Origin of the sequence: Rhizobium lusitanum (genome assembly GCF_014189535.1) — a bacterium.
Taxonomy (GTDB): Bacteria; Pseudomonadota; Alphaproteobacteria; order Rhizobiales; family Rhizobiaceae; genus Rhizobium; species Rhizobium lusitanum_C.
In genome coordinates this window covers 337905-395575 of sequence record NZ_CP050308.1, presented here as the reverse complement: position 1 = coordinate 395575, position 57671 = coordinate 337905, and the positions used below count along the sequence as shown (strand labels likewise).

Sequence of the window (57671 nt, the reverse complement as noted above, 5' to 3'; positions counted from 1 at the left end):
TGCAGCGCGATCGAGCCGATTACCTCACGACATCACCCTTAAAGCCACGGCTTGTCCGCCAACTCGGCATGGTCATGCGTCGCGACAAGCACCTGACCAAGGGCCTGCGCGAGGTCATCAACTGTTTGCGCGAATTCCGAATCTGAACATCGGCGAACACGTAATCTAACGTTCAGGGAGCACTTGTGACCAACTGAACCCTTGAATGACCGGGTGGAATCGGCGACATTCGTCCCATCAATACTTCCCCTTTGCGATCCGAACCCGATTCCGGGCCCGCCTCGTTCAAAAATACCTGGATAAGAGCGTGAGCAGCGATTCATCAAGAAGCGCCGCGAAGTCGTTGACTTCGCTGGCGCATGTCAGTGCGGCCGGTTGGGGTCGAGGTCTCTCTACTATCGTGCGGATCACGCATATGACGCTGCGGCACCCCTGGCAGACAAGCTTTGCCATATGTGCCACTTTTGTAGCTGCAACGTTACAGTTGATGATCCCGCGCCTGCTCGGCCGGGCGGTGGATCAGACGCAATCGGCCTTTGCCGGGGGGCTTCCGGCCAGGTCGCAGAACACGCGTTGATGACAACCGCCCTGCTCCTGCTCGTCATCAGTATTCTGCGCGGTCTCTTCACCATGGTGCAGAATTATTACAGCGAATCCGTCGGCCACCACATGGGCTACGAGCTGCGCCTCGCCTGCTATGAGAAGATCCAGCAGCTGCCTTTCGGCTTCCACGACAAGGTTCACTCCGGCGATCTCATCACCATTGGACTCCTGGATCTCGAAGGCGTGCGAATGTATTTCTCCACCGCGCTGGTCCGCACGGTGCTGCTCACCGTATTGATCGGCGTCGGCGCCTATATGCTGCTGTCGACCGATGTCGTGCTCGGGCTTCTGGCGCTCAGCTTCGTGCCCTTCGTCGCCTGGCGCTCCTCCGTAACGCAGTTGCGGCTGCGCGCGACCTGGCTCGACCTGCAGGAACGCCTATCGGTTCTGACCCGCGTCATGGAGGAAAATCTCGGCGGCATTCGTGTCGTGCGGGCCTTCGCGGCACATGCCCACGAGCTCATGAAGTTCGACAAGGCGTCGCATAATGCGCTCACCCTCGCTCATAAGCGCGTCGGTATTCGTGTCATCAACACCAGCGCCATGAACTTCTCGTTTTTCGCCGCCATGGGCCTCGTGCTCTGGGTTGGCGGCAACAAGGTGATCGCGGGCGAGATCAGCGTCGGCACCCTCGCCTCGTTTCTGACCTTCATGACCATCCTGCAGATGCCGGTGCGCCAGCTCGGGCTGATGGTCAATGCCTTTGCCCGCGCCTCGACCTGCGGCTCGAGGCTCTTCGCCCTGCTCGACCTCGACATCGCCATCAAGGACGCGCCGGACGCCAAGCCGCTGACCGTTACCGATGGCGTACTGCGCTTTGAAAATGTCAGCTTCGCCTATCCTGGCCAGGAAACGCGTCCCGTGCTCAATAATATCAGTTTTGAGGCACGGCGCGGCGAGACGATCGGCATTGTCGGGCCGCCCGGCAGTGGCAAGTCCACCATCGCGCATCTGATTCCGCGTTTCTACGACGTGACCTCCGGCCACATCACCATAGACGGTCAGGACATCAACAAGGCAACGCTGCAATCGCTGCGCCAGAACGTTGCCGTCGTGCAGCAGGATTCCTTCCTGTTCACCACTAGCATCGAGAACAATATCGCGTATGGCGATCCCTGGGCAAAGGAAGGCCGCATCGAGCGCGCCGCCGAATCCGCACAATTGCACAACTACATTCTCGGCCTGCCGGCTGGCTATAATACCGTCGTCGGCGAACGCGGCGTGTCGCTGTCCGGCGGCCAGCGCCAGCGTTTGACGATCGCGCGGACACTGATGCTGAAGCCGGCAGTGATGGTGTTCGACGATTCCACCGCCGCGATCGACGCGGCGACCGAGCAGCGCATCCGCAGCGCCATGAAGCGTTTTGCCCGCGACCGCGTGACCCTGGTCGTCGCCCATCGGCTGAGCTCGCTGATGCATGCCGACCAGATCCTGTTCATCGAGGATGGCGAAATCGTTGAACGTGGAACCCATGAACAGCTCCTGGCCGCGGGAGGGCGGTACAAGGCGCTGTACGATCTGCAGGTTCGCCCTGATGACGACGTGAAGGTGTCCGCCGACAAGGTCGTCGCCGTGAAGAAGGAGGCCTGACAATGTCGGAAACCATCGAAACCGAGCGCAACGATGTGCGCGAGGACGGACGTCGCCCTCCCCGCGCGGTGGTCGGCTCGCACCGCGTCGAGGAGGAAATCTTCGGCAAGGTCTTCGACAGCAAGATCATCCGCCGCATCTGGAGCTTCGTCAGCCCCTATCGCCGGCAGGTCTATATTGCGGTCGTGGCGGTGCTTCTCTTTACCGCGTCGCAGATCGTCATCCCGCTCGTCATCCGCTATGCGATCGACCATGCGATGGCTCCTGGCGCCGTCAATTATTCGGCACTCTGGCTGGCTCTGGCGATCTTCAGCGTGGCGATCCTCGTCAACTACGCCGCAAGCTACGTGCAGGAAACCTATGTCGGTGAAGTCGCGGAAGAGGTGCTGTTCGATATTCGACGGGCGATGTTTGCGCATATACAGCGTCTTTCGCTCTCCTTCATGGACAAGACCGAAGTCGGGCGACTGATGTCGCGGCTCCAGGGCGACGTGAACTCCATGCAGGAGTTCCTTGAAACGTCAGTGCTTTCGGTCGGCGACATTGCCCTGCTCGTCGGCATTGTCATCGTTATGCTGTCGCTCGATTTCCGGCTCGGCTTGCTGACGCTGTCAGTCATGCCGATCCTCTTCATCGTTCGCCTGTTCTGGCTGCCGAAAGCACGTGTCGCGTTCATGAACGCGCATGAAACCAACTCCATCACCAGTGGCGCGCTGGCCGAGGCGATCCACGGCGTTCGCGCCGTACAGGGCATGCACCGGCAGCGCGTCAATTTCGACCTCTTCGATGAGAAGGCGAATACCAATCTGAAGGCGCATCTGACTGCGGCACGATATGCGCAGATCATGGTGCCGATCGTCGATACCCTGACGGGCATGGCCATGGCCATCGTCATCATCGTCGGCGGCTCGATGGTGCTGCACGACAGGCTCGACGTCGGCGTCATGGTCGCCTTTCTGTTCTACATCCAGCGCTTCTTCGATCCAATCCGCTCGCTGACGATGCAGTATTCCGTCATGCAGCGCGCCATGGCTTCCGGCCAGCGGCTGACGGATGTGCTCGACGTGCCCATCGACATCAATGATGCGCCCGACGCCAAGGTATTGTCAGCGGATATGGATGGTTCGGTCGAATTCCGTGACGTCGTCTTCGGTTATGATCCGAAGCATCCGGTGCTGAAAAACGTCAGTTTCAAGGTCAATCCCGGCGAGACCGTTGCGCTTATCGGGCCGACCGGCTCCGGCAAGTCGAGCTCCATGGCGCTGATCCATCGTTTCTACGACGTCCAGCAAGGCCAGGTGCTGGTCGGCGGTCACGACGTGCGCTCCCTCACCCAGGATTCGCTCGGACAGCAGATCGCCATGGTGCTGCAGGAACCGTACCTCTTCACCGGAACCGTGCTGGAGAATATTCGCTACAACAAGGCCGAGGCGACGCGCGAAGAGATCATCGAGGCGGCAAAGGCGGTCGGCGCGCATGAATTCATCATGCGGCTGGCTGACGGCTATGACACCGTGCTCGGCGAACGCGGCGGCGGCCTGTCCATCGGCCAGCGCCAGCTCGTAAGCTTCGCCCGCGCGCTGGTCGCCGACGCCAAGATCCTCGTTCTCGACGAGGCAACGGCCAACATCGACAGTTACACCGAGATGCTGATCCAGAAGGCGCTGGTGAAATTGCTGGAAGGCCGCACCGGTCTGGTGATCGCCCATCGCCTCGCCACTATCCGCGAGGCCGATCGCATCATCGTTCTGCAGAACGGTCAGCTGATCGAGAGCGGCAATCACAACCAGCTGATGGCCAACGGCAAGCTCTATTCGAAGCTCTATAATCTCAACTATTCCTCCTTCGATGATATCCCCGAGGAGGAGGCGAACACGTCCGCGCCGACGGAGTCGCGGACCTAAGGACGGGATCTCGCTATCCGTTGGCCATAGCCGCTTCTGCAAAGACATGAAGCACGCTATGCTCTCCGGGATATTCGCCGGAGATCGTCCATGCGCGCCTTATCTTTCGCCATCATGCTCTGCCTCATTCTTGGGTCCAAGGCGCAAGCGGAAGACCCCGTACAGACGGCGCAAATGCTGATCCAAGGACAGATAGAGGCCTTCCTGAATAATGATGCGGCGGCAGCCTATTCTTTCGCAGCGCCGGACATCAAGGCGCTCTTTCCGGATAAAGACATATTTTTCGCAATGGTGAAGAAGAGCTACCAGCCGGTCTACCACCCTGGCAACTACGCCTTCGGCAAAAGCCGCGCCATCGACAACGGCGCCGTCGTTTATCAGGAAATGCTGATCACCGGCAGCGACGACAAGGATTGGACGGCAATCTATCAGATCCTCCGCCAGCCGGACGGCAGCTACAAGATCGGTAGTGTGCAGGTCCTGCCCAACACGACAAGCAAAGGGATTTGAGCAACATGACTGGAGTGACGCCATGAAACGGCGCATCTGTCACTTCGGACAGTACGCGCCGCTTAATACGCATTTCCAGCGTTCTTAGCCGCGAACTCGCGGTGCGTTACTGGAATAGCCGTCAGCCTCGAAATCGGGGCGTGGCTGGGGAACAGCTATCGTCGAAATCGGGGCCAGATTGGCGTCTGCCGTCCCATGCGTAACTGGTACGGAAGTCAGAGCCGGAGCCGGCGTCGGGATGGGAACCTCCGCCGGGATAGCAACCGTCGTTGCCGGCATGGTGTAAGCCGGGTTCGAGACCGGCGTAAAGTTGATGACGGAAGGAGCTTGTTGCGTTTCCGGCAATACGAACGGCGACCGCGCTGCCGACATGCCTTGCGGTGACACATAGTTCATCGCGACCTCATAGGCCGGAAGCGGCGCCGGGGTCTGCAACTCGCCATCCCGGCCGCGCTTCTCATAGAAAGCATTCCCGCCGGCTATAGCGACATAGTGCATGTTATTGTAGGGGAACTTCAGGCCATTAGTGTGGAAGAACATCGCATCCTTCACGCCCGCATGCCGCTCTCCGCGCAGAATAGCCGTGGCCGCCGTATCAAGCTCCGGTTCTGCCTCGGGGCGCACCAGCCTTGTCATTACGCCTGGCGCGAATTGCCGTTCCTGTGCGACGACGCCGCAAATCGAATTGGCATAAGCCCCCGACGTCAGCCTGTTCATCACGACAGTGCCCACCGCCATGTACCCATCGTGGTCCGAATGCTCGGACTCGAAATACATGACACGCTTTAGACAGTCACGATCCTTGGCGGTGTAATTATACGTTACCTTCGCCGGCTGGATCGATTTGGTCGAGCTATGAGTAGCCGAAGATGTTTTCGTGTCAGTCGTGCAGCCTGTTGCCGCCAATCCGACAAACAACAAGCCGGACAGACATGTCCCCAATTTACCTTGCGCCCTCAACGGCAGGTGCCTCCTACTTATGATTAGAACAGCCCTTAACGATCAAGAAAAAGCTTTGTAGCCGAAATCCACAGGAATTCCAAACCCATCGCGATTAAATTAGCTGATGAAGCTTATCATCGGCGGACGGACCGTTTATTCCGATTCGCCATTTTTCCAAACGCTTTCTCATCGCACCGACAGTTTGGGTGGCGTCGCGGCATATCCAAAAACCGCGAATACGCCGCCTGAAAACGCCCGGCTTGTGACACGAAGATCGCATCACAAACCATTACAGACATTAATATTTTTGATCAGGCACTTGGGTCCGGACGCCAGCCGACCTCGATGAGAATTCGGCCCGGCGCAAAGCAGTAAAATAACCATCCACCTCGCACCGCCGAGGGCGGTTGCCAGATCTCGCAGCCGGCCGATTTGGCCCGCTCAAATTGTTTGTCTACGGCCTCGCGCGACGGCAATATGAAGCCGATATGATAGGTATTGCGTCCGACGGAGACCGAATCACCTCCGCCAAACTTCTCGATCGGTCGGCTGATGACCAGTTCAAGACCGGCGTCGTCGCGCAGGATCGCAAGGCCGTTCACGCCCCGCGTCTCGACTTCGGTCAAGCCGAAGGCGGATACCAGAACGTCCCTGGTCGCGGCGACATCGGGGACGTGAAGATCAAGGTGATTTAGTCGCATGGCAGACAGCTCCATAGATGTATCCCGCGGAGGTATGCCGGCCGAAATTGCCCACACCAACGCGGGCGCTCGGCCGATATGACCAAGCTTCCGCGTCGTGGGTACTCGCGCCAAGGCGCGGAACAGAGCTTCCAGATGGAAGGGGTCGGGCTTACCGAAACCGACCCTGCCTTTTTCGACAGTTCCGATTAACGCCGAATTCGAACAGGTGCAAGGACTACGGACGATGGAGTGGGGTCGGCTTATCCCCTTACCGCAGGTATTAGTGACATTTAGCGTCCGCACATGACGAGTGCCCCTGCTTCGACGGAGCCCTTGCCTAATTCATTCTCGGCATACAACATCGACTTTCCACTTTGTAGAAAGCACCAAGATGACATCCTATCTGATGGAGCTTCGCGGTTTGATCGGCAACCGCTTACTCCTGCTCCCCGGGGTTGCCGCCGTGATTCACGATCATGCGGGCAATCTACTCCTGCAAGAGAAGGCGTCAGGGGAAGGATGGAGCCTACCTGCTGGTGCAATCGAGCCTGGCGAAACGCCGCAGGAAGCCGTCATTCGAGAGGTAATGGAAGAGACTGGCCTTGTGGTCAGCGTAACCAGAATTGTTGATGTCTACGGCGGGAGTGAGTTTAGGCACACCTACCCGAACGGCCATCAAGTCGAGTACATGGTGACATTATTCAAATGCCAGGCGCTTGAAGATACTGGTGGGTGGACCGATGCGGAAACGAAATCGCTCCGATATTTCGCGCGAGATGACATGCCGCCGCTCGCGCTGCCTTACCCTCTATCCGCTCTGTTTTCGTAGACATTGCCACTTCGCGCCTCTGAACATTAAAGGGGCGCGAATACACAGCAACACAACATCAAGTGTGTCCGTGAGCGAACCAGATAAGCCATTTAAAGTTAAAGACGCGGTCTTGTCGGAGACAAGGACGCTTCGATAAGTGTGTCTCTCACCGTACTAAAACCGATCGTCTTTCAGGTGAGCCTCTGGAGAGGAACAGCGTTGTCTGAGAATGATTACGATGCGTTTGCGGCAGCCTATCAGGCTGACAACGAGAACAACGCTTGGAATGCCTATTATGAGCGGCCGGCAATTCTCTCGATGGTCGCCGATGTCACCGGGCTCCGGGTCCTTGATGCCGGATGCGGTGGTGGGGTTCATGCCGCAGCACTTCTTGATCGAGGAGCGATACTAACCGGCATCGATTCGAGTGCGGCCCTGTTGGATATTGCCCAACGCCGCCTTGAAGGACGCGCGCAATTGCGACTGGCTGATCTGAATGAGCCACTACCCTTCGAGGACGGTAGCTTCGATTTGATCCTCGCCTCGCTTGTCATGCATTATCTGCCTGACTGGTCGCTGCCCCTCGCCGAGTTCAACCGTCTGCTCTCCCAAAGCGGCCGCCTTGTTTTCTCCACCCATCATCCCTTCATGGATCATCCGTCAGCTGGTCACGATAATTATTTCGAGACCTACAGCTTTGACGAAACATGGCAACGCGGCGGAAAGGACGTCGAGATGCGCTTCTGGCATCGGCCGCTTCACGCCATGTTTGACGCACTCAAGTCGGCTGGTTTTCAGATTGATGTCCTGAGTGAGCCCCAACCCGACCCTCGAGCCTGCGAGCTTTTTCCGGAGGCGTTTCGCAGCCTCACGACCAAACCGCGCTTCCTCTTCTTCTCAGCGAGGAAAGCATAAGTCCGAGTAGCTTCCTTTAGCGGAGACCGTGAATCTCAAACCGGCTCGAGATCGCCCCTCGCCCAGTTCTCCTGTGTCTCCGCCATGAAGTCGGCGAAACGACCCTCGGCAATCGCCTTGCGGATACCCTGCATCAGTTCCTGGTAATAGGCGAGGTTGTTCCAGGAGAGCAGCATGCCGCCGAGCGCCTCGTTGGCGCGGACGAGATGGTGCAGATAGGCGCGGGAATAATCGCGCGAGGCCGGGCAATTCGATTGATCGTCAAGCGGGCGCATGTCCTCGGCGTGGCGGGCATTGCGGATATTGACCTTGCCGCGACGGGTAAACGCCAGGCCGTGACGGCCGGAGCGGGTCGGCATTACGCAATCGAACATGTCGATGCCGCGGGCGACCGACTTCAGGATGTCGTCCGGCGTGCCGACGCCCATCAGGTAGCGCGGCTTTTCGGTCGGCAGTTCCGGCAGGGTCGTTTCCAGCATGCGCAGCATCACATCTTGCGGCTCACCGACGGCAAGACCGCCAACTGCATAGCCTTTCAGATCCATCTGGCTCAGCGCCTGTGCCGAGCGGACGCGCAGATCGGGGATATCACCGCCCTGCACAATGCCGAACATCGCCTTGCTGGGCTGATCGCCGAAGGCGACTTTGCAGCGCTCGGCCCAGCGCAGCGACATTTCCATGGCGCGCTCGATCTCCTTCGGCGTAGAAGGCAGCGCCACGCATTCGTCGAGCTGCATCTGGATATCGGAGCCGAGCAAGCCCTGGATCTCGATGGAGCGTTCCGGTGACATATGGTGCAGGCTGCCGTCGATATGCGACTTGAAGGTAACGCCCTTCTCATCAAGCTTGCGCAGACCGGATAGCGACATCACCTGGAAGCCGCCGGAGTCCGTCAGAATCGGATGCGGCCAGCGGATCAGCTCGTGCAGGCCGCCGAGACGAGCAACGCGCTCAGCGGTCGGGCGCAGCATCAAATGATAGGTATTGCCGAGGATGATGTCGGCGCCGCTCTCGCGCACCTGGTCGAGATACATCGCCTTGACGGTGCCGACGGTGCCGACCGGCATAAAGGCCGGCGTGCGGATCGTGCCGCGCGGCATGGAAACTTCACCGAGGCGGGCACCACCATCGGTCTTCTTCAATTGGAACTGAAAGCTCTCGCTCATCTCGTCTTAGTCTTTCCGATGGAGCAGGCTGCCATCGCCATAGGAATAGAAGCGATAGCCCGTCTCAATAGCATGGGTGTAGGCCGCGCGCATGGTATCGAGGCCGGCAAAAGCCGACACCAGCATGAACAGCGTCGAGCGCGGCAGGTGAAAATTGGTCATCAGCAGATCGACCGCCTTGAAGCGGTAGCCGGGCGTAATGAAGATGCCGGTTGCGCCAGACCAGGGCTTGATCGTGCCATCGTCAGCGGCGGCACTTTCGAGCAGCCTCAGCGAGGTCGTGCCGACGCAGACGATGCGCCCGCCCCTCGCCTTCACGGCGTTCAGCTTTTCGCGGTCGCCGCATCGACATGGCCGATCTCGAAATGCATCTTGTGGTCTTCGGTATCGTCGGCCTTGACCGGCAGGAACGTGCCGGCGCCGACATGCAGCGTCACGAAATGCCGCTCGACGCCCATGGCGTCCAGCGTGGCAAACAGCGACGGGGTGAAATGCAGGCCGGCGGTAGGCGCTGCAACGGCGCCCTCCTCGCGGGCATAGATGGTCTGGTAGTCGGCGCGATCGCGCTCGTCTTCCGGACGCTTGGCGGCGATATAGGGCGGCAGCGGGATATGGCCGACAGCGGCAATCGCTTCATCCAGCGCTGGACCGGAGAGATCGAAGCGCAGCGTGATCTCGCCGCCCTCGCCCTTCTCCTCGACCTCAGCGTCGAGTGCGCCAAGCGCGCAGACATTCTCGCCATGGCCGAACTGGATACGATCGCCAATCTTGATGCGCTTGCCCGGCTTGGCGAACGCCTTCCAGCGATCGGGTGCTGCGCGCATATGCAGCGTCGCCGATACCTGCTGGCCGGGCGCGCCCTCGCGATGGCGGATGCCCTCGAGTTGTGCCGGGATGACCTTTGTGTCGTTGAACACGATGGCATCGCCGGAACGAAGGAAGGATGAGAGATCGCGAACGCGATGATCGCTCAATACCGCCTCGGCATTCGGATCGACCACGAGCAGGCGCGCGCTATCGCGCGGCTCGGCGGGCCTGAGCGCGATACACTGGTCCGGCAGGTCGAAATCGAAAAGGTCAACACGCATTCAGGCAATCCAGGCAAAGCGAAACCCGCCCCCCACGCCCAAGGCGCAAGAGGCGGGTTTCATGAATAATCACAATCAGACGTCGGCGGCAATCCGCGCGGAGACGATCGAGTCCGGATCCTTTACCGGCTCGCCGCGCTTGATCTTGTCGACATTGTCCATGCCGCTGATCACCTGGCCCCAGACCGAATACTGCTTGTTCAGCCAAGGCGCATCGGTGAAGCAGATGAAGAACTGCGAGTTGGCCGAGTTCGGGTTCTGCGAACGCGCCATCGAGCAGGTGCCGCGCGTGTGCGTGGTGGCGGAAAATTCAGCCTTCAGGTCCGGCTTGGACGAACCGCCAGTACCAGCGCGGGCCGTATTGCCGCCGACCTTGCCGTGCTCCACGTCGCCGGTCTGAGCCATGAAACCGTCGATGACGCGATGGAAAACAACGCCGTCATAGGCTTTCTCGCGAGCGAGTTCCTTAATGCGGGCGACATGCTCCGGAGCGACCTGCGGCAAAAGCTGAATGACAACTTCGCCCTTGGTGGTTTCCAGGATGAGGGTGTTTTCGGGATCCTTAATCTCAGCCATTTTCGTTTCCTCTTTCTAATTTCTATGTGTCTTAGATTTACTTCTTGCTGACGGTGACCTTCAGCATCTTGTCCGGGTTGCTCACTTCGCCGTTCTGGCCTTCGCCGCGCTTGATCTTGTCGACGAGCTCCATGCCGGAGACGACCTTGCCGACGACCGTGTACTGACCGTTCAGGAAATCGCCATCGGCGAACATAATGAAGAACTGCGAATTGGCGGAATTCGGATCCTGGGCACGCGCCATACCGATAACGCCGCGCGTGAACGGAACCTTGGAGAATTCGGCCGGAAGGTTGGGAAGATCGGAACCGCCGGTGCCGGCCTTGGCGGCATTATAGCCCTTCGTCGTGTTGCCGTACTGGACATCGCCGGTCTGGGCCATGAAGCCATCAATGACGCGGTGGAACACGACGTTGTCATACGCACCCTTCTTCGCCAGCGCTTCAATCTGCGCGACATGCTTCGGCGCAACGTCTGGCATCAACTCGATGACAACCGGGCCGTCCTTCAGCTGGATCGTCAGAAGATCGGTGGCCGCGGCCGAGATGGCGCTGCCTGCGAAGGCGGCGAGGCCGAGAAAGCCTGCCAATGCGATATGAAAAAGTTTCATGGGTGCTCCGTTCGGGAAATGGATTTCGGCCTGGCTTTTATTTGGCCGGATCTTTTAACTTGCCAGTCAGGGCTTCAAGAACCGCTGGCGGGACGAAGGCGCTGATGTCGCCGCCCATGGACGCGATCTGCCGCACCAATGTGGCGGTTATGGGCCGCGATGCCGTGCCGGCAGGCAAAAACAGGGTTTGAATATCCGGCGCCATCTGCCGGTTCATGCCGGCCATCTGCATTTCATAATCGAGATCGGTTCCATCACGCAGGCCGCGCACCAGAAGGCTCGCGCCGTGCTTGCGCGCTGCATCGACCACTAGATTGTCGAAGGAGACGACGGAAATGTCAGCTGCCTTCTGCGGCAGCGCATCGGCGAGCGACCGGTTGATCAACTCGGCCCGTTCCTCGAAGGAAAAAAGCGGCTTCTTGCCGGGATGAATGCCGATCGCGACAATAACCTTGGAGGCGACATTCAGCGCCTGCACGAGGACGTCCAGATGTCCATTGGTCATGGGATCGAAGGATCCGGGATAAAAGGCTGTCGTCATACCAGGCCGGCTCGTTGTTTCGACGCCTTTTGTCACGGATAGCCCCGTCTCGCAAGTCATTTGCAACCCGGCGCAGACCTCTGAACGACAGATGAATGCAACGTTCAAGCCTGTTTCAGATCGGCAATGCTTTACTTACCCCAACATCGAAACGAGCCGGTTCAACCGGCTTATCCGCCTCCGGCTCAGGAATATCAGGCCATGCTGGTCCTCATCGTCGCAGTCGCCATTGTCAGCTCACTCGTCATAGAGCACGTCGTTCACCTATTCGCGAACAACTATGAAATCGAATGGGCTGCTCATACCGACAGGGATAGCGCTATTTCTGCCCAAGAAATCATCAGCGCCATGCGCAAAACGCATCGCGAATCTGAACGCCAGATGAACACGGCATTCAAGGTTGCTTCAGATGGACGTTGATAAATAGAGGCCAACATATGGCGGAACCATTCACGAGCCGCCGCGTTAAAGTACGAACCTTAAATTTGCACGTTGCTGTAAGAAGGAAAAAGAGTATGCCCGACAAGATCACCCTTATTAACGCTGTTTGGATGACGATGATTTCCGGAATGCTTGCAGCAACGATCGCTCTTTACGATCACAAGCCTGACCAGTCGAAGATCTATGGTCCCTTTGCTTCGGCTCGTTCCTTTACCGCCTCCAGCCAATACTAAAGGGATCTGAACGCTAGTTCCACGAGAGGAAGGGAGCGATCATGTTCACGATATTAACAGTGCTTACGCTTTTCATCAGCAGCATGTTCGTTGTGTCTGTCGCATCCACCATATCGGCGCTCCATCGCGAAAGCGAAGAGAGCAAGAAGCTGAACAAGCGTCACGGAACGCTCTGAACCCTCGGGTTCCTGACAATCCCCCCCACCCGTGTGCGGCCCTCCAGGCGCCCGGGATCATTCAAACCGGACGCTCCCCAGCGTCCGGTTTTTTCTATGCAGCGGCTGCACAGCGAAAATCCTGAAATCGACAAAAGGTCGCACGCCTCCTGCAAATCTTGCGCCGCAATATGGTATGGTATAGTACCATACCATATTGCGTCAAAAGAGGCTCATATGGAGACCCATAGGACAGAACGCGGGGCAGACCGGATCAACCAACTTGTAGAAAGTGCAGCGGAATTATTTCTCGAGCAGGGATATGACGCGGTTTCCATCGATATGGTGATATCCCGCTCCGGTGGTTCGCGGCGTAACGTCTATGATCATTTCGGCGGCAAGGAAGGGCTTTTCATAGAAGCGGTCACGCGGCTTTGCGCCGATCTTTCCAACCCGCTCGAACAGCTGGAAATTCCCAAAAGCGGAGAGTTTGACAGGGCGCTCGTATCCTTCGCGCGCAGTATTCTTGGCATAGTGCTTCAACCACAAACGCTGGCGCTGCATCGCCTGATGGCATCCAAAGGCCATCAATTCCCAAGACTTGCCCAGACAATCTGGTTCGGCGGCCCGGAGAATGCCGCGCGCATTCTGGCGAGCTGGATCGAACCGAAGCAAGCGGATGGTCAGTTTCGGGCCGACATCTCCGCGTTTGATTTGGCCGAGCAGTTCTTGAGCATGCTGGTGATGGCGCCGCAATTGCGCGGCCTCGTGGGGATTGATCGCAAACCGCCGGATAAAGCGACAATCGAGCGCCTGAGCGAAGCGGCCGTTAAAACATTTCTGCAGGGTGCCATCTCAAGGGAGACTAAAGACCGTGCATAAATTCAAGTGGAGCCTGATACTTCCGTGGATCGTGGGTGTTTTCTTCGTGGCTGGAGGATTGGGCAATATTTTTGCATCCAATACTATTCTCGATGATTACCAGCGCTGGGAATATCCTGGGTGGTTTCACTACGTGACCGGTATAGTCGAGCTGGTTGCCGCCGCCCTCATCCTTTTGCGCTCCACTCGCCTTCTCGGCCTGGCGCTCGCCGCTACCATCATGCTCGCAGCGATCACGACCGTGCTCGGACACGGCGAATATTCACATGCCATTGCTCCTGCCATCGCATTGGGTCTGGTGCTGCTGGCAGGCTGGACTACCTGGCGGGCAGGTCTTGCCGTCTCTCGATGAGGTGCACGGCATTCCGGGATCTACGGATGCCGGCGCTCGATTGGTGGCATCTACTATACCGAATAGACAAAAAAACGGGCGACCAAGCCGCCCGTTTTCCATTTATCTTATGAAGGCCGCGAGCTATTCCTCGCTGGCTCCTTCTTCGGCATCGTTGGCAGGCGCCTCGGCATCCCCATTCGGTACACCATCCTCAGCATCCGCCTCGACCGCGTCATCCTCGCCTTCCGGCTCGCTGATGCGCTCGACCGAGACGACCTTTTCGTCCTTGGCAGTCGAGAAGATGGTAACGCCCTTGGTAGCGCGGCTCGCGATACGGATGCCGCCGACCGGAACACGGATCAGCTGACCGCCATCCGAGACCAGCATGATCTGGTTGCTTTCCTCGACCGGGAAGGCGGCGACCAGTTCGCCGATCTCGGCAGTCTTCGACGTGTCGGTGGCGCGAATGCCCTTGCCGCCACGGCCCGAAATACGGAAATCGTAGGAAGACGAACGCTTGCCGAAGCCTTTTTCCGAGACTGTCAGCACGAATTGCTCGCGCGCCTTCAGCTCTTCATAGCGCTCGTCGCTAAGCTGTCCCTCCTCGGTGACTTCCTCGCCAACCAGCGCAATCTCCTCGTCATCGCCCATGGTCGAGCGACGCTCGCTGGTCGAGCGCTTGAGATAGGCGGCACGCTCCCAAGGCTCGGCATCGACATGGCTGACGATGGTCATCGAAATGATGCTGTCACCCGACGCCAGCGAGATGCCGCGAACGCCGATGGAATTGCGGCCGGCAAAAACACGCACGTCCGAAACCGGGAAGCGAATGCACTGGCCGAGCGCTGTCGTCAGAAGTACGTCGTCATGCTCGGTGCAGGTCTCGACGGAGAGGATTTCATCGCCCTCCTCCTCCAGCTTCATGGCGATCTTGCCGTTGCGGTTCACCTGAACGAAATCCGACAGCTTATTGCGGCGCACGGTGCCGCGCGTCGTCGTGAACATCACGTCGAGGTTGTCCCAGGTGTCCTCGTCCTCGGGCAGCGGCATGATCGTGGTGATACGCTCGCCGTGCTCCAGCGGCAGCATGTTGATCAACGCCTTGCCGCGCGACGTCGGCGTTCCGATCGGCAGGCGCCAGACCTTTTCCTTATAGACGATGCCGCGCGAAGAGAAGAACAGCACCGGCGTATGCGTATTGAGAACAAATAGCCGGGTAACGAAATCTTCGTCACGCGTCGTCATTCCGGAGCGACCCTTGCCGCCACGGCGCTGGGCGCGGTAGGTGGTCAGCGGCACGCGCTTGATGTAGCCGAGATGCGAAACGGTGACGACCATGTCCTCGCGGGCGATCAGATCCTCGTCGTCCATCTCGAGACCACCATCGATGATCTCGGTGCGGCGCGGCGTGCCGAACTCGTCGCGAACAGCAATAAGCTCTTCTTTTACAATGGTTTGGATGCGGACACGCGACGACAGGATATCGAGGTAATCCTTGATCTCGGCGCCGATCTTGTTGAGTTCGTCGCCGATTTCGTCGCGGCCGAGAGCCGTGAGGCGAGCGAGACGCAGCTCGAGAATGGCGCGCGCCTGCTCTTCCGAGAGATTATAGGTGCCGTCTTCGTTGATGCGGTGGCGCGGATCATCGATTAGCCGGACAAGGGATTCGACGTCTTCCGCCGGCCAGCGGCGGGTCATCAACTCTTCACGCGCCGACTGCGGATCGGGAGCGCGGCGAATGACGCGAATGACTTCATCGATATTGGCGACGGCGATAGCCAGACCGACCAAGACGTGAGCGCGGTCGCGCGCCTTGCGCAACAGGTACTTGGTGCGGCGACTAATGACTTCCTCGCGGAAGGACACGAAGGCGCGCAGCATGTCGAGCAAGGTCAGCTGCTCTGGCTTGCCGCCATTCAATGCCACCACATTGGCACCGAAAGACGTCTGCAGCGGCGTATAACGGTAAAGCTGGTTCAGGATCACATCGGCATTGGCGTCGCGCTTCAGCTCGACGACGACGCGGTAGCCCTGGCGGTCGGACTCGTCACGCAGATCGGAGATGCCTTCAATGCGCTTTTCGCGCACGAGTTCGGCCATCTTCTCGATCATCGTCGCCTTGTTCACCTGGTAGGGAATCTCGGTGATGATGATCTGCTCGCGATCGCCGCGCATCGGCTCGATCGCTGCAACGCCGCGCATGACGATGGAACCGCGACCGGTCTCATAGGCCGAGCGGATACCGGCACGACCGAGGATCTTGGCGCCTGTCGGAAAATCCGGACCAGGAATGATCTGCATGATTTCCGGCAGCTCAATCGCCGGGTTGTCGATCAGCGCGATGCAGCCGTCGATCACTTCGGACAGGTTATGCGGCGGGATATTGGTCGCCATGCCGACAGCGATACCACCCGAACCGTTGACGAGCAGGTTCGGGAACTTTGCAGGCACGACAACGGGTTCGCTCAGCGTGCCGTCATAGTTGTCGCGGAAATCTACGGTATCCTTATCGAGATCGTCGAGCAGCGCATGCGCCACCTTCTGCAGGCGGCATTCCGTGTAACGTTCGGCTGCGGGCGGATCGCCATCGACGGACCCGAAATTGCCCTGACCGTCAATCAACGGCAGGCGAAGCGACCAAGGCTGCGCCATGCGGGCGAGCGCGTCGTAAATGGCCGAGTTGCCGTGCGGATGATATTTACCCATCACGTCACCGGTTACGCGGGCGCATTTTACATATTTCTTGTTCCAGTCGATCCCGAGTTCCGACATGCCGTAGAGGATGCGCCGATGAACGGGCTTGAGACCATCGCGAACATCGGGAAGCGCGCGGCTGACAATCACGCTCATGGCGTAATCGAGGTACGACCGCTGCATTTCCTCCATGATGGAAATTGGCTCGATGCCTGGCGGGAGCTTCCCGCCGCCGGGTGGTGTTTGCTCAGTCAAAACAGATCACGATCTCTTTTAGAATCACTGCGAAATTTATAGCCGAAAGGCCTTGCGAGCGCCAATTTTGGCGGGTGCTTTTGAACAGGCTTTTGCCCTCTTAACCCGCTAAATCGAACATTTCCGTGGCAGCGCGTCCCGGATTGTCCGCATTGCGCTTTGCTAAAGCTCATTCCTCGCATATCAATGGGGTCAAGAACCATAGAAAACAAATGGCTGGGGACTATATGGCAAGCGCTGACACGCTAATCAATGCCTTCACGACGCTGCTTGTCACGGTCGATCCGCCAGGTCTCGCTCCGCTTTTCATTGGCCTTACCGCCGGCATGAACCGGGCCGAGCGCAAGCAGGTGGCCTTGCGCGGATCGTTGATCGCCTTCTTCATCCTGGCCGCCTTCGCCCTGTTCGGCGCTAGTGTACTCGGCATCCTCGGCATCTCCATCGGCGCCTTCCGCATTGCCGGCGGCCTGCTGCTCTTCTGGATCGCCTTCGAGATGGTATTCGAGAAGCGGCAGGACCGGAAGGAAAAGGCGACGGAAGTCGCGATCACCAAGGATCACATCCACAATATCGCGGTCTTCCCCCTCGCCTTGCCGCTGATCGCCGGCCCCGGCGCCATTTCGGCAACCATCCTGCTCGCCGGCTCGCTGCAGACCACGCTCGACCGGGCGCAGTTGATCGGCGTCATCGCCGTCAATCTCGGGCTCGTCTTCGCGGCCCTTGCTATCTCGGACAGGCTTGATCGCATGCTGGGGGCAACTGGCCGCGCCATCCTGACCCGCCTGCTCGGCGTCATCCTCGCAGCACTTGCCGCCCAGTTCGTCGTGGATGGCGTGCGCTCTGCCCTCGCGGTTGCATAGAAAAGCCCGCCGGGAAAGGCGGGCTGTTCAACTCAAGTCGATATAATCTACAAATCAAAGCCGCTCGATCAAAACGGGATATCGTCGTCCAGATCGCGCGAGAAGTTGCTGCCCGCACCGCCGCCGCTGCTTGCGGGAGCGCCACGGCTTGCGCCAGCACTGCGGCCACCAGACGGTGGTGACGAGGGCTGACCATAATCGTCACCGCCGTAATCACCGCCACCAAAATCACCGCCGCCGCCACGGCTACCGCCGCCGCCACCACCACCGCCTTCACCGCGGCCGTCCAGCATGGTCAGCGTCGAATTGAAGCCCTGCAGCACGATTTCGGTTGAATACTTATCCTGGCCGTTCTGGTCCTGCCACTTGCGGGTCTGAAGCGCGCCTTCGATATAGACCTTGGCGCCCTTTTTCAGGTACTGTTCGGCGACCTTGCAGAGACCTTCGTTGAAGATCACCACACGGTGCCATTCGGTCTTTTCCTTGCGCTCGCCGGAATTGCGATCGCGCCAGGTTTCCGATGTCGCAATGTTGAGATTGGCGATCGGACGGCCATCCTGCGTACGGCGGATTTCCGGGTCCGCCCCGAGATTTCCAATCAGAATTACCTTGTTCACACTACCGGCCATGACACCACCCTACTTGCCGCCCATCGACGGCTCTGAAATTTTATCCGCGCACCTTAGACCATTGCCGCCATCAGGTGCTATTTAAGCAATCATCCAGGGGAGCTTCATCCACAAGGAATTTTGTTCTTTCTTTGTTCTAGTTTGTCCCTATGATCCTGTCAACCGAATCGAAAACCTGGCCCTGTCCTTCATTTCAGCCTCGACTCACGGGCTGGCATCACTAAATAAAGGCAGACTCCAAGGGACAATTGTACGACGATGAGCGAACTGAAGACTATTTCCATACGTGGCGCGCGCGAGCATAATCTCAAGGGCATCGACCTTGATCTTCCGCGCAACAAGTTGATCGTCATGACCGGCCTTTCCGGCTCGGGCAAGTCCTCGCTGGCCTTCGACACGATCTATGCCGAGGGGCAACGTCGTTATGTCGAGAGCTTGTCGGCCTATGCTCGGCAGTTTCTGGAGATGATGCAGAAGCCTGATGTCGACCAGATCGACGGCCTGTCGCCGGCGATTTCGATCGAGCAAAAGACCACGTCGCGTAACCCGCGCTCGACGGTCGGCACCGTGACCGAAATCTACGACTATATGCGCCTGCTGTTCGCCCGTGTCGGTGTGCCCTATTCGCCGGCCACTGGCCTGCCGATCGAGAGCCAGACGGTCAGCCAGATGGTCGACCGCGTGCTCGCCTACGAGGAGGGCACAAGGCTCTACATTTTGGCGCCACTCGTGCGCGGCCGGAAGGGCGAATATAAAAAGGAACTGGCGGAGCTCATGAAAAAGGGCTTCCAGCGCGTCAAGGTCGATGGACAGTTCTACGAGATCGCCGATGCGCCAACGCTCGACAAGAAATACAAACACGACATCGACGTCGTGGTCGACCGTATCGTTGTCCGGCCCGATATGGCCGCCCGTCTGGCCGATAGTTTCGAAACCTCGCTACGCCTCGCCGATGGCCTTGCCATTGCGGAATTCGCCGACAAGCCGCTGCCTCCGGAGGAGACCTCTGCCGGCGGTTCGGCCAACAAGTCGCTGAACGAGACGCATGAACGCGTGCTGTTTTCGGAAAAATTCGCCTGCCCAGTCTCCGGCTTCACCATTTCGGAAATCGAACCGCGCCTGTTCTCCTTCAACAATCCCTTCGGCGCCTGCCCGTCCTGCGACGGCCTCGGCTCGTTGAAGAAGATCGATCCCGCGTTGATCGTGCCGGAACCGGAGCGCACGCTGCGCGATGGCGCGATCTCTCCCTGGGCCAAGTCGACCTCGCCCTATTACAATCAGACGCTGGAAGCGCTCGGCAAGCACTACGGCTTCAAGCTCGGGAGCCGCTGGAACGATCTGCCCGATACGGCGAAAGACGTTATCCTCAACGGTACCGAGGACAAGATCGAGTTCCACTACGCCGACGGCGCCCGCTCCTATACGACGCACAAGAATTTCGAAGGCATCGTGCCGAACCTCGAGCGACGCTGGAAGGAAACGGATTCCGCCTGGGCGCGCGAAGAGATCGAGCGCTTCATGTCGGCCGCCCCCTGCCCGGCCTGCAATGGCTACCGCCTGAAGCCGGAAGCGCTGGCGGTCAAGATCAACAAGCTGCATATCAGCCAGGTCGCGGAAATGTCGATCCGGATTGCGCGCGACTGGTTTGACGTGCTGCCGGAGACCTTTACCGACAAGCAGAACGAGATCGCGGTGCGCATCCTCAAGGAGATCCGCGACCGCCTGCGCTTCCTCAACGATGTCGGTCTTGAATATCTGAGCTTGTCGCGCAATTCCGGTACGCTGTCGGGCGGCGAGAGCCAGCGTATCCGGCTGGCCTCGCAGATCGGTTCGGGTCTCACCGGCGTGCTCTACGTTCTCGACGAGCCCTCGATCGGCCTGCACCAGCGCGACAATGCCCGTCTGCTGGAAACGCTGAAGCATCTGCGCGACATCGGCAACACGGTGATCGTCGTCGAACATGACGAGGATGCGATCATGACGGCGGATGACGTGGTCGATATCGGCCCTGCCGCCGGTATCCATGGCGGTCAGGTGGTGGCGCATGGCACACCGCAGGAGATCATGGCGAACCCGAAGTCGCTGACCGGCAAATATCTCTCCGGCGAGCTCGGCGTGCCGGTTCCCGACGAGCGCCGGAAAATCAAGAAGGGCAAGGAGATCAAGGTCGTCGGCGCCAGGGGTAACAACCTCAAGGACGTCACCGCCGCGATCCCGCTCGGCGTCTTTACCGCCGTTACCGGCGTTTCCGGCGGCGGCAAGTCCACTTTCCTGATCGAGACGCTCTACAAGTCGGCCGCCCGCCGAGTCATGGGCGCGCGAGAAATCCCGGCCGAACATGACCGCATCGACGGCTTCGAGCATATCGACAAGGTGATCGACATCGACCAGTCGCCGATCGGCCGCACCCCGCGCTCGAACCCGGCTACCTATACCGGCGCCTTCACCCCGATCCGCGACTGGTTCGCCGGCCTGCCTGAAGCCAAGGCGCGCGGTTACCAACCGGGTCGCTTCTCCTTCAACGTCAAGGGCGGGCGCTGCGAGGCCTGCCAGGGTGACGGCGTCATCAAGATCGAGATGCACTTCCTGCCCGACGTCTACGTCACCTGCGACGTCTGCCACGGCAAGCGCTACAACAGGGAGACGCTGGACGTCACCTTCAAGACCAAGTCGATCGCCGATGTGCTCGACATGACGGTCGAGGAAGGTGTCGATTTCTTTGCGGCCGTTCCCGCCGTGCGCGACAAGCTACAATCCCTGAAGGATGTCGGCCTCGGCTATATCAAGGTCGGCCAGCAGGCCAATACGCTTTCGGGTGGCGAGGCGCAGCGCGTCAAGCTAGCCAAGGAACTGTCGAAGCGATCGACGGGCCGTACGCTCTATATCCTCGACGAACCGACCACCGGCCTGCATTTCCACGATGTCGCCAAGCTTCTGGAAATGCTGCACGAACTGGTCAACCAGGGCAACTCGGTCGTTGTCATCGAGCATAACCTCGAAGTCATCAAGACGGCCGACTGGATCCTCGACTTCGGTCCCGAAGGCGGCGACGGCGGCGGCGAGATCGTTGCCACGGGCACGCCGGAGATGATCGTCAAGGAGAAGCGATCCTATACGGGGCACTTCCTCAAGGAATTGCTGGAGCGGCGGCCGATTAAAAAAGTTGTAGCGGCGGAGTGAAGTAGCCTCGCTCAATCAATGGAGGAGAGAATGAGCAAAACCGGAACGATCCGAACCGGCATTGGCGGCTGGACGTTTGAGCCCTGGCGCGGGACATTCTATCCCGACACGCTGAAGCAGAAGGACGAACTCAATTTCGCCAGTCGCCAGCTAAAGGTGATCGAAGTCAACGGTACCTATTACAGCACGCAGAAACCGGAGGTTTTTGCCAAGTGGGCCGCTGACGTGCCGGATGGTTTCATCTTCTCGCTCAAGGCGACGCGTTTCGTCACCAATCGGCGCGTGCTTGCCGAGGCCGGTGAGTCGATGCAGCGCTTTCTCACATCCGGCATCAGCGAGTTGGGCGACCATCTCGGGCCGCTGCTCTGGCAGTTTGCGCCGACCAAGAAGTTCGATCCGGATGATTTCGAAGCGTTTCTGAAGCTACTACCGGGCAAGCAGGATGGCCTCGCGCTGAAGCATGTCGTCGAGGTCCGGCATGACTCATTCAAGGTGCCGGAATTCGTCGCCCTGCTCGCAAAATACAATGTCGCGCCGGTTTGCGCCGAGCATTTCGAGTATCCGATGATCGCCGACGTGACCGCCGAATTCGTCTATGCCCGCCTGCAGAAGGGCTCCGACGACATCAAGACCTGCTATCCGCCGAAGGATTTGAAGGCTTGGGCAAAGCGGCTGGAAACCTGGGCCGAGGGCAATATCCCTGATGATCTGCCGTTGATCGACGGGGACCGCAAAATAAAAGTCGAACCGCGCGACGTCTTCGCCTTCATGATCCATGAGGGCAAGGTCAACGCGCCGCATGGCGCGATTGCGTTGCAGGAAGAAGTGGCGAAATAGCGTCCCTCAAAAGGGCGTGACGTGGGCGACAAGATCTTCCGCCGTCAGTCCCTTTCCTGCACGTTGTCCAGCGACGCCATGCAGCCAGACACCAGCAGCTGCCGCCTCGAAAGCAGGCACGCCTTGCGCCATAAGTCCGCCGATGATGCCAGCGAGCACGTCGCCGGAGCCGGCGGTGGCAAGCCATGGTGGGGCATTGGCGTTGATCAACGCCCGGCCATCGGGTGCCGCGATGACGCTATCCGCACCCTTGTAGATAATAGCGGCATGAGCCCGTGCCGCCGCTGCCCTCGCCTTCTCCACCTTGCTCAGCGCGCCGTCGGCGGCGATATCGGGAAAGAGGCGGGCGAATTCACCCTCGTGCGGCGTCAGCACCAAACGCGTCGGGCCATCCGCGAAGGCGTCGAACAGGCGTTGCGGGGCGTCGCGAAACGAGGTGATGCCGTCGGCGTCCAACACCAGATGGCGGTCGCTTAGCGCCAAAGCAAATTGTCGGGCCAGCTCACCGGCGCCAAAGCCGGGACCAAGGACGAAGGTTGAAAGGCGTTTGTCGGAGAGCCACTCGCGCAATGCCGCCTCGTCCTCGATCGCATGCAGCATGATCGCCGTCAGCATCCCGGCATTGACCGACAGCGCTTGCTCCGGCGAGGCAATGGTGACGAGCCCCGCCCCCGCCTTTAGCCCGGCCATGGCCGACATGCGCGCCGCACCCGTGGCAGTCGCACCGCCGGAAAAGACGACGAGATGGCCGCGCTTGTATTTATGGGTATCCGAGGCCGCCGTCGGCAGGTTCGCCAGCCATTGCGCCGGTGTATTCTCCGCGAGCATGCGATTGGCATGGGTACGGACAATGCGCGCGGGAATGCCGATGTCGAAAACCTCCAAGGCCCCGCAAAGATCCCTGCCCGGCATCAGCAGATGGCCAGGCTTGCGGGTCATGAAGGTGATCGTGCGTTCGGCGCGGAAAGCAGCACCAAGCACCTGACCGCTGCGACCATCAAGGCCGGAGGGCAAGTCAACGGCAATGACTGGAGTGCCGGCTTCGGTAACCCGCGCGATAATCGCAGCAAGCTGATCGGGAACAGGACGGGAGAGGCCAGCGCCGAAGATGGCGTCGATAATCATATCGCCGGCGCGCGGCAGATAGCGCTCCAACGCCTCTCCTGCGACAAAGCAATCGGCAAAGGCACGAGCGGCATCGCCTTTGAGCGTTTTCAGATCGCCTAGATGAAAGAGCAGAACCTCCGCGCCGCTTTGCCGGAGCGCACGTGCCGCCACATAGCCGTCGCCGCCATTGTTGCCGGGACCACAGAGCACGACATATCTCAAGGCTCCGGGGAAATGCCGAAGGGCGCTCGCGGCCACCGCCTGCCCTGCCTTTTCCATGAGGCCATAGGAATCGATACCCGACGCGGCCGCTGCGCGATCGACGGCAGCCATATCATCGGGCGAAAGAAGCAGGTCGGCGAGCGGTAACATCATGATGGACAACATTGAATCCGAAAGCTGCCTGAAAAACAACCGTCATTACGCGGCATGATTTGACTAATAATTATGCATTTGCATAAAATATACCTACAGGCCATGAGATCCCTGCCAAGGCATGATTGTGAGAGTTGAGGCACTTTTTCGCAAAATTTTGCTTATCTCGCTCATTTTCGTGCGAAATCGCTTTCATTTTCCCGAAAAATCCTCATCAATCCGGGGTCTCGGCGTGAATTCGCCGGGATTTTTCGCAGCAGACCACTCTGAACTGGCATGATACGTGCATCACGTTGGCCGAGCGGGGAGTAGTCCTGCTGTAACAGGAAAAGCGGAGAGACATTTTCTCATGAAAAAGATCGAAGCGATCATTAAGCCTTTCAAGCTCGACGAAGTGAAGGAAGCCCTTCAGGAAGTCGGCCTGCAGGGCATCACCGTCACGGAAGCGAAGGGCTTCGGTCGTCAGAAAGGCCACACGGAACTCTACCGTGGTGCTGAATACGTCGTTGACTTCCTGCCGAAGGTGAAGGTCGAAGTCGTATTGGCGGACGAAAATGCGGAGGCGGTGATCGACGCTATCCGCAAGGCAGCACAGACCGGCCGTATTGGCGACGGAAAGATTTTCGTCTCCAACATCGAAGAGGTCATTCGAATCCGTACCGGTGAAACTGGCATAGATGCCATCTAACCCGCCCGGCCTTTCCGGCCGCGGCTAAAAATCGTCACTAAGTCAAGGGAAGAGAAATTTAATGACGACGGCAAGCGAAATTCTCAAGCAGATCAAGGACAACGACGTCAAGTTCGTTGACCTGCGCTTTACCGACCCCAAGGGCAAGCTGCAGCATGTCACAATGGACATCGTCTGCGTCGATGAAGACATGTTCGCTGATGGCGTCATGTTCGACGGCTCCTCGATTGCGGGCTGGAAGGCCATCAACGAATCCGACATGGTGCTGATGCCGGATACCGAAACGGTTCACATGGATCCGTTCTTCGCGCAGTCCACCATGGTCATCCTCTGTGACATTCTCGACCCGGTCTCGGGCGAAGCCTACAACCGCGACCCGCGCGGCACCGCCAAGAAGGCCGAAGCCTATCTCAAGGCATCCGGCATTGGCGACACCGCCTTCTTCGGTCCGGAAGCCGAATTCTTCGTCTTCGACGACGTCAAGTACAAGGCTGATCCGTACAATACCGGCTTCAAGCTCGACTCGAGCGAACTGCCGTCCAACGACGACACAGACTATGAAACCGGTAACCTCGGCCACCGTCCGCGCGTCAAGGGCGGCTATTTCCCGGTTCCGCCGGTCGATAGCGCTCAGGATATGCGTTCGGAAATGCTGACGGTTCTTGGCGAAATGGGCGTCACCGTCGAAAAGCATCATCACGAAGTGGCCGCCGCTCAGCACGAACTTGGCATCAAGTTCGACACGCTGCTGCGCAACGCCGACAAGATGCAGATCTACAAGTATGTCGTTCATCAGGTCGCCAATGCCTACGGCAAGACGGCAACCTTCATGCCGAAGCCGATCTTCGGCGACAACGGCTCGGGTATGCACGTTCACCAGTCGATCTGGAAGGCCGGCAAGCCGACCTTCGCTGGCGACGAATATGCAGGCCTCTCCGAGAGCTGCCTCTACTACATCGGCGGCATCATCAAGCACGCCAAGGCTCTCAACGCCTTCACCAACCCGTCGACGAACTCCTACAAGCGTCTCGTCCCGGGTTACGAAGCTCCGGTTCTGCTCGCCTACTCGGCGCGCAACCGCTCGGCTTCCTGCCGCATCCCCTTCGGCACAAACCCGAAGGCAAAGCGCGTCGAAGTCCGCTTCCCTGATCCGACAGCAAACCCGTACCTCAGCTTTGCCGCCATGCTGATGGCCGGTCTTGATGGCATCAAGAACAAGATCCATCCGGGCAAGGCCATGGACAAGGATCTGTACGATCTGCCGCCTAAGGAACTGAAGAAGATCCCGACGGTTTGCGGCTCGTTGCGCGAAGCGCTCGAGAGCCTGGATAAGGATCGCAAGTTCCTGACCGCCGGCGGCGTCTTCGACGACGACCAGATCGACTCGTTCATCGAGCTGAAGATGCAGGAAGTCATGCGCTTCGAAATGACCCCGCATCCGGTCGAATACGACATGTACTATTCGGCATAAGCGCCGAAGCGAAAGCCCCGGTTCGCCGGGGCTTTTTTTATGCAGGCAAACGTGAGGCAGGCATTTCTAGGTCACGATTGCCTCGCTCGACGTCACATTTCGTGCTTCGCATGATCGAACCATCAGAGGCGATCCGCGTTGATAGAATGTGACGGTTAGATGAAGGAATCGGGGCAAAATCCTTGATATCGGCGGTGAACTCACCACATGATTGCTTGAAAGGAAGTCGCGCCATGAAACAACGCAACGCAAAGTTCAATATCGGCGACGTGGTTCAACACCGGATGTTCCCCTTCCGCGGTGTGATCTTCGACGTCGATCCGGAATTCGCCAATACCGAGGAATGGTGGAATTCCATTCCGATGGAAGTGCGGCCCAGCAAGGACCAACCCTTCTATCACCTTCTCGCCGAGAACGACGAGACCGAGTATGTCGCATACGTATCCGAGCAGAATCTGATCAACGACGAGAGCGGCGTTCCGCTCCGCAACCCGCAGATCGCTCAGATCTTCGATAAGGCACCCACAGGCGAGCTCAAGCCCAAGATGAGCCTCGCGCACTAAGTGTCCATTTCATAACTGATTTCCCGAAGGGAAGACGCTCCCAACGTCTTCCCTTTCGTTTGAACGGTTCACTCTTCGTCAGATCAGTGCCGCAACGAAAAAAGCCCAGCTCGAGCCGGGCTTTTCATTAGATCTCACAGGTGTCGCAGCTTACTGCTTGGCGGCCTTCTGAGCGTCTTCGAGCTTCTTGCGAGCTTCCTCAGCCTTCTTCTGCATACTGTCCTGCAGGCTCTTCTGGCTTTCGGCCAGCTTCGAGTCGGAGATGGCAGCGCCGTCAAAGGCAGCGCCGAAACCGGTCAGCGAGATCTTGATCGGGTTCGGAGCACGACGGAAGTTGATCGAGGTGAAGGTCACGTCCGTGCCCTTCTTCAAAGCTGCAATCATCGCGTCGGTCACCGGAACTTCGGCCGTGCACTTGTCCGGCAGGCAGACAGCGTAGTCGAGCTTCTGGCCCTTGCCGCCGTCGATCTGCATCGTGATGCCCGGAGGGATCAGGCGTGCGGTCGGAACGGAAATCTGCAGGATCTTGCGGTTGACCTTGCCGTCGACCGAGATGAGGCCGACTGCCGTCACGAGCTGACCATTGTTGGCCATCATCAGGTTCTGAACGATGCAGATATCGGCATCATCCTGCTTGGTGCAGGTCTTGTACCAGCCGAGGCGCGGCTGGCTGGCGTCGCCGCCACCGTCAGCAGGTGCCGCGCCGGAGGCGTCTTGAGCGAAGGCAGCCGCCGGAAGCGCTGCACCGATCATGAGAGCCAGAGCAGACAGACCTGCCCGCATTTTGTTGTCAGTCTTGAACGTCATAGCGAAACCGCCTCCTGAAATCCGATGCGGGACGACAGCCTGTCGCCCCATGCCAACCGGGTCAAACTACCGTCCACCTGTCGAAAGATTGAGGCAAATGCATGACCCGGGAAACCCGGGACTCCTGTTACATCGCACAGGCGAGGATATCCAGCTTTTCTTTGGTCTTTTCTGCTGAGACCCAAGAATTCCCCGGACGCGTGTTGAATTCGGCACTGTCATGATAAGGTCCGGCAGAATCATACCCCTTACCGGAAAGGATGCCATGCAAGCGCTCCGGATCGCTACTCTCCTGTTCTTCGCAGCATTCTGCAACGTGGCGGCCGCCCAGCCGCTCTACGGCATCGCAATGCATGGAGATCCTGCCCTGCCAGCGGACTATACGCATTTCCCCTACGTCAAACCGGACGTCAAGAAGGGCGGTCGTATCAGCTATGGCGTCGTCGGCACTTTCGACAATCTCAATCCCTTCATTCTGAAAAGCATGCGCACGACGGCGCGCGGCATGTGGGATCCGGATTACGGCAATCTCATCTACGAATCGCTGATGCAGCGTTCGCGCGACGAGCCCTTCACCCTTTATGGGCTGCTGGCACAGACGGTCGAATGGGATGAGAGCCGCAGCTTCATCCAGTTCAACCTCAATCCGAACGCCAAATGGTCGGACGGGCAGCCGGTGACGCCGGAAGATGTGATTTTCACCTTTGAGCTTCTGCGCGACAAGGGCCGCGTGGTCTTCTCTTCCCCGCTGCAGACGGTCGACAAGATGGAGAAGGTCGGCGAGCATGGTGTGCGGATCCACTTCAACGATAAGGCGAATCGCGAAACGCCGCTGATCATCGCCTCGTCACTACCGATCCTGCCGAAACATGTCATCGATCCGGAAAGCTTCGACCGGACCACGCTTGCCATTCCCGTCGGCTCCGGCCCCTATAAGGTCAAGAGCATCGATCCGGGGCAGCGCATCATCTACCAGCGCAATCCCGATTATTGGGGCAAGGATATTCCCGCAAAGGTCGGCGTCGACAATTACGACGAGATATCGGTCACCTATTTCCTGCAGGAGACCACGCTATTCGAAGCTTTCAAGAAGGGCGATATCGACGTCTATCCCGACGGAAGCCCGGGCCACTGGCAACAGGCCTATGACTTTCCGGCGGCCACCTCCGGCGCCGTCATCAAGGACGTTTTCAAGCCGAAGCTGCCGAGCGGCATGTTCGGTTTCGTCTTCAATACGCGCCGGCCGATCTTCTCCGACAAGAAGGTGCGGCAAGGCCTGACGCTTGCCTTCGATTTCGAATGGGTCAACCGTAGCCTCTCCTCAAATGCCTATACGCGCACGCAAAGCTATTGGCAGAATTCTGATCTGTCATCGCTTGGCACGCCCGCGGACGCACGCGAGCTGGCCATGCTCGGCCCGATCAAGGATCGCATCGATCCCGACGTGCTCGACGGCACCTACAGGCTGCCCGTCAGCGATGGGTCCGGCCGTGACCGGGCCATCCTGCGCAAGGCGGTCGATCTGCTCAAACAGGGCGGGTACACGATCCGGGGCGAGAAAATGGTCGATAGCGCCGGGCGTCAGCTCAGTTTCGAGATCATGACGCAGAATCCCGATCAGGAGCGCATCGCGATCGCCTATCGCCGGTCGCTGGCGCTGCTCGGCATCGCCGTGACGATACGCACCGTCGATGATTCGCAATATCAGCTCCGGACGATCAGCTACGATTATGACATGATCCTCAAAGCCTACCCTTCATCGCTGTCGCCAGGCATCGAGCAGGTGGGACGCTGGAGCTCCGCCGCCGCAAAGGCCGAAGGCAGCCTCAATTTCGCGGGTGTCGCTGATCCCGATGTCGACACGCTGATGGATCATTTCCTGACGGCCCATTCCGCCGAGGATTTCCGCGACGCGGTGCGCTCCTTCGACCGCATCTTGATTTCCGGCTATTACGTCCTGCCGCTCTATCATATCGGCCAGCAATGGGTGGCGCGGCGCAGCCGCATCGCCCACCCCGATGTGCTGCCGCTCTACGGCTATCAACTGCCAACGTGGTGGGACGCTTCGGTGCAATAGGGCACCGAAGCCGCCAAAATGTTGCCGGTTCCCTTTCGGTAACCGGTTGAAGCTTCCGGCCGGAAAGCCTAGATGGGATCTTTGGCCGATAAAGCGGAAGGACACGGACCATGGAACGCATCACGATCGATATCGTCTCGGACGTCGTATGTCCCTGGTGCTATCTCGGTAAGGCGCGGCTGGAGCTGGCGATCGCCGAGGTGCAGGACGAAGTGGGCGTCGACCTCAACTGGCGCCCCTATCGCCTCAATCCGGAATATCCGCCCGAGGGCGTCGACCAGAAGAAGGCACTGGCGCAGAAGCTCGGCGGCGAGGAGCGAGTAGCCCAGGCGCACAAAATGCTGAGTGATCTCGGCGGCGAAATCGGCATCAAGTTCGATTTCGACGCCATCAAGATCGGACCGAATACGCTGGACGCGCACCGCCTCATCCATTGGGCAGGAACGGAAAGCCGCGAAAAGCAGGAGAAGGTGGTCAACGCCCTGTTCAAGGCCAATTTCGAGGAAGGACGCAATGTCGGCGACCATGCCGTGCTGCTGGATATCGCCGAAAAAGCCGGCCTCGACCGCTCCGTCATCGCAGCCCTGCTCTCCTCCGACGCCGACCGCGATCTGCTGGTCGCCGAGATCGAGGCAGCCCAGAAGATCGGCGTCACCGGCGTCCCCTTCTTCATCTTCGACCAGCAATATGCCGTCAGCGGCGCCCAGACGCCGGATGTACTCATCGAGGCACTGCGCGATATCGCCAAGATGAAGGGCGAGGCGCGGGCTGGGATGAATTGAGCATAGGTCAACGCGACCAGCGCTTATTCAGCATCATGCCTATCGATTATAGCGATCCATTCTTCTGTAGTCGTTTCCGATGAAATCATGGACTTAATCCATGGATCTTCGAGGTGGAGATTAACGCACTCACCCAGGCGCGCGATGGATCTACGATAGTCTTCGTCAAGCAGCTGCGGGATATCCGGTCCGCGTCCCTGTCGTCGCGCCAATTCAACAGCTGCTGGTAGCACGAAAAAGAAAAATCGACTGGCGTACGAGTGCTCATTGCGATCTGAACCACATGCGGGATCGCTGCATAGGAAGCCGTATAGGCATCTCCTTGATGGCAAAGGCTCGACCATAAAGTAAACCAAGGCTCATCGGTGTAGCCCTTTTTAAGTCCAGTGGATGAGGCTAAAGCTCTAAGCAGAGCCGGGATATTTGAGGCATTGCCGTAAGCGTGTTGCAGTTCACGCCACTGAGGATCGTCGAGCTCAAGCATGGGATTGAATTCCCCTCCCCGCATTAAACAATTATTGCGTGCATATGACCATATTGAATGTAGAATAAACAAGAATCAATCGTAGCTAATGTTCGATTTCCTAATCCGCCAACTGCGTCAGGAACACGCTGCGGTCAAAGCGGATCTTCATCATGGTGCTTTGTTTAGCGTGATGAAGCGTCCAAATGCGGAGGAGGCAAAAGTTGATAAAGCTCGATTTAGGAGGCGATATCTCGTTTCTTCCTGAGCACGTCTCCGTGGATATTCATGAGAAGAATTTAGCGAAGATCGCCGCCACCTTTACGCTCCTCCTCATTAACAAGGATGAGCAAGCCGTGTTCACTAATAATAGCCGCAGCGTTGCTATAACCCACGGCGGCAAGAAGAGTTCAAGCGCGGAAAAACAAGGCGAAGTATTCCGCTACAGGCCCGATGAACGAATGCTAAAAACAATAGTCGGTATTCTGAGCGACATCGTGTTGGGAGGGAAGTTCGACGCCAATCATATCGATTTCGATCTCCAAACCCAAACTGGCTCTTTCGGTTTCACACTTCGCTTCGATGAGCGTTTTTATGAGGTAAGGCTGCCCTGGGAGCGCTAACATCTGGGAGGCACAATCAAATGCAGAGAGATTACCCGGAGGGTTTCGATACTATCTGGATCGGTGTTGATCGATCGGACGTTGTCGGCGCTTTCATCACAGCCGGTGTTGGCCCCATGCCTAAGTTCTGTCTGACCGCATCAATCGATGTGGCAGACATTGAGGAATTACTTTTGGGCCTGCCGGATATCGGCGATTGTGAAATGTTAGTCGATTTTCCCAGACCGGATTCGCATGTAGCCTTGGCCCGAAAAGGATTACTTGTTTTTGACTGGGAGCAATTCGACAAGGCCTACGTTCTGGCTGCGATGGCAAAAATACCGCTTCAATCCAGCAATCTGCCGAGTGAACTACAGGAGTATGCATTGAACGCCTTCAATGCACCCTGGAGCTTTATGGAGCAACGCTCGATATTTGTCGCGGATATTGCGCAAACGACGGACGTTGTCGGCTAAGGACACATGCCTGATTTAATACACCAGCACCCGCTCGCATCACGCGCGACATGACATCCTGCATCTCTACTTCGCCAATTCCGCCAACTGCGTCATAACCACAGCCGCCCCCTGCAGCCTCTTCTCAGGCGTCGGCAAGTCCCGCGTCAGGAACACGCTGTGATCCGGGCGGATCTTCGCCATGGTGCCCTGCTTGGCGATATAGCCGACGAGATTGGCCGGGTTGGGGAATTCCTTGTTGCGGAACTGCACGACGACGCCCTTCGGGCCGGCGTCCAGCTTTTCGACATTGGCGATGCGGCAGAGCGACTTGATGTAGACGATCTTCAGGAGATGCTGCACCTCGATCGGCATCGGTCCGAAACGGTCGATCATTTCCGCGCCGAAGCCGTCGATTTCCTTGATTTCGGTGATCTCGCCGAGGCGGCGATAGAGCGCCATGCGCAGATGCAGGTCCGGCACGTAGGCATCGGGGATCATCACAGGCGTACCGACGGAGATCTGCGGTGACCAGCCGGTGTCCTGGATCTCGTCGACGCCCTTGACCTCGGCGACCGCTTCTTCGAGCATCTGCTGATAGAGTTCGAAGCCGACTTCCTTGATATGGCCGGACTGTTCCTCGCCAAGCAGATTGCCGGCGCCGCGAATGTCGAGGTCGTGGCTGGCGAGCTGGAAGCCGGCGCCGAGCGTGTCGAGCGATTGCAGCACCTTCAGGCGGCGCTCGGCTGTCGTCGTCAGCACCTTGTTAACCGGCAGGGTGAAGAGCGCGAAGGCACGAACCTTGGAACGACCGACACGGCCACGCAGCTGATAGAGCTGCGCAAGGCCGAACATGTCGGCGCGGTGCACGATCAGCGTGTTGGCCGTGGGCACATCGAGGCCGGATTCGACGATGGTGGTCGACAGCAGCACATCGTAGCGGCCTTCATAGAAGGCGTTCATGATGTCCTCGAGCTCGCCGGCCGGCATCTGGCCATGGGCGACAGCCACCTTCAGCTCCGGCACGTCCGATTGCAGGAAGGCATGGATGTCGGCGAGATCGGCAAGGCGCGGGCAAACATAGAAGCTCTGGCCGCCGCGATAATGCTCGCGCATCAGCGTTTCGCGGATCACCAGCGAATCGAAGGGCGAGATGAAGGTGCGCACTGCCATGCGGTCGACCGGAGGCGTGGTGATCAGCGACAGTTCGCGCACGCCGGTCATGGCGAGCTGCAGCGTGCGCGGGATCGGCGTCGCCGAGAGCGTCAGCACATGCACGTCGCTCTTCAGCTCCTTCAGGCGCTCCTTGTGCTTGACGCCGAAATGCTGCTCCTCGTCGATGACCAGCAGGCCGAGATTGGCGAACTGGATACCGGCGCCGAGCAGCGCATGCGTGCCGACGACGATGTCGGTCTTGCCTTCGGAAACTTCCTTCTTGGTCAGCGCCAGCTCCTTGGCGCCAACGAGGCGGGACGCCTGCTGGATGCGGATCGGCAGGCCGCGGAAGCGGTCAGTGAAAGTCTTGAAGTGCTGACGGGCCAGCAGCGTCGTCGGCACGACGACGGCGACTTGCGCGCCGTTCATGGCGGCAACGAAGGCGGCGCGCAGCGCCACTTCCGTCTTGCCGAAACCGACGTCGCCGCAGACGAGGCGGTCCATCGGACGACCGGCGCCGAGATCATCGCGCACGGCTTCGATGGCGGTCATCTGGTCTTCGGTCTCGTCATAGGGGAAGCGGGCGGCGAACTCGTCATAGAGGCCATCCGGGGTGCTGAGCACCGGTGCATGCCGCGTTAGGCGCTCGGCCGCTATGCGGATCAACGCGCCGGCCATGTCCAGCAGACGCTTCTTGAGCTTGGCCTTGCGCATCTGCCATGCGCCGCCGCCGAGCTTGTCGAGTTGCGCCTCGGTGCCCTCGCCGCCATAACGCGAAAGAAGATCGATGTTTTCGACCGGCAGGAACAGCTTGGCGTCATCGGCGTAACGCAGCTCGAGACATGCGTGCGGCGCGCCGGCTGCCTCGATGGTTCTCAGACCGACGAAACGGCCGATGCCGTGTTCGGCATGGACGACGATCGAGCCCTCGTCGAGGCCGGCCACTTCCGAGATGAAATCGGCAGCGCGCTTACGGCGCTTGGAGCGGCGCACCATGCGGTCACCGAGAATGTCCTGCTCGCCGATGACGACGAGATCGCCAACCTCAAAGCCGGCTTCCAGGCTGAGAACGGCCGCCGCCGCCTCGCCCTTTGCCAAGGTGGCAAGATCCTTGATCGCCTCGATCGTCTTGACGCGGGCAAGCCCGTGTTCGGCAAGTACCTGCAAAAGGCGGTCGAGGGAGCCTTCCGTCCAGGCCGTAATCATTACCTTGCCGCCGGCGGCGCGGCGTTCGGCGATGTGCTTGACCACGGAATCGAAGACGTTGACGCGTTCGGCGTCAGCGTTTTCGGTCGCGGAGCGCGCCCATCGCGGGCCCTGACGGGCATCGATGTTGATGACGCGGCGAGCCTCGCCCTCATGCTCGTTGAAAGGCGAGATACGGATGGCATTGAAGGCATCGAGCGCCTTGGAGAGGGTGCCGCCGTCGAGATAGAGCTGGCCTGGCGTTACCGGCTTGTAGGGCGTGCCCTGGGACATCTGGCTCTTGGCCGGCTGTCCGGAATTCAGGCGGGCATCGTAATAATCGAAAACGAGCTTGGAGCGCTCCTCGGCGGCCTCACGCACCGTATGATCCGTGACCAGCCGGAAGCCCCTGAGATAGTCGAAAACCGTCTCCAGCTTCTCGTAGAACAGCGGCAGCCAATGTTCCATACCGGCATAACGACGGCCTTCGGAAACGGCGACATAGAGCGCGTCGTCGCGCGTAGCAGCACCGAAAGAGGAGAGGTAGTTCTTGCGGAAACGGCTGATCGTATCCGGCGTCAGCGTCACTTCGCTCATAGGATTGAGATCGAGAGAGCGGATCTGACCCGTCGTGCGCTGGCTGGCGGGATCGAAGCTGCGAATGCTTTCCAGCGTGTCGCCGAAGAAATCGAGTCGCACCGGCTCTTCGGTTCCCGGCACGAAGACATCAAGGATGCCGCCGCGCACGGCATATTCACCGACTTCGCGCACGGTCGCGACGCGGTCGAAGCCGTTGCGCTCCAGGCGACCGGCGACATCGTCCATACGGACCTGATTACCAGGCCGGGCGGAAAAAGCGAGACTCTCAATCACATCCTGCGGCGCCACCTTCTGCAGCATGGCATTGACCGTCACCAATACGATCGCCGCATGCGGCTTGCGATGGTAGGCGATCAATCCGCTCAGGGCCGCGAGACGGCGAGCCGAGGTGTGAGAGCTGGGCGACACACGGTCATAGGGAAGGCAGTCCCAGGCGGGCAGCGTCAAAACCGGGATTTCGGGCGCAAGGAAGCCGAGCATCTGTTCGACATCGGCCATGTGCTGGCCGTCCGACATCACATAGGCGACCGGCTCGCCGGTTCGTGCCAATTCTGCCAGCAGGAAGGGCTCCATGCCCGCCGGAACATGGCCAACGGTCAGCGGCTCGCTCGCCGCGAGCAGTTTCTTCGCGTCGAACCCTGGGATCATCTGGTTATCCCAAGCCTTTCCGCGACCTCTTCGAAATCTGGCTGGTAAGCCGCAAGGCGCGCAAACAGCGGCGTCTGGAAATGTTCCGGCACAGGTAATGTCCCGAGAATCCAACGAACGAGATCATTGTCTTCCTCGTCCATGATCCGCTCGAACTCATCGAGGTCGGCCTCGCTAAGTCCCGGCAATTCGTTGTCGGCGAACTGGCCGAAAACGAGATCCATCTCGCGGAGGCCACGATGCCAGCAGCGAAACAGAATGCGCCGGCGGCGGGGATCGAGATCGGCACTGCTGAGTGTCAGCCCAGTCATCACAAAAACCTTTATGTTGCTGCGTCTCTATAAAACCAGCCTTGGAAGGTGGGAACCGGTTTTTCGGAAAAAAGCGCCCGACGTGCAATTTTCCGGGGAGTGTGACCCCCGATAAGGCCTCCGTGGCCGTCAGCCCTTGCCAAGACTACCCTCCCCGTCGCATTTTGCCGGCCATGCGTCCCGCCATCCTCGACCCTCTGTTTGCTTCCGTTTCCTCGCTGCCCGGCGTCGGGCCGAAGGTTGCCGAACTGCTGGTGAAGCTGCTCGACCGAGAAACCATCGACGATTGCCGTGTCATCGACATGCTTTTCCACGCGCCGCATTCCATTATCGACCGGCGCGAGCAGCCGGGCATTGCGCGGGCGCCGCAGGGCGCGATCGTCACCATTACCGGACGCGTCGACCGCCACCAGCCGCCGCCGAACCCGCGCAGCAACGTGCCCTACCGCGTCTTCCTGCACGACGATACCGGCGAACTCGGGCTGGTATTCTTTCGCGGCAAGGCGCAATGGCTGGAAAAGCAACTGCCGATGGATGAGACGGTCACCGTCAGCGGCAAGGTCGACTGGTTCAATGGCCGGCCGTCGATGGTGCATCCCGACTACATCATGCGCGAAAGCGAGGCGCAGAACCTGCCGCTGGTCGAACCCGTCTATCCGCTAACAGCGGGGCTCGCGCTGAAATTCCTGCGCAAGACCATTGAGGCGGCGCTGGCGCGCATGCCGCAACTGCCGGAATGGGACGACACGCCGCTGACACAGAAACAGGGCTTTCCCTCGATATCCGATAGCTTCCATATGCTGCATGCGCCGCGCGACGCCGCCGATATCGATCCGCAGACGCCAGCCCGCCGCCGGCTTGCCTATGACGAATTCCTAGCCGGACAATTGTCGTTGGCGCTCGTGCGCCAGCGGCTGCGCAAAGTCGCGGGACAGCCCGTGCATGCAACTGGAGAAATCAGCCGGAAGATATTGGAATCCCTTCCCTTCTCCCTGACGAACAGCCAAACGGAAGCCATTGCCGATATCCTCAAGGATATGGCCGGCACCGAGCGCATGCTGCGGCTGCTGCAGGGCGACGTCGGCGCTGGAAAGACGCTTGTTGCGCTGATGGCAATTGCCGCGGTCATCGAAAGCGGCGGTCAGGCGGTGCTGATGGCGCCAACCGAAATCCTGGCGCGGCAGCATTATGCGACCATCGCGAAATTTGCCGCCAGCGCCAACCTCTCCGTCGAAGTGCTGACGGGCCGCACCAAGGGCCGCGAGCGCGACGCCATTCTCGAGCGCATCGCTTCCGGCGAGGCGCAGATCGTCATCGGCACGCATGCGCTGTTCCAGGACAGCGTCACCTATGCGAACCTGATGCTGGCGGTCGTCGATGAGCAGCATCGTTTCGGTGTCCACCAGCGCCTGCGGCTGACGGCAAAGGGCATCTCGCCGCATATGTTGGTGATGACCGCGACGCCGATCCCGCGCACGCTGGTCCTCGCCGCTTTCGGCGATATGGATGTCTCCAAGCTCACCGAGAAGCCGGCCGGCCGCAAGCCGATCCAGACGATCACTATTCCGACCGAACGAACCGGCGACATCGTATCCCGGCTGAAAAGCGCACTGTCTGAAGGCAAAAAAGCCTATTGGATTTGCCCACTTGTGGAAGAATCCGAAGAATCCGATTTAATGTCGGTCGAGGAGCGACATGCGACGCTGGTCCAAGCTCTTGGACCCGGCATCGGCCTGATCCACGGCCGCATGAGCGGGCCGGAAAAAGATGCCGTGATGATGGCCTTCAAGAGCGGTGAAATCCGTCTGCTGGTCGCCACGACGGTTGTCGAGGTTGGCGTCGATGTGCCGGACGCGACGATCATGGTGATCGAACATGCCGAGCGTTTTGGCTTGGCGCAGTTGCACCAGCTTCGCGGCCGTGTCGGACGCGGCGACGAAGCCTCGACTTGCATCCTGCTCTACAAGGGTCCACTGGGCGAAACTGGCCATGCGCGGCTGACAATCATGCGCGACACCGAGGACGGCTTCCGTATCGCCGAAGAGGATCTGAAATTGCGTGGTGAGGGTGAATTGCTCGGCACGCGCCAATCCGGCACGCCCGGCTTTCGCATCGCCAGCCTCGAGGCCCATGCCGATCTTCTGGAGATCGCCCGCAAGGACGCCGCCTATCTGATCGACCGTGATCCGGACCTGACCAGCGAGCGCGGCATCGCGGTACGCACCCTGCTCTATCTCTTCCGCCGCGACGAGGCGATCCGGTTCCTGAGAGCCGGATAGTCGGATGGACGCGGCAGGCGGCGTCCATCCCTTTCAAAGGCTATTACTTGGCAGACAGGCCGGGGATTGTCACCTGGAACACCTGGAACATGGTGTCGACGTCGGCCCCGCCTTCACCCTTGTAGGCAGCGCCCACCTGGAAACCGTCCTGGGTCAGGAAGTCGTTGTCATTGGCGACGAACAGGAAGTAGTCGTCCGGCAGCTTCGGATCGAGAACGCTGACGAACGACATAGCCTCCCATTTCTCGGAAAGGTTATTGCGATCGTTCGGCGCGCCATTATGGAGGCCGAAGCGGGCAAGGTTGTCGCTATCGTTGATGTCGATCAACTGGCTAACCGTTGCGGGCTTCACCGACGCATCAAGGACACCTTTCGGAGCAACCGGTGTGTCGGCATCGAATTTGCTGCCGGCAATGTCGGTGGCGCCGGAGACATCGACGACGTTGATGCTGCGGTAAAGCGACTTTTCCCCTTCCATGCCGTAGCCATTGTTGCTGTCGCGCGCCAGCATCAGGAAACTTGTCGGCGAAAGCACCACGATCTCGCTCTGCGCGGCGACAGCCGTCTTACCCTTGTTGTTGGTGAAGACCGGCAGCGGCACGACATATTCATGCACCAGCTTCAGATGCGCCAGATCAGCGGCATCATAGACCAGCGCGCGGGTATTCTGTCGGGTCGAGCCGGAGTCGCCACCGTCCTGACGCGTCGCCGACTGCAACACAGCAATCAGAAACTTGCCGTCCGGGGTCATCGACATGCCTTCTAGGCCCTGGTTGTTCTGGCGGCCGCTGGTTGGATCCTTGGGATCGGGAGCCTTTTCACCGGGGCCAGGATTGTTCGACGCAAAGTTCACGGCACCATGGCGCATCGGCAGCAATGCAGCCGGGGGCGGCGTGGCGGACATCATTCGGCCATCGGCGGAGAAGCGGTAGATATAGGGGCCGTATTCGTCGCTGATGAACATGGTGCCATCCGGCACACGGACGATGGCTTCGTTGTCGAGCGAGATCTTGCCGTTCGGCGCTTCCGGCAGCAAGGGCATGCCACCTTCCGGATGGCGACTGCCATCGGACGGATCGAGGCCGGTGGTGTCGGCGCCCTTGTTGTCGGTCAGCAGCATGGTGTCGGCGAGTTTGGCAACGACGCCCGATTGTTCCTTGCCGGCCGGCGGCGTTGCGCCCGGAGCGACCGGCGTCAGTTGAACGTCGACGGTGTTGAGGCGTGGACGATAATCGGTGGTGCCGACGACGTTATAGCCGCGATCCGGCAGCAGCCACAGCGACCCCTTATAGCTGCCATCGGCATTGCGAACCCAACTCTTGGCGTCGATCGACATGCCCGAGCCGGAGCCGAAGGTTTCGCCGAACTTGTCGCGCTGGTTGGCCGGGATACGGCCGACAGCCACGAGGCCCTTATTAACCAGGGTGGTAACACCGCCAACTGCAACGGAATTATCGGCGAAGGCTGCGACCGGCATGGTGAAAACGAAAGTGGCGAGCGCTGCCGACAGCAGCGGCAAACTCATTGAACGCAAATTTCTCACGGCAATATCCTCCTGATGAAAACTCTTTGTGCTGGAATGGCGTTCATCTCCCGATCGGTTGAAAACCGCATCGAACGAAAATATCAGGCTCCGTTGAGCCGCAAACATTCGACCATGAGATGTGCCCGCCTGCCCTTCCGGCAACCGGTCTAGAACGCCAATATGATAGGGACATGACAGTTCGATCCGGCTGATGCGACCGGCGGGCCGGATGATCGCCAGCATAAGGTTCCGCTCGTCCACCATGACATCTTGAGATTGAAACCGTGCTGCATTTGGCGTAGGTCGTTTCTTAAGCCTGCTGCGAACCGAGTTTGCGATGTCCTCGCAACAATTGCCGTTAACGCCATAAGATAGCGAAGGGTTTCACTCCATGAAGACGTCTGCTTCTGTCGCTGTTCTCGCGATGGCATTCACCGCAATTCTGGGCCTTTCGGCCTGCGACGATCAGTCGAAATCCACTGCCACCAGCAATCAGTCCTCGGCCGATACGGCATCGAAGCTGGCGAACAGCGCAAAATTAAACGACTACGTGCTGGCCTATAATGATCTCATCGGGGATTCCGGCCTGCTGGCGCAATATCAGGCCTATCAGAACGCCAATATTTCGAAGAGCGCGACCTCCGACAATATTACCGAAGTCAGCAAAGGCTCGCTCGAACGATCCGCGGATAAATTGAAGACCGTGCGCGGCGCAAAGGGCGATGCACCCACGGAACTCGATACCGCCGCCGACAAGCTGATCTCCGCACTTGGTCAGGTAGTTCCCCGCCTTTCCGGCCTGGATGTCTATTATACCAGCAAGGCCTACATGGAGGACGGGCTGGCGCGCGGAAAGCGTGAGGATCCCTTGATGCTTGCCGATTTCCAGGCTGCCGCCGCCGCATTGGAGGAATTCCATCAGCAATTGCAGAAGGAGCTCGACCGCCGGGAACAGGCCGAGCTTGCCAAGATCAAGGAACGCGGGGATATGCCGGTCTATCAGACACGGCTTGCCCTCAGCCAGGCGAGACAACTCGTCAATCTTTTCAATAGTTCGGAAGACCCCAGCAAACCCGCTCTACAGGGACAGATAGACGCAAAGATCGTCGAACTGGAAAAGACATTGGAAGATCAGCGCGCCGCCTTGGCAAAAGCCAAGCAGGACGGAGGCAACTCCCCAAATACTCCGCTTCTTGATGGTATCAATACCTTTCTGACCGGAATGGTTGGCGACTTCCGCCAGATAAAGCAGGATCCCACGCCAGACAAATACCAACTCATCATCACCCGTTTCAATGGTGCGATCGAAATGTTCAATAGCGTGAGATAGAAGCGCTGCGTCGCAGGAACTGGTCGGCGCGCGAGCTACCGTACCAGCTCGCGATCTAGCATTAAGACAATGATTTCATCGGAATAGGCGGCGGCACTTCCTTAGGCGCAATCAGCTTCTCCCGATATTCGGGCGAGACCAGACCGCCGGAAATTAAAAGCTTGGCACCGTCTTCCGGGCTCATGTCGAGAAGCGTGATTTTTTCGCGCGGCACGAAGATCAGGAAGCCGGCGGTCGGCACGGGGGTCGGCGGCAGGAAAACAGCCACCATATCATGCCCCATGGCATTGAATTTTGAGGCCATTTCGCCCTTGGCGTCTGTCGAGATGAACACCATCGACCAGAGGCCGGGGCTCGGGTATTCGATCAGTCCGACTTTCTTGAACGACGTGCCCTGCTCTTTCAGCACGGTTTCGAAGATCTGCTTCAGGCTCTTGTAGATGCTTCGCACCAGCGGCACGCGCTGCACGATCGATTCGCCAAAACGAACGATGCTCTGGCCGATCAGGTTCTTGGCGAGGAAGCCGATGATGGTGATGAAGATCATCGCGATCACCACGCCCGTGCCGGGAACGGCGAAGTTCAGATAGCTTTCGGGATCGTAGCGCGCCGGAATATAGGGCCGAACCCAGCTGTCAGCCCAATGGATGACCGACCAGGTGAGCCAGAGCGTGATGGCAATCGGCGCGCAGATAATCAGGCCGGCCAGGAAATTGTTTCTGATCCGTGCTGCCACAGATATTTTGATGGACTTTTCCGTCATTCGCCGCTCGAAAACTCCGTTCCGTCGTCAACCGCTAACCGGCAAATTCCCCCACCATCTCCTTGATGAATCGTGCCAGAAATCGGCGGAACGCACAACCCGGCAGTCACCCCTCCAGGCCCGATATGGGCCTGGTTCACGACGACGTTATCACACGAAAATAACTGGAGGCGTGACTTACTCCACAGTCACCGACTTGGCGAGATTGCGCGGCTGATCAACATCCGTGCCCATGAAGACAGCGGTGTGATAGGCCAGCAGTTGGATCGGCAGCGAGAAGATCATCGGTGCGATGATTTCATCGACAACCGGCAGGGTGATCGTTGCCATCGTCGGCAACGACGAGGCGGCCGCCCCCGCCTCGTCGGTGATGAAGATGATGCGACCACCGCGAGCCGCCACTTCCTGCATGTTGGAAACCGTCTTGTCGAAGAAGCGATCATGAGGTGCAATGACGATAACCGGCATATTTTCGTCGATCAGCGCGATCGGACCGTGCTTCAGTTCGCCAGCGGCATAGCCTTCGGCGTGGATATAGGAGATTTCCTTGAGCTTCAGCGCGCCTTCCATGGCGAGCGGAAAGCTAGTGCCGCGACCGAGATAGAGCACGTCCTTGAACTTGGAGATTTCGCGGGCAAGGCTTTCCATCTGCGGCTGGATGATGTTCAGCACTCTCCCCATGATGCGCGGCATCTCGATGAGGTGGCGCACCAAGGCGTTTTCATCTTCGGCGCTCACCGTACCGCGCGCAACGCCGGCACCGATCGCCAGCGACGCCAGAACGGCAAGCTGGCAGGTGAACGCCTTGGTCGAGGCAACGCCGATCTCGGGACCGGCCATGATCGGGAACACCGCATCGGATTCACGCGCGATGGTCGATTCCTTGACGTTGACGATGGCGCCGATCTTCAGGCCGTTGTCCTTGCAATAACGCAGCGACGCCAGCGTGTCGGCGGTTTCGCCGGACTGCGAAATGAACAGCGCTGCCTGCGAGGGAGACAGCGGCATTTCGCGATAGCGAAACTCCGAGGCGACATCGATTTCGACCGGCAGACGCGCGTAGCGCTCGAACCAGTATTTTCCGATCAGGCCGGCGAGATAGGCCGTGCCGCAGGCCGAGATCGCAAGGCCGGATACGCCCTTGAAATCGATCGCCGATACATTCGGGCGCAGCCGATGGCTGACGAAATCGACATACTGGCTGAGCGCGTGGGAGATCACCTCAGGCTGCTCGTAGATTTCCTTCTCCATGAAGTGGCGGTGATTGCCCTTGTCCACCACATAGGCGGTCGCCTGCGATATCTGCCGGGGACGGCTGACTTCCCGGCCGTTGAAATCGAGGATCGTGGCGTTATCGCGTGTGATGATCGCGCAATCACCATCGACGAGATAGGTGATCTCGTTGGTGAAGGGCGAGAGCGCGATGGCATCGGAGCCGAGGAACATCTCACCGTTGCCGAAACCGACGGCGAGCGGCGGACCGGAGCGGGCCGCCATCAGCGTATCGGGATCGCTCTGGAACATGATGGCGAGCGCATAGGCACCGGTCACGCGGTTCAGCATCTTCAGCATCGCCGCGCGCGGATCGAGGCCCTCGCCGACGTATTTCGCGAGCAGATGCGCGACGACTTCCGTATCCGTCTGCGTCGTGAACACCTTGCACTCGGCCTTCAATTCCTCCCGCAATTCGGAGAAATTCTCGATGATGCCGTTGTGGACAACAGCGACGCCGTCAACAAAATGCGGATGGGCATTGGTCTCGTTCGGAACGCCATGCGTCGCCCAACGGGTGTGGGCGATACCGGTTACGCCGGGCAGCGGCTCGGCATCGAGCCGCTTCTCCAGATTGAAGAGTTTTCCTTCAGCGCGGCGACGATCCATCACACCGTCATGAATGGTCGCAACGCCCGCCGAATCGTAGCCGCGATACTCGAGACGCCGCAAGGCATCCACCAATCGCCCCGCGACAGGCTTCGTTCCGACAATCCCAACAATGCCGCACATACAACTCTCCGTCTGGCCTCAAATAAGAAGGCAAGTCCTAATGATTCTAACAGTTTTCACAATTACCGCGATGGTCACTTTCGGTTTCCAACCGTTACGCGACCATGGGCGAAATGCTTAGTGGCTGCCCTTTTTTGCTGCCTTGATCGCCAAGGCTCTTTCGCGAATAAGCTTGGCGCGGCCGGGCTTCACCTCTTGGCGGGCACGACCGAAGGCAAGCGCTTCAGCTGGAACGTCATCGGTGATCACGCTGCCGGAGGCGACATAGGCATTGTCGCCGATGCGTACCGGCGCCACCAGTGAGGAGTTGGAGCCGATGAAGCTGTTGGCGCCGATATGGGTCTCGTGCTTGTTAACGCCGTCATAGTTGCAGGTGATCGTGCCCGCGCCGATGTTGCTGCCGGCACCGATCGTGGCATCGCCGATATAGGTCAAATGGCTGACCTTGGCGCCCTCGCCGATCTTGGCGTTCTTCACCTCGCAGAAATTGCCGACCTTCGAGCCGTCGGCAAGATCCGCGCCGGGGCGCAATCGTGCGAACGGGCCGGCGGTGGCGCCGCCGCTGACATGAGCGCCTTCGATATGCGAGAAGGCGTGGATAACTGCGCCGCCATCAACGACCGCGCCGGGACCGAAGACGACGTTCGGCTCGATCAGCGCGTCCTGGCCAATCACCGTATCATAGGCGAGAAACACCGTTTCCGGTGCGATCATGGTGACGCCGGAAAGCATCAGCTCATGACGGCGGCGCTCCTGCCAGAGGCGTTCGATGAATGCGAGTTCGGCGCGGTTGTTGCAGCCGGTCATTTCCACTTCCGGCGCATCGACAGCAACCGCACGGCCGCCAAGCGCGCGCGCGATCTCGACGAGATCGGTCAGATAGTATTCGCCCTTGGCATTGCTGTTGCCGATGCGATCGAGCAGATCGAGCGCCTTGCGGCCGTTGATCGCCATGAGGCCGCTGTTGCACCATGTCACCGCTAGTTCGGCATCCGTCGCGTCCTTCGCCTCGCGAATGGCGATCAGCGCGCCGTCCTTCACCAGCAAGCGGCCATAGGCATTCGGATTTTTCGTGTGAAAACCGATGACGACGATATCGTTGCCGTCGGCAAGTCCCTTTCGGGCAGCGCGAAGCGGTGCGTCGGTGAGCAGCGGCACGTCGCCGTAAGCAACGATGATATCGTCATAGCCCTTAGCGATTGCGTCACGCGCTGCCAATACGGCGTGGCCGGTACCCAGGCGTTCCTTCTGAACATAGGCCTCAACCTCGATGCCGCCGATATCGGCGGCGGCAGCCACCTCCTCCGCATTGCGTCCGACGACGAGGGCCGCGGCGGAAATATCGGTCTTGGCGATCGCTTCCATCACATGCGCGATCATCGGACGGCTGGCGATCGGATGCAGCACCTTGGAGACCGACGACTTCATGCGGGTGCTGTCACCGGCGGCGAGGATGATGGCGAGGCAGGTGCGTTCCATTTCAAGCTCCGAAAGATACGACTCGGCGAGGCCTATGCAGGCTTCGTCTCCTCTTAGCAACTACTGCATAATTCCTTAAATCGGAATCGATTTAAGGATTAAATTATGCAGCAGATTTGAAGTGCTACAGCGACCTTTGCACGTCACATGTGACGCGCGGCGCTGTAGTTGAATGGCGAACTACGGCGAATTTAGATATAGCGCTCAGGCATCAGCAAGCGCCGCGAAGGCTTCCAGCACATGCTGGCGGCCATCGAAAATGACGAACTCCATCGCTTTATACGCTGTTGGTCCGTCGTGAGCCGCGATGGCGTCGACAATCGCCATGTGCGTATCGGCAATATTCGCAAAGCCGTTGCTGGAGGGAGGTGCGCTCATGCGGAACATGCCGACCAAAGCGGCTTCGATCAAGCCACCGAGCGAGCGCATGAAGGGATTGTGGGACGCTTCGGTGACCGCCAGGTGAAAATGAAGGTCGGCGAGCGCGAGGCTGTCCGCCGTATGTTCCGGCGCGGCCATTGCCAGCGCCAGCCGCCGCAGCATCTCGACCTCTTCAGGGTCGGCGCGCTCCGCCACGAGACTGGCGGCAAACGGCTCGAAGGCCAGGCGGATATCATAGAGGTGAAGCAGGAACTCTTCGTTGACCCCACTTTCGAAATGCCAGGTCAGCACCTCGTTGTCGAACATGTTCCAGTGGATCCGCTCCGTGACGCGCGTACCGACCCTGGCACGCGGGACAACCAGTCCTTTCGCCGCCAGTGTCTTCATGCTCTCGCGCAAAACCGTGCGCGACACCTTGAACCGTTGCAGGAGATCGCTGTCACCCGGAAGGATGGTGCCGATAGGAAAGACGCCCGACACGATCGCCTTTCCGAGATCGTCGACAACCTGAGCATGGCTCGTTCGTGACTTTCCTTGGCCTTTCCGTGTCTCAAGCAATCTGCTGCGCAACCGCTCTGTCCTTCCCTTAGGCGTAACGTCGATTGAAACGGGAAAGCAACAGAAGCCCCTTCTGCATCAAAATAAACGCAAAAAGCAGCAGCCCGATCAAGATCTTCGTCCACCAGCTGGAAAGTGTTCCGTCAAAGGTGATGTAGGTCTGGATCAAGCCCTGTATGAGAATTCCGATCAGAGTCCCCCCAACGAACCCTGCTCCCCCGTCAACAATGTTCCGCCTATAACCACCGCGGCGATGGCGTCGAGTTCGACACCGACCGTGGCAAGCGAATATCCGGCGGATGTATAGAGCGAAAAAACGATTCCGGATAGGCCGGCCAGAAAGCCCGACAAGGCGTAGATCTGCATCGTCGTGCGCGCCACCGGAACGCCCATCAACTGAGCCGTCTGCACGCCGCCGCCCAGCGCATAAACATTGGCGCCAAAGCGGGTGCGATGCGCGAGCAGGATGCCAGCGGCAAAAACGACGAGCATCACGCCACCGACCACCGTCAGGCGACCTCCGCCCGGCAGCAACAGATACATATCGCTGAGCTGCGAATAGAATTCATGCTCGATCGGGATACTGTCGATCGACAGGACGAAAGCGATGCCGCGCGCGAGAAACATGCCCGCCAGCGTCACGATGAAGGGCGGCATGGCGAGGTAGTGGATGATCGCACCCATGCCCGCACCAAAGGCCGTCGTGATCGCCAGGACAATTGCGAAGGCGAACAGCGGATGGATCGAGGTGTCGCGCAGGATGATCGCAAGGAAAACGCCCGTAAAGGCGATGACCGAGCCGATCGACAGGTCGATACCGCCGGAAATGATCACAAAGGTCATGCCAACGGCGGCTATCCCGAGAAACGCGTTGTCCGTCAGCAGGTTGCCGGCAACCCGCGTCGATAGCATGGTCGGATATTGCAGCGCGCAACCGGTGTAAGCGAGGATGAAAATGACGATCGTTGCGAGCAGAGGAAGATATTTCGAATTCACTTTGCCTGCTCCTCATGGATCATCCGTCCTTCGCCGTGCCGACGCCGCAAGAACGTCGTGACCGATTGGAGAGCCGGAGACTGGATGACCAGGATGATGATAACGATGACGGCCTTGATCACCAGATTGAATTCTGGCGGAAAGCCGGACAGCAGAATGCCGGTATTGACCGACTGGATGATCATCGCGCCGATCAGCGAGCCGACAATGCTGAAGCGGCCGCCAAGAAGGGAATTACCGCCGACAACCACGGCCAGGATCGCATCAAGTTCGAGCCAGAGGCCGGCATTGTTGGCATCCGCGCCCTTGATATCGGCAGAGACGATGATGCCGGCGATGGAGGCGCAAAGACCGCTGAGCGCATAGACGGCGATCAATAGTATCGGCGTCTGAATGCCCGACAATGTGCTGGCACGGCGATTGATCCCGATCGCCTCGACCAGCATGCCGAGCGCGGTGCGCCTGACAAGCAGGATGACCGCGAGCCCCACCGCCAACCAGACGACGACGGGCATAGGCAGCCAGGCAAACGATCCGCTGCCGAAGAAGATAAGCCCATCATTGTTGAAGGTCAGGATGACGCCTTCGGTGATCAATTGGGCGATGCCACGGCCCGCGACCATCAGTACCAGCGTGGCGATGATCGGTTGAATGCCGAGAACCGCGACCAGAAATCCGTTCCATAATCCGCAGGCAATCCCGACGCCGATGGTCAGTGCCAGCGTGTAGGCGAGCGAACTTCCGCCAACGATCGTCGATGCCGCCACGGCACCGCAAATTGCGATCACCGCGCCGACCGAGAGATCTATGCCCTTGGTGGCGATGACCAGCGTCATGCCGATCGCCAGTAGCGCCACCGGCGCACCGCGATTAAGAACATCGATGACGCTGCCGTACAATCTGCCGTTTTGCATTTCCAGATGAAAGAAATGCGGGAACATGATGAAATTCAAAAGAAGAATGGCAGCCAAGGCAATGAGCTGCGGCATCAATCGAAACAAGGATGCCTTGATCTGGGAACTCATGCGTCCTCCCGCTTGCTCTGCGCCGTTGCAATGGCGTCGACGATATGGCTGGCGGTTATTTCGCTGCCGGTCAGCTCGGCAATATGCTCCCGGTCGCGCAGCACGATGACGCGGGAGCTGTAGGCTACGAGCTCCTCCAATTCGGAGGAGATCACCACTAGCGACATACCCTGCTTGCAGAGATCCTCGATCAGCCGGATGATTTCAGCATGCGCGCCGACATCAATACCGCGTGTCGGTTCATCGAGAATGAGGAAGCTCGGATTGGTCGCCAGCCAGCGCGCCAGAATGGCCTTCTGCTGATTGCCGCCGGACAAAAGCCTGATCGGCTTTTCGCGGTCGGTGGTGCGAATATCCAGTGCCTTGATGTAGCGGTCGGCGATCGCGTTCTGCTCGCCGCGCGATAGCGGGCGCGCCCAGCCGCGACGGGCCTGAAGCGCCATGACGATATTTTCGCGAATGGAAAGATCACCGATGATCCCATCCGTCTTACGGTCTTCCGGGCAAAAACCGAAACCGTTCTTGATGGCGGCGCGCGGTGACGAAAGGCTCACCGTCTGCGCATCGATCCGTGCCTCGCCGCTGTCGGCGCGTTCCACGCCAAACATAACCTCGGCGGTTTCCGTGCGTCCGGAGCCGAGCAGGCCGGCAATCCCGACCACTTCGCCGACGCGAACTTCGAGATCGAAAGGCTTGATCTTGCCGCGCTTGCCGAAGTTGGTGAAATGATATTTTGCAGGCCCGCTTTCGCTGGCCGCCTCCTTCACGCCCGCCTCGACTTCGGCGAGTTCGCGGCCCAGCATCATCGCAATCAGGGTCTGGCGTGACAGGCCCTGCGCATCGCGGGTGCCGACCAGACGGCCGTTGCGAAGAACGGTTATGCGGTCGCAGATCTCATAAACCTGCTCAAGAAAATGCGTAATGAAAACAATCCCTAATCCGCGCTGCCTCAAATTCCGGATGATACCGAAAAGCATCGCAACTTCCTGGGTATCCAGGCTCGCGGTCGGCTCGTCGAGAATCAGGACCTTGCCCGAGAGATCGACGGCGCGCGCGATCGCGATCACCTGCTGGATTGCTACAGAGAAACGATCAAGCTGGCGGCTGACATCAATATCGATACCGTATTGCGACAACAGATCCTTCGCCATGGCGTTCATCACGCGGGTGCTGATCATCCCGAAGCGCTTCGGCTGGCGGCCGAGAAACAGATTCTCCGCAACGCTCAGGTTCGCAAGGAGGTTCACCTCCTGATAGACCGTCCCGATACCCAGCTTCTGCGCGGCCAGCGTGTCGTGGGGATCGATCTCGGCGCCGTCGAGGACGAGGCTGCCAGCGTCGCGGCGATAGGCGCCGGTCATGCATTTGATCAGTGTCGATTTTCCCGCGCCGTTTTCGCCGAGAAGAGCATGGACCTCGCCCCGCCGCAGCGTGAAATCGACATGGTCAAGGGCGGTGGAACCGGGAAAATATTTGCAGAAACCAGTCGCGGTCAGAAGGCGCTCGACATCGTGAGCCATGGAGCAAGAATTTCCTTGGATTGAGCGGTATAAAAAACGCGGAATTGCCGTTCGCTTCGCGCATCGGCAATTCCGCGCCGAAAAAGCGCACCGACCGGTCTCCCGGCCGATGCGATCGGTTTTTTAACTCAATAGCCCAGGTCTTTCTTCGCTTCGTAGACCTTCTGCGGGTCGTCAGCCTGCGTGTACAGCTTGGACTCGGTCTGGATCCACTTCGGCGGTTCCTTCTTGGTCTTCAGATAGGCGTCGAGGGCATCGAACGCGGGACCAGCCATGTTTGGCGTCAATTCCACCGTGGCATTCGCTTCGCCAGCGGCCATGGCCTTGAAGAGATCCGGAACCGAATCGATGGAAACGGTCAGGATGTCCTTGCCCGGCTTCAGGCCAGCTTCCTTGATCGCCTGGATGGCGCCGACGGCCATGTCGTCGTTGTGAGCGTAGAGCGCGCAGATATCCTTGCCGCCATTCTCCGCCTTCAGGAAGCTTTCCATGACTTCCTTGCCCTTGGCACGGGTGAAGTCGCCCGTCTGGCTGCGAACGATCTTCAGGTTGTCATGGCCCTTGATGGCTTCTTCGAAGCCCTTCTTACGCGCGATCGCCGGCGAGGAACCGGTGGTACCCTGAAGCTCGACGATATTGCACTTCTTGTCGCCGACATTCTTCACCAGCCAATCGCCGGCGACCTTGCCTTCGTGGATCTGGTCAGAGGTAACGGCGGTCAGATAGAGATCCTTCGGCGCATTGATCGTGCGATCCAGCAGGATGACCGGGATCTTGGCTTCCTTTGCTTCCTTCAGAACGGAATCCCATCCGGTTTCCACGACCGGCGCCAGCAGAATCGCGTCAACGCCCTGGGCGATGAAGGAGCGAATCGCCTTGATCTGGTTTTCCTGCTTCTGCTGCGCGTCGGCAAACTTGAGATCAATGCCGCGCTTCTTGGCTTCCAGTTTGGTCAGAGTGGTTTCCGCGGCGCGCCAGCCGGATTCCGAGCCGATTTGTGAAAAGCCCACGACCAGATCTTTTGCCGATGCGGACGTAAACATGCAGGCGGCAAGAATGGTGGCACTCACCAGTGCAGTCTTGAATTTCATGATATCCTCCCAATGGGCCATCTCCTGAGGCCATGGAGAAAAAATCATATAGTAATACTTTTGTAAATCGACATTCGATGATGCAGTGCAACAAAAAAGGGCGCCCAACGGCGCCCTTTTTCAACTTTAGAGATTCTGGCCCGTTTTTTACTTCGAAGCCGGCAGCTTGTCGTCGATACCTTCGATGTAGAAGTTCATGCCAAGCAACGTGCCATCATCGGCGCGCTCACCTGCCTTCAGCCAAGCCGTACCGTCCTGCTTGTTGATCGGGCCGGTAAAGGGCGCGAGTTCGCCGGACTTGATCTTGGCTTCGGTCTCTTCGGCCAGCTTCTTCACGTCATCAGGCATGTTGGTATAGGGCGCCATCGTCAGGATGCCGTCCTTCAGGCCGTCAAAGCTCTGCTCGGACTTCCAGGTGCCGTCGAAGAAGGCGTGGACGCGCTTGATGTAGTAGGCGCCCCAGGTGTCCTCAATCGCGGTCAGCTGCGTGTGCGGGCCGGCAGCGATCATGTCGGAAGCCTGACCGAAAGCCTTGATGCCACGCTGTTCTGCAACCTGCATCGGTGCGGTCGTATCGGTGTGCTGTGTCAGGATATCAACGCCCTGGTCGATCAATGCCTTGGCGGCATCGGCTTCCTTGCCCGGGTCGAACCAGGTATTGACCCAGATGACCTTCATCTTGAAGTTCGGGTTGACCGACTTGGCGCCTGCTTCAAAGCCGTTGATGCCCATCACCACTTCCGGGATCGGGAAGGTGGCGATGTAGCCGGCCGTGCCGGTCTTAGACAGTTTGGCGGCGATGACACCGCTGATGTAGCGGCCTTCATAGAAACGCGAATTGTAGGTCGCGACATTGTCGGCCGTCTTGAAGCCGGTGGCATGCTCGAACTTCACCTTCGGATATTTCTTCGCGACGGCGATCGTCGGATCCATGAAGCCGAAGGACGTGGTGAAGACCATGGCGCAGCCGGAGCGGGCCAAGCGCTCGATGGCGCGTTCGGCATCCGGGCCTTCCGGAACGTTTTCGAGGAACGGCGTTTCGATCTTGTCGCCGAATGCCTTTTGCAGTTCCTGGCGACCCTTGTCATGTGCCTGCGTCCAGCCGCCATCGGTCTTTGAGCCGACATAGATGAAGCAGATCTTCGTTTTGGCGGCGGCTTCCGCCGAGGTGGCGGCGCCGATGCCGACGATCAGGGCCGCGGTGGCGGCGAGTGAGAGTGCTAGTTTCTTCATAGTAGCCCCTGTTGGTTGGAAGGTTTCCGATAGTCCGTCTTTTGATTGTTCATCGATCAGGCACGAAAGACTTGCCGAGTGATGCTGGTGTGTTGATCAACGTCGCACGCCGATTTTGAGAGATAATGACCAGGACGACAACCGTGGAAAGATACGGCAGCATCGAGAGAAATTGTGACGGCACGCCGATGCCGAACGCCTGCGCGTGCAATTGCAGGATGGTAACCGCGCCGAAGAGATAGCCGCCGACGAGGATGCGCCACGGGCGCCAGGACGCGAAGACGACCAAGGCAAGCGCGATCCAGCCTCGGCCGCCGGACATGCTTTCAGTCCATTGCGGCGTGTAGATCAGCGACAGCTGCGCGCCTGCGAGACCCGCGCAGGCGCCGCCGAACATGACGGCGAGATAGCGCGTGCGGATGACATTGATGCCCAGCGCATGTGCCGAGCCATGATTGTCGCCGATGGAGCGAAGCTTGAGGCCGGCGCGGCTGCGGAACAGGAACCAATTGACCGCGATCACCAGGATGATCGACAGATAGAAGACGATATCCTGCTTGAACAGCACGGTGCCGATATAGGGTATCTGCGACAGGACCGGGATTTCGATCGGCAGCAGACGGATGCCCGGCACGCCGACAAAGCCTTCGCCGATCATGCCGGAGACGCCGAGCCCAAGGATGGTCAGCGCCAGGCCAGTCGCCACCTGATTGCTCACCAGCGTGAGGGTCAGAAAGGCAAAAAGCAGCGAAAACAACGCGCCTGAGGCCACACCGGCAACAAGGCCGAGATAGGGATTTCCGGTGATCTGGGCGGCGGCGAAAGCGCCGACCGAGCCCATGATCATCATGCCTTCGACGCCGAGATTGAGCACGCCTGCGCGCTCCGTCACCAACTCGCCGATAGCGGCGATAACCAACGGCGTTGCCGCGGTAATGATTGTCAGGAGGACGGCTTCGAAGAAAGTCATGCCGTACCTCCGGCCTTGACGTGCGACCGCGACCGGACGAAGCGGATCTTGTAGTAGATCAGCGCGTCGCAGGACAGGACGAAGAACAGCAGGAATCCCTGGAAGACGCTGGTCACCTTGTCGGAAACACCGATGGTCAACTGCGCGCCTTCGCCACCGATATAGGTCAGCGCCAGCACCAGGCCGGATGCGATAAGACCGAGCGGATTGAGGCGGCCGAGATAGGCGACGATGATGGCGGTAAAGCCGTAACCCGGTGAAATCGACGGCTGCAGGTGACCTATGGTGCCGGAAACCTCGGAAATGCCGGCGAGGCCGGCTAGCGCGCCGGACAGCAGAAACGCGAACCAGACCATCTTCTTCGGTGAGAACCCCGCGAAGCGACCGGCACGCTCCGACTGCCCGAGCACGACCACCTCGAAGCCCTTCAGCGTGTAGCGCATCATGAACCAGAGAAGGATCGCCGCGACAATCGCAAAAACGAAACCCCAATGCGCGGTGATGGTGTCGTCCCAGATCGGCGGCAGCACACCTTCCGGAACGAAATCACGCGTTCCGTAGAAACCGTGACCATCCGGGTTGCGCCAGGGGCCGCGCGTCAGCCAGTCGAGAAAAAGCTGGGCGACGTAGGTCAGCATCAGGCTGGTCAGGATTTCGTTGGTGTTGAAATGTGTCTTCAGAAGCGCCGGAATGGCGGCATAGAGCGCACCGCCGATAGCGCCGCAGATCATGATCAGCGGCAGCAGCAGCGGCGAATGCCAATCGTAGAAATAGACGGGGATGATGGAGCCGAATATGGCGCCGACGCTATATTGGCCTTCCGCACCGATATTCCAGTTGTTGGAGCGATAGCAGACCGACAGGCCGACAGCGATGAGGATCAGCGGCCCCGCTTTCTTGGCCAGCTCGTTCAGCGACCAGGGATCGAACAGCGGCTCGATGAGCAGGGCCTCGAGCGAATCCAGCGGATCCTTGCCAAGCATCCAGAACATGATGCCGCCGGCAATCAGCATCAAAACCAGCGCGAGCAGCGGCGATACGAACCCGTAAAGCTTCGATGCCTGCGGGCGCTTTTCGAGTTCAATGCGCATGCGCTGGCTCCGAATGGGTCTTGGATTCATGCTGACCGCCCATCAGCAATCCGATCTTCTCCCGTGTCAGTTCATTTGCAGGATAGGCCGCCGACAGCCGGCCTTCGGAAATCACGGCGATATCGGTCGCCACTTCAAAGATTTCGTCGAGGTCCTGACTGATGACGAGCACGGCCGAGCCGCTGCGGGCGAGATCGACCAGCGCCTGGCGGATACGGCTCGCGGCACCCGCATCGACGCCCCACGTCGGTTGGTTGACGACCAGCACGCTCGGCTGGCGGTCCAGCTCGCGCCCGACAATGAATTTCTGCAGGTTGCCGCCCGAAAGCGCACCGGCGGCCGGATCCTCGCCGCTCTTGCGAACATCCATGGCCTCGCAAATCCGCTTGGCAGCCTGCTTGACCGTGCCGTGACGGATCACCTTCAGGAAACCGCCGCCGAGAAAAGCCTTGCGATCCGATTCGGCGCGGGCAAGCACCAGATTGTCCGACAATTTCAGGCCCGTCACCGCGGCATGCCCCTGGCGCTCCTCCGGCACGAAACCGGCACCGAGCAGGCGGCGCGCATTGATGCCCTTGGTCCCGACCGCCTCGCCGCGCACATGGATCAAATCGTCTACCGTCACGGTATGTTCGCCGGAAATGACGTCGAACAGCTCGCCCTGCCCGTTACCGGCTACTCCGGCGATCGCCAGGATCTCACCGGCGCGGACACGAAGCGAGATATCCTTCAGCGAGATGGCAAAGGGCGTGCGAGAGGGAACGGAAAGGCCGGCGACTTCCAGGTGGATATCGCCCTTCTTGCCAAGGCCCTCATGCTGAACGCTGGCGACATCGCTGCCGACCATCATGCGCGCGAGCGAGCCCGTCGTTTCCTGTCGTGGGTCGCAGGCACCGGTCACCTTGCCATGGCGCAGCACGGTGGCACGCGAGCAGATGCGCTGCACCTCCTCAAGACGGTGGCTGATATAGAGGACCGAGCGGCCTTCATCCCTGAGCTGGAACAGCGTCTCGAACATACGATCGGCTTCCTGCGGCGTCAGCACCGAGGTCGGCTCGTCGAGAATGATCAGCTTCGGGTTCTGCAACAGCGCACGCACGATCTCGATGCGTTGGCGCTCGCCAACGGAGAGATCGGCGACATGCGCGTGAGGATCGAGCGGCAGGCCATAGGCGCGCGACAGGCTGGCAGCCTCCTCGACGATCTTTCCGATCGGAACACTGTCATCAAGGGAAAGAGCAATATTCTCGGCAACCGTCAGCGCTTCGAACAGCGAGAAATGCTGGAACACCATGCCGATGCCGAGCTTGCGCGCGGCGCCCGGCGAAGCGATGGACACGGGTTTGCCTTGCCAAGCGATCTCGCCTGCGGTCGGCTCCAGAACGCCGAACAGCATCTTCACGAGAGTGGATTTGCCTGCGCCGTTTTCGCCGAGCAGAGCGTGAATCTCGCCCGGCTGGATTTCCAGATCAATTTCATTACAGGCAGCAAAGCTACCGAATAGCTTCGTCAGTTTTCGAACCGACAATAACGCACCGGCTGCCGGCATATCGGATGACGACACGTTCCCCTCATTTCTTTCCCAACAATCCGCCCTTTTGGATCTATGGGATCAGCAGCGTAGTTCCACTCGTTTTTCTTGATTCCAGATCCGAGTGCGCGCGCCCTGCATCGCTCAGCGGATAGGTCTGGTTGATATTGATACGCACTTTGCTGCTTTGCACAACAGCAAATAATGCGTCCGCACTGGCTCTCAACTCTTCAGGCGTGCCGATATAGGCGAAAAGACTTGGCCTTGTGGCGAAAAGCGAGCCCTTTTGATTGAGGATGGCAAGGTTAAAATTCTCTATCGGGCCGGAGGACTGACCGAAGGTTACCCACAGGCCGCGCGGCTTCAGGCAATCGAGGGACCGTGGAAAAGTATCCTGGCCGACCGAGTCATAGACGACATCGACGCCCTTGCCGCCGGTGATTTCCTTGACACGATCGGCAAAGTTTTCGCTGCTGTAGTCGATGACATGGTCATAGCCATGCTCAAGAGCCAGCTTGACCTTCTCCGGCGAACCGGCTGTTCCGATCACCGTGGCGCCAAGCGCTTTTGCCCATTGTCCGGCGATCAATCCGACGCCGCCGGCGGCGGCATGGAACAGCAGCACAGTTTCGGGGCCGACCTTGAAGGTGCGGTTGAGAAGATATTCAGCCGTCATTCCCTTCAGCATCATCGCGCCCGCGGTCTCGAGCGGAATATCACCCGGAACCTTGACGAGATGGCGGGCCTCGATATTGCGCTCGACGCTGTAGGCGCCGTCACTGCCGACATAGGCAACGCGATCGCCAATAGCAAAATCGGTCACTCCGGAGCCAACGGCGGTGATCGTGCCGGCTGCTTCCTTGCCCAACGGCAGAGGAAAATACGGTGCCTTGTAGAGTCCTGAACGGAAATATACGTCGATGAAATTCAGCCCAATCGCGGCATGGCGGATCTGTACCTCGCCGGCGCCCGGCGGCGGCAGGTCCACTTCCTCCAGCTTCATGACTTCAGGACCGCCGTTTTGATGAATGCGAATGGCCTGGGTCTTCTTCATGACGCGCAAATCCTATTGACGTCCGAGGGATGGGAAAAACTGCAACACGCCGCCGATGCAATAGAGATAGATGCCGCTGACGACAAACAGGACCACAGCCCAGTGCGGCATGGCAAAGTGCATCAGCAGCGAATAAATGCCGAGCGCCGACCAGAACAGGAAGATGCCGAGATTGAGCGGCCGCAGCCGCTTGACGCGCACCGGATGCAGGAAATTGATCGGCAGGAAGGTGAGAACGACAGAGACGCCGACGACAATCATGGCGGTCGTCGCGTTAGCGCCGATGACGAACAGCGTGAAGACCACCATGTTCCAGACGACCGGGAAACCGGAGAAGAAATATTCATCCGTCTTCATGCCGGTATCGGCGTAGTAGATGGCGCTGGAAACGACGATCATGCCGGCGGCAACAAAGGACCACGGCTCGCCGATCATGCCGCTTTCATAAAGCGCAAAGGCCGGCAGCAACACATAGGTCACATAGTCGATAATATTGTCGAGCGTATCGCCGGACCAATTGGGCAGCACCTCCTTGACGCGGACCTTGCGGGCGATCGGCCCGTCGATACCATCGACGAGCAGCGCAAGGCCCAGCCACCAGAACATGTCGACAAAACGATGCTCTGCCGCCGCAACAACGCCGAGAAAGGCGAGAAAAGAGCCGGATGCCGTCAATATGTGTACGGAGAAGGCACGAATCTCCGCATAAGGCACCCGCTTGTAATTGAAGACTTTCATCCGCCCCACTGCTCGCCTGTTTATTCACCTGCCCCGGCAGGCGATTTTTCTCGCTAATATGCATCGTTTGCCCGGTACTGCCAGCGCAAAAGCTCTATTTCTAGTGCACGCTATAGCGTGTACCCGTCATTTTCACCCACTGCGATGTTTCATCCCATGGATTTCAACAGGCTAAGTGCTTATTTTCAGAGCGAAGACAAGTGAGGCATCGATATGAAGCAGGTTGAAGTGGCCGTCATCGGCGGTGGGCTGACAGGCATGGTGGCGGCGATCGCGCTGGCGCGTGGTGGAAAATCCGTCGCTCTGGTGGCCGCGCCCTATAGCAAGACGGACCGCCGGACCACGGCGCTGATGGACCAATCGATTCGCTTCCTG

50 protein-coding genes and 3 pseudogenes (2 of these 53 cut by a window edge) are annotated in these 57671 nt (G+C 59.1%); 24 read left to right on the top strand and 29 right to left on the bottom strand.

Features of this window, described 5'->3' with window-relative positions:
• The 4 genes and pseudogenes from HB780_RS15725 to HB780_RS15710 all read left to right on the top strand — a co-directional run.
• Positions 1-146, top strand: the 3' end of a protein-coding gene (locus HB780_RS15725; protein ID WP_183693326.1) for a LysR family transcriptional regulator. Its footprint begins 730 nt before the window's first position; 146 of the gene's 876 nt are visible here — the last part of the coding sequence; its start codon lies beyond the left edge, outside the window; it ends in the stop codon at positions 144-146.
• Positions 147-415: 269 nt separating this feature from the next.
• A pseudogene (locus HB780_RS15720) lies at positions 416-2193 on the top strand (ABC transporter ATP-binding protein).
• A gap of 2 nt (positions 2194-2195) precedes the next feature.
• Positions 2196-4097 carry an ABC transporter ATP-binding protein gene (locus HB780_RS15715; RefSeq protein ID WP_183693323.1) on the top strand — a complete coding sequence of 634 codons (1902 nt, stop codon included), beginning with the start codon at positions 2196-2198 and terminating at the stop codon, positions 4095-4097.
• A gap of 90 nt (positions 4098-4187) precedes the next feature.
• Complete coding sequence (locus tag HB780_RS15710; RefSeq protein WP_183693321.1) at positions 4188-4607, top strand: DUF4864 domain-containing protein; 420 nt, start codon at positions 4188-4190, stop codon at positions 4605-4607.
• A gap of 84 nt (positions 4608-4691) precedes the next feature.
• Here the strand turns inward: HB780_RS15710 and HB780_RS15705 are convergent, their stop codons facing one another.
• A complete protein-coding gene (locus HB780_RS15705) occupies positions 4692-5567 on the bottom strand; it encodes a cell wall hydrolase (protein WP_183693319.1) in 876 nt (291 codons plus the stop codon).
• Between the two features lie 293 nt (positions 5568-5860).
• Positions 5861-6250, bottom strand: coding sequence for a VOC family protein (locus tag HB780_RS15700; RefSeq protein ID WP_183693317.1), 390 nt, complete (start codon positions 6248-6250; stop codon positions 5861-5863).
• 373 nt (positions 6251-6623) lie between these two features.
• Between HB780_RS15700 and HB780_RS15695 the strand changes: the two genes are divergently transcribed.
• Together HB780_RS15695 and HB780_RS15690 are read left to right on the top strand one after the other, a co-directional pair.
• Positions 6624-7061, top strand: a complete 438-nt coding sequence (locus HB780_RS15695) for an NUDIX domain-containing protein (protein ID WP_183693315.1) — start codon at positions 6624-6626, stop codon at positions 7059-7061.
• A 201-nt stretch (positions 7062-7262) separates the two neighbouring features.
• Positions 7263-7958 (top strand): class I SAM-dependent methyltransferase, encoded by a 696-nt coding sequence (locus HB780_RS15690; protein ID WP_183693313.1) that lies wholly within the window; start codon positions 7263-7265, stop codon positions 7956-7958.
• A 35-nt stretch (positions 7959-7993) separates the two neighbouring features.
• On the opposite strand, the gene tgt is transcribed toward HB780_RS15690, so the two are convergent.
• The 5 genes and pseudogenes from tgt to coaD form a co-directional block, all read right to left on the bottom strand.
• Positions 7994-9124 (bottom strand): tRNA guanosine(34) transglycosylase Tgt, encoded by a 1131-nt coding sequence (gene tgt, locus HB780_RS15685; RefSeq protein WP_183693311.1) that lies wholly within the window; start codon positions 9122-9124, stop codon positions 7994-7996.
• A 6-nt stretch (positions 9125-9130) separates the two neighbouring features.
• Positions 9131-10212: pseudogene (gene queA, locus HB780_RS15680) on the bottom strand (tRNA preQ1(34) S-adenosylmethionine ribosyltransferase-isomerase QueA).
• 75 nt (positions 10213-10287) lie between these two features.
• Positions 10288-10788: a peptidylprolyl isomerase gene (locus tag HB780_RS15675; RefSeq protein WP_153365644.1), complete on the bottom strand. Its 501-nt coding sequence runs from the start codon at positions 10786-10788 to the stop codon at positions 10288-10290.
• A gap of 37 nt (positions 10789-10825) precedes the next feature.
• Positions 10826-11398, bottom strand: coding sequence for a peptidylprolyl isomerase (locus HB780_RS15670; protein WP_183693308.1), 573 nt, complete (start codon positions 11396-11398; stop codon positions 10826-10828).
• A 37-nt stretch (positions 11399-11435) separates the two neighbouring features.
• Positions 11436-11939, bottom strand: a complete 504-nt coding sequence (coaD, locus tag HB780_RS15665; RefSeq protein WP_183693306.1) for a pantetheine-phosphate adenylyltransferase — start codon at positions 11937-11939, stop codon at positions 11436-11438.
• Between the two features lie 201 nt (positions 11940-12140).
• On the opposite strand from coaD, the gene HB780_RS15660 reads away from it, so the two are divergent.
• The 5 genes from HB780_RS15660 to HB780_RS15645 all read left to right on the top strand — a co-directional run bounded on the left by HB780_RS15660 (position 12141) and on the right by HB780_RS15645 (position 14002).
• Entirely contained in the window at positions 12141-12359 is a 219-nt protein-coding gene (locus HB780_RS15660; protein WP_183693302.1) for a hypothetical protein, read from the top strand.
• Between the two features lie 95 nt (positions 12360-12454).
• On the top strand, positions 12455-12613 hold the full coding sequence (locus HB780_RS15655) for a hypothetical protein (RefSeq protein WP_183693299.1): 159 nt from the start codon (positions 12455-12457) through the stop codon (positions 12611-12613).
• A gap of 41 nt (positions 12614-12654) precedes the next feature.
• Positions 12655-12789: a hypothetical protein gene (locus HB780_RS33070; protein WP_286203117.1), complete on the top strand. Its 135-nt coding sequence runs from the start codon at positions 12655-12657 to the stop codon at positions 12787-12789.
• A gap of 216 nt (positions 12790-13005) precedes the next feature.
• Complete coding sequence (locus HB780_RS15650) at positions 13006-13650, top strand: TetR/AcrR family transcriptional regulator (RefSeq protein ID WP_183693296.1); 645 nt, start codon at positions 13006-13008, stop codon at positions 13648-13650.
• Positions 13643-14002 (top strand): DoxX family protein, encoded by a 360-nt coding sequence (locus HB780_RS15645; protein ID WP_183693293.1) that lies wholly within the window; start codon positions 13643-13645, stop codon positions 14000-14002. Before HB780_RS15650 ends, HB780_RS15645 begins: the two co-directional genes overlap by 8 nt.
• A gap of 123 nt (positions 14003-14125) precedes the next feature.
• On the opposite strand, the gene gyrA is transcribed toward HB780_RS15645, so the two are convergent.
• Positions 14126-16933, bottom strand: a complete 2808-nt coding sequence (gene gyrA, locus HB780_RS15640) for a DNA gyrase subunit A (protein ID WP_183693290.1) — start codon at positions 16931-16933, stop codon at positions 14126-14128.
• Positions 16934-17160: 227 nt separating this feature from the next.
• Between gyrA and HB780_RS15635 the strand changes: the two genes are divergently transcribed.
• Positions 17161-17793 carry a MarC family protein gene (locus HB780_RS15635; protein ID WP_183693287.1) on the top strand — a complete coding sequence of 211 codons (633 nt, stop codon included), beginning with the start codon at positions 17161-17163 and terminating at the stop codon, positions 17791-17793.
• A 68-nt stretch (positions 17794-17861) separates the two neighbouring features.
• Here the strand turns inward: HB780_RS15635 and HB780_RS15630 are convergent, their stop codons facing one another.
• Positions 17862-18422: a single-stranded DNA-binding protein gene (locus tag HB780_RS15630; protein WP_183693284.1), complete on the bottom strand. Its 561-nt coding sequence runs from the start codon at positions 18420-18422 to the stop codon at positions 17862-17864.
• 258 nt (positions 18423-18680) lie between these two features.
• On the opposite strand from HB780_RS15630, the gene uvrA reads away from it, so the two are divergent.
• Both uvrA and HB780_RS15620 read left to right on the top strand, forming a co-directional pair.
• Positions 18681-21602 (top strand): excinuclease ABC subunit UvrA, encoded by a 2922-nt coding sequence (gene uvrA / locus HB780_RS15625; protein ID WP_183693281.1) that lies wholly within the window; start codon positions 18681-18683, stop codon positions 21600-21602.
• Between the two features lie 30 nt (positions 21603-21632).
• Positions 21633-22439 carry a DUF72 domain-containing protein gene (locus HB780_RS15620; RefSeq protein ID WP_183693278.1) on the top strand — a complete coding sequence of 269 codons (807 nt, stop codon included), beginning with the start codon at positions 21633-21635 and terminating at the stop codon, positions 22437-22439.
• A 6-nt stretch (positions 22440-22445) separates the two neighbouring features.
• Here the strand turns inward: HB780_RS15620 and HB780_RS15615 are convergent, their stop codons facing one another.
• A complete protein-coding gene (locus HB780_RS15615) occupies positions 22446-23921 on the bottom strand; it encodes an NAD(P)H-hydrate dehydratase (RefSeq protein WP_183693275.1) in 1476 nt (491 codons plus the stop codon).
• Positions 23922-24270: 349 nt separating this feature from the next.
• Here HB780_RS15615 and HB780_RS15610 point away from each other — a divergent pair, with 349 nt between their 5' ends.
• The 3 genes from HB780_RS15610 to hspQ all read left to right on the top strand — a co-directional run bounded on the left by HB780_RS15610 (position 24271) and on the right by hspQ (position 26643).
• On the top strand, positions 24271-24609 hold the full coding sequence (locus HB780_RS15610; protein ID WP_003579240.1) for a P-II family nitrogen regulator: 339 nt from the start codon (positions 24271-24273) through the stop codon (positions 24607-24609).
• A gap of 61 nt (positions 24610-24670) precedes the next feature.
• Positions 24671-26080 (top strand): type I glutamate--ammonia ligase, encoded by a 1410-nt coding sequence (glnA, locus tag HB780_RS15605; RefSeq protein ID WP_183693273.1) that lies wholly within the window; start codon positions 24671-24673, stop codon positions 26078-26080.
• A 233-nt stretch (positions 26081-26313) separates the two neighbouring features.
• A complete protein-coding gene (gene hspQ, locus HB780_RS15600) occupies positions 26314-26643 on the top strand; it encodes a heat shock protein HspQ (protein ID WP_183693271.1) in 330 nt (109 codons plus the stop codon).
• Between the two features lie 150 nt (positions 26644-26793).
• Here hspQ and HB780_RS15595 read toward each other — a convergent pair whose 3' ends face one another.
• Entirely contained in the window at positions 26794-27450 is a 657-nt protein-coding gene (locus HB780_RS15595) for an invasion associated locus B family protein (protein WP_183693269.1), read from the bottom strand.
• Positions 27451-27715: 265 nt separating this feature from the next.
• Between HB780_RS15595 and HB780_RS15590 the strand changes: the two genes are divergently transcribed.
• Together HB780_RS15590 and HB780_RS15585 are read left to right on the top strand one after the other, a co-directional pair.
• Positions 27716-29527, top strand: coding sequence for an extracellular solute-binding protein (locus HB780_RS15590; protein ID WP_183693267.1), 1812 nt, complete (start codon positions 27716-27718; stop codon positions 29525-29527).
• Between the two features lie 110 nt (positions 29528-29637).
• Complete coding sequence (locus HB780_RS15585; RefSeq protein WP_183693265.1) at positions 29638-30309, top strand: DsbA family oxidoreductase; 672 nt, start codon at positions 29638-29640, stop codon at positions 30307-30309.
• 85 nt (positions 30310-30394) lie between these two features.
• Here the strand turns inward: HB780_RS15585 and HB780_RS15580 are convergent, their stop codons facing one another.
• The gene (locus HB780_RS15580) at positions 30395-30793 is read right to left on the bottom strand and encodes a hypothetical protein (RefSeq protein ID WP_183693263.1); all 399 of its coding nucleotides are present in this window, start codon (positions 30791-30793) and stop codon (positions 30395-30397) included.
• 203 nt (positions 30794-30996) lie between these two features.
• On the opposite strand from HB780_RS15580, the gene HB780_RS15575 reads away from it, so the two are divergent.
• Both HB780_RS15575 and HB780_RS15570 read left to right on the top strand, forming a co-directional pair.
• The gene (locus HB780_RS15575) at positions 30997-31395 is read left to right on the top strand and encodes a hypothetical protein (RefSeq protein WP_183693261.1); all 399 of its coding nucleotides are present in this window, start codon (positions 30997-30999) and stop codon (positions 31393-31395) included.
• 20 nt (positions 31396-31415) lie between these two features.
• Positions 31416-31850, top strand: a complete 435-nt coding sequence (locus HB780_RS15570) for a hypothetical protein (protein ID WP_183693259.1) — start codon at positions 31416-31418, stop codon at positions 31848-31850.
• Between the two features lie 66 nt (positions 31851-31916).
• Here HB780_RS15570 and mfd read toward each other — a convergent pair whose 3' ends face one another.
• Both mfd and HB780_RS15560 read right to left on the bottom strand, forming a co-directional pair.
• The gene (gene mfd, locus HB780_RS15565) at positions 31917-35417 is read right to left on the bottom strand and encodes a transcription-repair coupling factor (protein WP_183693257.1); all 3501 of its coding nucleotides are present in this window, start codon (positions 35415-35417) and stop codon (positions 31917-31919) included.
• On the bottom strand, positions 35414-35728 hold the full coding sequence (locus HB780_RS15560; protein WP_183693255.1) for an FAD assembly factor SdhE: 315 nt from the start codon (positions 35726-35728) through the stop codon (positions 35414-35416). Before HB780_RS15560 ends, mfd begins: the two co-directional genes overlap by 4 nt.
• Positions 35729-35901: 173 nt before the next feature.
• Between HB780_RS15560 and recG the strand changes: the two genes are divergently transcribed.
• Positions 35902-38007, top strand: a complete 2106-nt coding sequence (gene recG, locus HB780_RS15555; protein ID WP_183693253.1) for an ATP-dependent DNA helicase RecG — start codon at positions 35902-35904, stop codon at positions 38005-38007.
• Positions 38008-38050: 43 nt separating this feature from the next.
• Here the strand turns inward: recG and HB780_RS15550 are convergent, their stop codons facing one another.
• A complete protein-coding gene (locus HB780_RS15550; RefSeq protein ID WP_183693251.1) occupies positions 38051-39550 on the bottom strand; it encodes an esterase-like activity of phytase family protein in 1500 nt (499 codons plus the stop codon).
• 373 nt (positions 39551-39923) lie between these two features.
• Between HB780_RS15550 and HB780_RS15545 the strand changes: the two genes are divergently transcribed.
• Positions 39924-40862, top strand: a complete 939-nt coding sequence (locus HB780_RS15545) for a YiiG family protein (RefSeq protein WP_183693249.1) — start codon at positions 39924-39926, stop codon at positions 40860-40862.
• A gap of 61 nt (positions 40863-40923) precedes the next feature.
• On the opposite strand, the gene HB780_RS15540 is transcribed toward HB780_RS15545, so the two are convergent.
• The 14 genes and pseudogenes from HB780_RS15540 to pcsA form a co-directional block, all read right to left on the bottom strand.
• On the bottom strand, positions 40924-41625 hold the full coding sequence (locus HB780_RS15540) for a DUF502 domain-containing protein (RefSeq protein ID WP_183693247.1): 702 nt from the start codon (positions 41623-41625) through the stop codon (positions 40924-40926).
• A gap of 177 nt (positions 41626-41802) precedes the next feature.
• The gene (gene glmS, locus HB780_RS15535; protein WP_183693246.1) at positions 41803-43629 is read right to left on the bottom strand and encodes a glutamine--fructose-6-phosphate transaminase (isomerizing); all 1827 of its coding nucleotides are present in this window, start codon (positions 43627-43629) and stop codon (positions 41803-41805) included.
• 117 nt (positions 43630-43746) lie between these two features.
• The gene (gene glmU / locus HB780_RS15530) at positions 43747-45108 is read right to left on the bottom strand and encodes a bifunctional UDP-N-acetylglucosamine diphosphorylase/glucosamine-1-phosphate N-acetyltransferase GlmU (RefSeq protein WP_183693244.1); all 1362 of its coding nucleotides are present in this window, start codon (positions 45106-45108) and stop codon (positions 43747-43749) included.
• A 204-nt stretch (positions 45109-45312) separates the two neighbouring features.
• Positions 45313-46059, bottom strand: a complete 747-nt coding sequence (locus HB780_RS15525; protein WP_183693242.1) for a FadR/GntR family transcriptional regulator — start codon at positions 46057-46059, stop codon at positions 45313-45315.
• Between the two features lie 16 nt (positions 46060-46075).
• Positions 46076-47043 (bottom strand): annotated as a pseudogene (yjfF, locus tag HB780_RS15520) (galactofuranose ABC transporter, permease protein YjfF).
• Positions 47040-48068, bottom strand: coding sequence for an ABC transporter permease (locus HB780_RS15515; protein WP_183693240.1), 1029 nt, complete (start codon positions 48066-48068; stop codon positions 47040-47042). Before HB780_RS15515 ends, yjfF begins: the two are co-directional and overlap by 4 nt.
• The gene (gene ytfR / locus HB780_RS15510) at positions 48065-49588 is read right to left on the bottom strand and encodes a galactofuranose ABC transporter, ATP-binding protein YtfR (RefSeq protein WP_183693238.1); all 1524 of its coding nucleotides are present in this window, start codon (positions 49586-49588) and stop codon (positions 48065-48067) included. The genes HB780_RS15515 and ytfR overlap by 4 nt, the downstream gene beginning before the upstream one ends.
• A gap of 128 nt (positions 49589-49716) precedes the next feature.
• Positions 49717-50679, bottom strand: a complete 963-nt coding sequence (gene ytfQ, locus HB780_RS15505; protein WP_183693236.1) for a galactofuranose ABC transporter, galactofuranose-binding protein YtfQ — start codon at positions 50677-50679, stop codon at positions 49717-49719.
• A gap of 147 nt (positions 50680-50826) precedes the next feature.
• Positions 50827-51912, bottom strand: coding sequence for a BMP family ABC transporter substrate-binding protein (locus HB780_RS15500; RefSeq protein ID WP_183693235.1), 1086 nt, complete (start codon positions 51910-51912; stop codon positions 50827-50829).
• A gap of 49 nt (positions 51913-51961) precedes the next feature.
• On the bottom strand, positions 51962-52882 hold the full coding sequence (locus tag HB780_RS15495; RefSeq protein ID WP_183693232.1) for an ABC transporter permease: 921 nt from the start codon (positions 52880-52882) through the stop codon (positions 51962-51964).
• Positions 52879-53973, bottom strand: coding sequence for an ABC transporter permease (locus tag HB780_RS15490; protein WP_183693230.1), 1095 nt, complete (start codon positions 53971-53973; stop codon positions 52879-52881). The genes HB780_RS15495 and HB780_RS15490 overlap by 4 nt, the downstream gene beginning before the upstream one ends.
• Positions 53963-55537 carry an ABC transporter ATP-binding protein gene (locus HB780_RS15485; RefSeq protein ID WP_183693228.1) on the bottom strand — a complete coding sequence of 525 codons (1575 nt, stop codon included), beginning with the start codon at positions 55535-55537 and terminating at the stop codon, positions 53963-53965. The genes HB780_RS15490 and HB780_RS15485 overlap by 11 nt, the downstream gene beginning before the upstream one ends.
• A 40-nt stretch (positions 55538-55577) precedes the next feature.
• The gene (locus HB780_RS15480) at positions 55578-56558 is read right to left on the bottom strand and encodes a quinone oxidoreductase family protein (RefSeq protein ID WP_183693226.1); all 981 of its coding nucleotides are present in this window, start codon (positions 56556-56558) and stop codon (positions 55578-55580) included.
• A gap of 12 nt (positions 56559-56570) precedes the next feature.
• Positions 56571-57296 (bottom strand): phosphatidylcholine synthase, encoded by a 726-nt coding sequence (pcsA, locus tag HB780_RS15475; RefSeq protein ID WP_183693224.1) that lies wholly within the window; start codon positions 57294-57296, stop codon positions 56571-56573.
• Positions 57297-57509: 213 nt separating this feature from the next.
• Here pcsA and HB780_RS15470 point away from each other — a divergent pair, with 213 nt between their 5' ends.
• Positions 57510-57671: the 5' portion of a UbiH/UbiF family hydroxylase gene (locus tag HB780_RS15470; RefSeq protein WP_183693222.1), read on the top strand. Its footprint extends 1041 nt past the window's final position; the window shows 162 of its 1203 coding nt (coding positions 1-162); its start codon is at positions 57510-57512; its stop codon lies off the right edge, out of view.

Excerpts from the sequence above, each read along its gene's own strand:
- coaD (WP_183693306.1), bottom strand. The coding sequence starts at position 11,939 with ATGACGACAGCCTTTTATCCCGGATCCTTCGATCCCATGACCAATGGA.
- HB780_RS15545 (WP_183693249.1), top strand. The coding sequence starts at position 39,924 with ATGAAGACGTCTGCTTCTGTCGCTGTTCTCGCGATGGCATTCACCGCA.
- HB780_RS15495 (WP_183693232.1), bottom strand. The coding sequence starts at position 52,882 with ATGACTTTCTTCGAAGCCGTCCTCCTGACAATCATTACCGCGGCAACG.
- HB780_RS15560 (WP_183693255.1), bottom strand. The coding sequence starts at position 35,728 with ATGACTGGGCTGACACTCAGCAGTGCCGATCTCGATCCCCGCCGCCGG.
- ytfQ (WP_183693236.1), bottom strand. The coding sequence starts at position 50,679 with ATGAAATTCAAGACTGCACTGGTGAGTGCCACCATTCTTGCCGCCTGC.
- HB780_RS15515 (WP_183693240.1), bottom strand. The coding sequence starts at position 48,068 with ATGAGTTCCCAGATCAAGGCATCCTTGTTTCGATTGATGCCGCAGCTC.
- HB780_RS15675 (WP_153365644.1), bottom strand. The coding sequence starts at position 10,788 with ATGGCTGAGATTAAGGATCCCGAAAACACCCTCATCCTGGAAACCACC.
- HB780_RS33070 (WP_286203117.1), top strand. The coding sequence starts at position 12,655 with ATGTTCACGATATTAACAGTGCTTACGCTTTTCATCAGCAGCATGTTC.
- HB780_RS15695 (WP_183693315.1), top strand. The coding sequence starts at position 6,624 with ATGACATCCTATCTGATGGAGCTTCGCGGTTTGATCGGCAACCGCTTA.
- tgt (WP_183693311.1), bottom strand. The coding sequence starts at position 9,124 with ATGAGCGAGAGCTTTCAGTTCCAATTGAAGAAGACCGATGGTGGTGCC.
- HB780_RS15580 (WP_183693263.1), bottom strand. The coding sequence starts at position 30,793 with ATGCTTGAGCTCGACGATCCTCAGTGGCGTGAACTGCAACACGCTTAC.
- HB780_RS15670 (WP_183693308.1), bottom strand. The coding sequence starts at position 11,398 with ATGAAACTTTTTCATATCGCATTGGCAGGCTTTCTCGGCCTCGCCGCC.
- recG (WP_183693253.1), top strand. The coding sequence starts at position 35,902 with ATGCGTCCCGCCATCCTCGACCCTCTGTTTGCTTCCGTTTCCTCGCTG.
- glmU (WP_183693244.1), bottom strand. The coding sequence starts at position 45,108 with ATGGAACGCACCTGCCTCGCCATCATCCTCGCCGCCGGTGACAGCACC.
- HB780_RS15660 (WP_183693302.1), top strand. The coding sequence starts at position 12,141 with ATGCTGGTCCTCATCGTCGCAGTCGCCATTGTCAGCTCACTCGTCATA.
- HB780_RS15595 (WP_183693269.1), bottom strand. The coding sequence starts at position 27,450 with ATGACGTTCAAGACTGACAACAAAATGCGGGCAGGTCTGTCTGCTCTG.
- hspQ (WP_183693271.1), top strand. The coding sequence starts at position 26,314 with ATGAAACAACGCAACGCAAAGTTCAATATCGGCGACGTGGTTCAACAC.
- HB780_RS15635 (WP_183693287.1), top strand. The coding sequence starts at position 17,161 with ATGGCAAGCGCTGACACGCTAATCAATGCCTTCACGACGCTGCTTGTC.
- glmS (WP_183693246.1), bottom strand. The coding sequence starts at position 43,629 with ATGTGCGGCATTGTTGGGATTGTCGGAACGAAGCCTGTCGCGGGGCGA.
- glnA (WP_183693273.1), top strand. The coding sequence starts at position 24,671 with ATGACGACGGCAAGCGAAATTCTCAAGCAGATCAAGGACAACGACGTC.
- HB780_RS15490 (WP_183693230.1), bottom strand. The coding sequence starts at position 53,973 with ATGCGCATTGAACTCGAAAAGCGCCCGCAGGCATCGAAGCTTTACGGG.
- HB780_RS15540 (WP_183693247.1), bottom strand. The coding sequence starts at position 41,625 with ATGACGGAAAAGTCCATCAAAATATCTGTGGCAGCACGGATCAGAAAC.
- HB780_RS15480 (WP_183693226.1), bottom strand. The coding sequence starts at position 56,558 with ATGAAGAAGACCCAGGCCATTCGCATTCATCAAAACGGCGGTCCTGAA.
- HB780_RS15630 (WP_183693284.1), bottom strand. The coding sequence starts at position 18,422 with ATGGCCGGTAGTGTGAACAAGGTAATTCTGATTGGAAATCTCGGGGCG.
- pcsA (WP_183693224.1), bottom strand. The coding sequence starts at position 57,296 with ATGAAAGTCTTCAATTACAAGCGGGTGCCTTATGCGGAGATTCGTGCC.
- HB780_RS15650 (WP_183693296.1), top strand. The coding sequence starts at position 13,006 with ATGGAGACCCATAGGACAGAACGCGGGGCAGACCGGATCAACCAACTT.
- HB780_RS15715 (WP_183693323.1), top strand. The coding sequence starts at position 2,196 with ATGTCGGAAACCATCGAAACCGAGCGCAACGATGTGCGCGAGGACGGA.
- HB780_RS15500 (WP_183693235.1), bottom strand. The coding sequence starts at position 51,912 with ATGAAGAAACTAGCACTCTCACTCGCCGCCACCGCGGCCCTGATCGTC.
- HB780_RS15610 (WP_003579240.1), top strand. The coding sequence starts at position 24,271 with ATGAAAAAGATCGAAGCGATCATTAAGCCTTTCAAGCTCGACGAAGTG.
- mfd (WP_183693257.1), bottom strand. The coding sequence starts at position 35,417 with ATGATCCCAGGGTTCGACGCGAAGAAACTGCTCGCGGCGAGCGAGCCG.
- HB780_RS15590 (WP_183693267.1), top strand. The coding sequence starts at position 27,716 with ATGCAAGCGCTCCGGATCGCTACTCTCCTGTTCTTCGCAGCATTCTGC.
- HB780_RS15615 (WP_183693275.1), bottom strand. The coding sequence starts at position 23,921 with ATGATGTTACCGCTCGCCGACCTGCTTCTTTCGCCCGATGATATGGCT.
- HB780_RS15585 (WP_183693265.1), top strand. The coding sequence starts at position 29,638 with ATGGAACGCATCACGATCGATATCGTCTCGGACGTCGTATGTCCCTGG.
- HB780_RS15710 (WP_183693321.1), top strand. The coding sequence starts at position 4,188 with ATGCGCGCCTTATCTTTCGCCATCATGCTCTGCCTCATTCTTGGGTCC.
- uvrA (WP_183693281.1), top strand. The coding sequence starts at position 18,681 with ATGAGCGAACTGAAGACTATTTCCATACGTGGCGCGCGCGAGCATAAT.
- ytfR (WP_183693238.1), bottom strand. The coding sequence starts at position 49,588 with ATGGCTCACGATGTCGAGCGCCTTCTGACCGCGACTGGTTTCTGCAAA.
- HB780_RS15655 (WP_183693299.1), top strand. The coding sequence starts at position 12,455 with ATGCCCGACAAGATCACCCTTATTAACGCTGTTTGGATGACGATGATT.
- HB780_RS15700 (WP_183693317.1), bottom strand. The coding sequence starts at position 6,250 with ATGCGACTAAATCACCTTGATCTTCACGTCCCCGATGTCGCCGCGACC.
- HB780_RS15570 (WP_183693259.1), top strand. The coding sequence starts at position 31,416 with ATGCAGAGAGATTACCCGGAGGGTTTCGATACTATCTGGATCGGTGTT.
- HB780_RS15620 (WP_183693278.1), top strand. The coding sequence starts at position 21,633 with ATGAGCAAAACCGGAACGATCCGAACCGGCATTGGCGGCTGGACGTTT.